Origin of the sequence: Streptomyces sp. NPDC101227 (assembly GCF_044767545.1) — a bacterium.
In the GTDB taxonomy this organism is placed as follows: domain Bacteria; phylum Actinomycetota; class Actinomycetes; order Streptomycetales; family Streptomycetaceae; genus Streptomyces.
In genome coordinates this window covers 114,129-169,330 of the sequence record NZ_JBIWOD010000016.1, presented here as the reverse complement: position 1 = coordinate 169,330, position 55,202 = coordinate 114,129, and the positions used below count along the sequence as shown (strand labels likewise).

Sequence of the window (55,202 nt, the reverse complement as noted above, 5' to 3'; positions counted from 1 at the left end):
GCACCCCGCGGTAGCCCTGTGCGGTGAGGGTGCGCTGGCCGCCGTCCGGGTCGCGGAGCCACCGGGCGAAGCTCTCGACGGCGGCCCGCCGGGCGGTGGCGTCGGCGTCGCCGCGCCAGTCCACCCGGATGAGGGGGTGGTCGAGGGCCGGGACGTTCTTGGGGTAGTAGGCGTCGTAGCGCTCGCGGAGCGGGGGCGGGGACGCCAGAGCCGGGCAACTCCCGGTGGCGCGGCCCAGGTTGAAGTCGGCGAGGGACTTCTCGGAGACCAGCGGCGCGGAGGTGGCGGCGGCGCCGGAGCCGGCCTTGGCGGCGCCGTCCGGGTCGTTGGCGTCGGGCCGCAGCGAGCACAGCAGCTCGGTGCTGCCCGCGTACTGGCTGCCCGGGGCGGAGAGCCGGCTCTCGGCCTTGTCGGCGAGCGTCGGGGCGGGGTCAGGTGTGTCCGAGGAGCCGATGGCGGAACCGTCGTTGGCGAGGTAGAGGCCGATGGTGTGCAGCAGGCCGGTACCGGACAGGACGGGGCTGGGCCGCAGGAGTCTGAGGTCGCGGTGCTTGCCGTCGGTGCCGGTGAGCAGGTCCCGCCAGGAGGCGCTGCCCGGTTCGACGTCGGCCAGCCGCTTGTTCGTCGGGATGCCGACGACCAGCGGGGTGTAGGCGACCGGGCCGGTGTTGTGCAGGGCCGCCGGGGAGCCGGTCGCGGGCATCCCGCGGCGGGCCTCGTCGTAGTCGGCGGTGGACTCGGGGATCCACAGGTCGGGCTGCGGGCCCGGCCGGTAGAGGGGGTCGGTGCCCTTGCCGTCCGGCCGTCCCTTGCCGGTGCCCTGCGCCTCGCCCTGCCAGCGGTCGGCGGCGGCGAAGCCCTGGTCGACCTGGTCCTTGGCGGCGGAGTAGACGGTGATCTGGGCGCGCCGGCAGCCGTCGGGGTAGTCGCCCTCGCCGTCCAGGGGGCGGGTGTTGGCGTCGGACGTCTCGTAGTCGAAGGCCGCCCGGCGCAGGGTGGATTCGGCTTCCGGGGCGGTGAGCAGCCGCAGTTCGAGGGCGGGCGGGCAGGCCGGGGGGTCGCCGGGGAGGTTCAGCAGGACGACGCCCGTGGTGGCCGGTACGAAGATGATCGCGAGGACGAGGAGGAGCCTGAGCCAGTGCCGGGTGTACGCATTGAGCCAGCGGCGTAAGCGGATGCGCAGCGGGGTCCGGGGCCGGGCCTCGGGGGTGGCGAAGGAGAGGATGACGTCGTCGGTGGTGTTCTGCTTGGCCGAGCGGGGCTGCCAGACGTCGTCCATCGGGGTCCGCTCGCCGGCGAGCTCGCCGCGCAGCTCCTGGACGAGATCGTCGAAGGCGACGAAGCGTTTGCCCGGTATGCCGCGTTCGAGGACGCGCACCACGGCGCGGGTGAAGACGCTGCCGCCGGCCGGTTCGTCGCCGCTGAAAATACGGCGGTTGGGCTGCGCGGCCATCAGCAGCGACATGGGCTTGCGGCACAGGTGGAAGGCCTCGCCGGCGTTTCCGGCGTAGCAGCACTCCAGGATGATCACGATCCGGTCGGCCCGCGCGTTGTCCAGGTAGCGCAGCACCACGTCTCTCCAGGAGACGGTCTTGTGGCGCCGTTGTGAGGTGCCGACCATCAGCTGGAGATCGCCGCCGTCCGGGCCGACCCGTCCGTGGCCGGAGAAATAGACCAGCAGCAGTCCGCGCGCCTCGCTCGTGACGGCGTCCAGCTCCTGCTGGACCTCCCATGGTTCCTGGGTCCGGCAGATGCGGACCTCGTCCTCGGTGAACAGGTCGGTGCCGGCATCGGTCAGGACGCCCTTGAGCTTCTCGGCGTTGTCCTTCACCGCGCGCAGCGGGCGCAGATGCTTGTAGTCGCTGACACAGATCAGCAGCGCCCGGTTGACCTTGCCCCGTGCGTCGTATTCGGGCATCCGCTCAGTCCCCGGCGGTGCTGCCGCCCTCGGGGCCGAGCTCGCGCAGTCCGCCGTCCCCCTCGCCGACCGTGACGGAGGGCTCCTCGCCGTCGGCGCGGTCCTCCCTGCGCCTGCGCAGCCACTCCTGCAGGGCGATGGTCAGGCTCTTGGTGATCTCCGCGGCGACCGCGCCGACGACGACCAGGATCAGGTCGTCCACGCCGACGGCCATATCGGCCGGGCCGGACTCGTCGCCGCCCCCGCTCTCGCCCGCCGGCCTGGGCCGCTGCGTCCAGTTGTGCCGCCGCTGGGTCAGCCACGGCTCCCGTTCCAGCCAGGCCCGCAGGTCCGCGGCGTCCCGCTCCGCATCGTTGGTGCCCGTGATCCTGATGCGGATCTCCTGGCCGCTCTCCCGGCCGTTCTCCTGACCGTTTTCCTGACCGCCCTCTCGACGGTCGGCACTGCCCGACATCCCCCGGCCCCCCTTCCGGCGGGCCCCATTGCCCACCGTGCACCAGATAGTGACGCGGGATCAGGCCCAGGGGCAACCGTCGGTGACGCACCGACCACCCTGTGGCCCGCGCCACAGCCCCTGCCACAGGGCTGCTTCGCAGGTCAAGGGTGAGTTGACGGGCATTCGCGGGGCGTGGTGGACTGCCCGGGCCATTCGGCGACAGATGAGGAAGTCCGGTGAGAATCCGGCGCGGTCCCGCCACTGTCACCGGGGAGCGCTCCTCCAGCGACGGCCACGGTCCGCGCGGATGCCCGCAGGGGCCGCCGCGTACGGGCTGGAAGGCCGGGGGAAGCGCCGATCCGGGAGCCAGGAGACTCTCGTCGCCGTCACGTCGAGCCAGGGCGCGGACCCTGAGTGAGGACATATCACCATGCCCGGCCGCCGTTCGAGATGCCCTCGCCCCGCCGTCGCCGTGTCCCTCCGAGGCCTGACGGCGGCCTGATCCGATGCGCGGCGAACACGCGGGATATGCGTGCGGCGCGGCCCTCGGCTTTCTCGGCGACCTGATCGCGGCCGATCCCCGGCGCGGCCATCCGGTGGCCGCGTTCGGCCGGGTCGCGGGAGCGCTCGAGCGCCGGCTGTGGCGCGACCATCGCGGATACGGGACGGCGCACGCGGTGTTGTGCGCGGGCGGCGCGGCGGCCGGTGCCGCACTCCTGCAGCGCGCCCTGGGAGGCAGGGCCCCGGCGCGGGCCGCCTTGACCGCGGCCACCGTCTGGGCGGTGCTCGGCGGCACCTCGCTCGGCCGGGAGGCGCGGGCCGTCGGCGGCGCGCTGGAGGCGGGCGATCTGGACGTGGCGCGCGAGCGGCTGCCGCATCTGTGCGGCCGCGATCCCCAGGCGCTGGACGGGCCGGGGATGGCCCGCGCGGTGGTGGAGTCGGTCGCGGAGAACACCTCGGACGCGGTGGTGGGCGCCCTGGTGTGGGGTGCGCTGGGCGGAGTGCCCGGTCTGGTGGCGTTCCGCGCGGTGAACACCCTGGATGCGATGGTGGGCCACAAATCGCCCCGCTACCGGCGGTTCGGCTGGGCGTCGGCCCGGCTCGACGATGTGGCCGGCTGGCCCGGATCGCGGCTTACCGCCGCGCTGACCGTCCTCGCGGGCCCCGACCGGCGCGGCGCGCTGCGGGCGTGGCGGGCCGACGGCGGCGCGCATCCCAGCCCCAACGCGGGCCCGGTGGAGGCCTCGTTCGCGGGCGCGCTCGGGGTGCGGCTGGGCGGCACCCTGGCGTACGGCGGACGGGTCGAGCACCGCCCGGTGCTCAACGGCCAGGCGCCGCCGCCCGGTACGGACGACATCGAGCGGGCGGTGCGGCTCTCGCGCCGGGTGAGCGTGCTGGCGCTGGCGGCGACGGTCGCGGGACGGCTGGCGGTCGGCGCGGCACGGCACAGGAGCGAGAGCGGGAGGAAGCGCCGGTGAACGGGCGAGGAAACGGGCGGGGCGACGGGCGGGGAAGCGCATCCGGCGCGGCGGTCGGCGGTGGCCGGCCGGGCGGTGGCCTGCTGGTGGCCGGTACGACGTCCGACGCGGGCAAGAGCGTGGTGACGGCGGGCATCTGCCGCTGGCTGGCCCGGCAGGGCGTCAAGGTGGCGCCCTTCAAGGCACAGAACATGTCCCTGAACTCCTTCGTCACGCGCGAGGGGGCGGAGATCGGGCGGGCGCAGGCGATGCAGGCGGCCGCGGCGCGGGTGGAGCCGACCGCGCTGATGAATCCCGTATTGCTCAAGCCGGGCAGCGACCGCAGCAGCCAGGTGGTGCTGATGGGCAAGCCGGTGGGCGAGCTGAGCGCCCGGGGCTACCACGCGGGCAGGCAGGAGCAGTTGCTGGGCACGGTGACCGACTGCCTCGCCGAGCTGCGCCGTACGCATGACGCGGTGATCTGCGAGGGCGCCGGCAGCCCCGCGGAGATCAATCTGCGGCGCAGCGACATCGTGAACATGGGCATCGCGCGGGCGGCCCGGATCCCGGTGGTGATCGTCGGCGACATCGACCGCGGCGGCGTCTTCGCCTCCTTCTTCGGGACCACGGCGCTGCTGTCCAAGGAGGATCAGGAGCTGGTGGCGGGGTATCTCGTCAATAAGTTCCGGGGCGATGTGACGCTGCTGGAGCCCGGGTTGGAGATGATGGAGCGGCTGAGCGGGCGGCCGACGCTGGGCGTGCTGCCGTACGCGCACGGGCTCGGCATCGACGAGGAGGACGGGCTGCGGGTGTCCCTGCGCGGGGCGGTCCGCGAGTCGGTGGTCGCGCCGCCGGTCGGCGCGGACGTGCTGCGGGTCGCGGTGTGTGCCGTGCCCCTGATGTCCAACTTCACGGACGTGGACGCGCTGGCCGCCGAACCTGGCGTGGTGGTGCGCTTCGTGGACCGCGCCGAGGAGCTGGCGGACGCGGACCTGGTGGTGCTCCCCGGGACGCGCGGCACCGTCCGGGCGCTCGCGTGGCTGCGTGAGCGCGGGCTGGCCGCGGCGATCGCCCGGCGGGCCGCCGAGGGGCGCCCGGTGCTGGGCATCTGCGGCGGTTTCCAGATGCTGGGTGAGCGCATCGAGGACGACGTCGAGTCGAAGGCGGGCACGGTCGAGGGGCTGGGACTGCTGCCGGTGCGGGTGCGCTTCGCCACCGGCAAGACCCTCGCGCGGCCGGTCGGCGAGGCGCTGGGCGAGCCGGTGGAGGGGTACGAGATCCACCACGGCGTGGCCGAGGTGGCCGGCGGCGAGGAGGCGTTCCTGGACGGCTGCCGGGTCGGCTCCGTGTGGGGCACCCACTGGCACGGCTCGCTGGAGAGCGACGGCTTCCGGCGGGCGTTTCTGCGCCGGGTGGCGGCCGATGCGGGCCGGGCGTTCGTACCGGCCCCGGACACCAGCTTCGGCGCGCTGCGCGAGGAGCAGCTGGACCGGCTCGGCGATCTGATCGAGGAGCATGCGGACACGGACGCGCTGCTGCGGCTGATCGAGGACGGGGTGCCGGCGGGGCTGCCGTTCGTGCCTCCGGGGGCGCCGTGAACGCCTGCGGCCGCGCCGTCCCCGCGGGTGCGGGGAGCGGAGAAGGAGCTCCACCAGGTGCTCGTGAAGCGGCGGGCCATCCCTGGATACGCGGAGCCATGGGCACAAGCATGCCGCACCAAGCCATCAGTTCGACCGGCAACGAACGAAAGCCACTCGAAGGAGTGATCGCCACATGAGCACCCGGTACCCGTTCACCGCCGTCGTCGGCATGGCCGACCTGCGGCTGGCGCTGCTGCTGAACGCCGTCAGCCCCGCCGTGGGCGGCGTTCTCGTCCGCGGCGAGAAGGGCACCGCGAAGAGCACCGCCGTGCGGGCGCTCGCGGATCTGCTGCCCGGGGTGCCGGTGGTGGCGGGCTGCCGCTTCAGCTGCGACCCCGCAGCGCCCGACGAGCGGTGCCCGGACGGGCCGCACGAGAGCGGCCCGGGCGCCTCCCGCCCGGCCCGTATGGTCGAGCTCCCGGTGGGCGCCTCCGAGGACCGGCTCGTCGGTGCGCTCGACATCGAGCGGGCGCTCGCCGAGGGCGTGAAGGCCTTCGAGCCGGGCCTGCTCGCGGACGCGCACCGCGGAATCCTGTACGTGGACGAAGTCAACCTCCTGCACGATCACTTGATCGACCTGCTCCTGGACGCCGCCGCCATGGGCGCCTCCTACGTGGAGCGCGAGGGCGTCTCCGTGCGCCACGCCGCCCGTTTCCTCCTCGTCGGCACCATGAACCCCGAAGAGGGCGAACTGCGCCCGCAGTTGCTGGACCGCTTCGGGCTGACCGTCGAGGTCGCGGCCTCCCGGGAGCCGGCGCAGCGGGTGGAGGTCGTGCGGCGCAGGCTGGCGTACGACGACGATCCGGCGGCCTTCGCGGCGCGCTGGGCGGACGAGGAGCGGGCGCTGCGGGAGCGGATCGTCGCGGCGCGGGCGCTGCTGCCGTCCGTGCGGCTCGGGGACACGGCGCTGCGCCAGATCGCCGCGACCTGTGCCGCGTTCGAGGTGGACGGGATGCGCGCGGACATCGTGATGGCCCGGACGGCGACGGCGCTGGCCGCGTGGGCGGGGCGGACCGAGGTCCACGAGGAGGATGTGCGGCAGGCGGCGCTGCTGGCGCTGCCGCACCGCAGGCGCCGCAACCCGTTCGACGCGCCGGGGCTGGACGAGGACAAGCTGGACGAGACGCTGGAGGAGTTCGGCGGGGCGGACGGCGACGACGAGCCCGACCCCGAGCCGGAGGGGCCGGACGGCGGGCCCGACGGCCCCGAGGGTCCCGGCGGCGGACCGGACGGGCCCGGTCCCGGCGGGGTGCCGCCTCAGGACGGCGGCCGGCAGGAGACGGCCCCGCCCGCCGCTCCCGAGGCGGACGGCGGCGACGACCCGGCGCCCGTCCCCGAGCAGCCGCCGGCCGAGACCGAACGGCCCGCCGCCGTACCCGCCGCGCAGCAGGCCGCCGTCGGCGCCGCCGAGCCGTTCCGCACCCGCCGGCTGGACGTGCCGGGCCTTGGCGAGGGCGCCGACGGGCGGCGCTCCCGGGCCCGTACCGCCCATGGCCGTACCACCGGGTCGCGGCGCCCCCGAGGCACCCTCGGCAAGCTGCACCTGGCGGCGACCGTGCAGGCCGCCGCGCCGCATCAGCGGGCGCGCGGGCGGAGCGGGCCGGGTCTGGTGGTGCGCCGGGACGATCTGCGCGAGGCGATGCGCGAGGGGCGGGAGGGCAATCTGGTCCTGTTCGTCGTGGACGCGTCCGGTTCGATGGCGGCGCGCAAGCGGATGAGCGCGGTCAAGGGCGCGGTGCTGTCGCTGCTGCTGGACGCGTATCAGCGGCGCGACAAGATCGGCATGATCACCTTCCGGGGTACGGGCGCGGAACTGGCGCTGCCCCCGACGTCCTCGGTGGAAGCGGGCGCGGCGCGGCTGGAGATGCTGCCGACGGGGGGCCGTACGCCGCTGGCGGAGGGGCTGCTGCGGGCCCATGAGGTGCTCCGGGTGGAGCGGATGCGCGATCCCTCCCGGCGTCCGCTGCTGGTGGTCGTGACGGACGGACGGGCGACCGGTGCATCGGCAGGGGCGGCGCAGAGCGCCTCGGGAAGCGGTGGTGGACGGGCGACGGGCGGGCCGCTGGTGCGGGCCCGCCGTGCGGCCGGGCTGCTGGCCGCCGAGGGCACCGCGTCGGTGGTCGTGGACTGCGAGGCGGGCCCGGTCCGGCTGGGGCTGGCCGGCGAGCTGGCCCGGTCGTTGCAGGGCACCGTCGTCACCCTCGATGAACTGCGCGCGGACAACGTCTCCGCGCTCGTACGGACCGCGCAGGGCAAGCCCGCTCGGCCCCGTAAGGCCGTTGAACCCAACAGGAAGGCCGCGTAATGCCGCAGGGACAGCCGTCCGTCGTACCGAACGACGGGCTCACCACCCGCCAGCGCCGCAACCGCCCGCTGGTCTTCGTCCACACCGGTCAGGGCAAGGGCAAGTCCACCGCCGCCTTCGGGCTGGCGCTGCGGGCATGGAACCAGGGCTGGCCGGTCGGTGTTTTCCAGTTCGTGAAGTCGGCGAAGTGGAAGGTCGGGGAGGAGCGGGCGCTGAAGGTGCTCGGCGAATCCGGCGAGGGCGGCAGCGTCGCCTGGCACAAGATGGGCGAGGGCTGGTCCTGGGTGCAGCGCGACATCGCCTCCAGTGAGGACGCGGCGCGCGAGGGCTGGGAGCAGGTCAAGCGGGATCTGGCGGCCGAGACGTACAAGCTGCTGGTGCTGGACGAGTTCGCCTACCCGCTGAAGTGGGGGTGGATCGACACCGAGGAGGTGGTGTCGGCGCTGCGCGACCGCCCGGGCACTCAGCATGTGGTCATCACGGGGCGCAACGCCCCGCAGCCGCTGCTGGACTTCGCGGATCTGGTGACGGACATGACGAAGGTCAAGCACCCGATGGACGCGGGCCAAAAGGGCCAGCGGGGCATCGAGTGGTGACAAAGGTGAGTGTGTGATGAATGCGGGTGCCGTCCCCAGGCTGGTGATCGCCGCGCCGTCCTCGGGCGCGGGGAAGACGACGGTGGCCACGGGCCTGATGGCGGCGTTCGCCGAGGCGGGCCTTGTGGTCTCGCCGCACAAGGTGGGCCCCGACTACATCGACCCGGGCTATCACTCCCTGGCCACCGGCCGTCCCGGCCGCAATCTGGACGCCTATCTGTGCGGCGTGGACCGGTTGGCGCCGCTGTTCCTGCACGGCGCGGCGGGCGCGGACCTGGCCGTCGTCGAGGGCGTGATGGGGCTGTTCGACGGTGCGTCGGGGATGGGCGAGCTGTCCTCGACGGCGCAGGTGTCGAAGGTGCTGCGGGCGCCGGTGGTGCTGGTGGTGGACGCCTCGTCGCAGTCGAGGTCGGTGGCCGCTCTGGTGCACGGCTTCGCGTCGTGGGATCCGGAGGTACGGCTCGCCGGGGTGATCCTCAACAAGGTCGGCTCGGACCGCCATGAGGAGCTGCTGCGCGAGGCGATGGACTCCTCCGGGGTGCCGGTGCTGGGCGCGCTGCGGCGTACGCCCACGGCCCGTACGCCCTCGCGGCATCTGGGCCTGGTGCCGGTCGCCGAACGCCGGGCCGAGGCGGTGGAGTCGGTGGGCGAGCTGGCCGCGCGGGTGCGCGAGGGCTGCGATCTGGAGGCGCTGCTGGCGCTGGCGCGCGAGGTGCCGCGGCTGCCGGACACCCCCTGGGATCCGGCCGTGGAGGTGTCGCGGGCCGGGGCACGCACGGCGGGTGGCGGGCGGCCGCTGATCGCCGTCGCGGGCGGCGCCGCCTTCACCTTCTCGTACGCCGAGCATGCCGAGCTGCTGACCGCCGCGGGCGCCGACGTGATCCCCTTCGATCCGCTGCGGGACGAGCAACTTCCGCCCGGTACGCAGGGTTTGGTGATCGGCGGCGGATTTCCCGAGATGTACGCACCGGATCTGTCGGCGAACGCCCCGCTGCGGGCGGCGGTGGCCGCGCTGGCCGCCTCCGGGGCGCCGGTGTCCGCCGAGTGCGCCGGGCTGCTGTATCTGTCCCGGTCCATAGACGGGAAGCCGATGTGCGGGGTGCTGCCCGCCGACGCCCGGATGACGGAACGGCTCACGCTCGGATACCGGGAGGCCGTGGCGCTGGAGGACAACGCCCTGGCCGTGGCCGGGACGCGGGTGCGCGGCCATGAGTTCCACCGCACGGTCCTGGAGCCGGGTGCGGGCGCCCGTCCGGCGTGGGGTCTGACGCATCCCGAGCGGCGGGTGGAGGGCTTTGTGAGCGGCGGGGTGCATGCCTCGTATCTGCATGTCCACTGGGCGGCGGAGCCGTCGCTGGCCGGCCGGCTGGCCGGGAGCGCGGCGCGGCGGACGACGGCCCCGGGCGCCGGGCGATGACGGGCGGCGGCGCGGTGGCCGGCTCCGGAGCGGCGCTCGGCCCTCTCGTTCACGCGGCCCCCGATCCGGCGGGCACGGTCGCCGAGGCCGCCGCGCTGACGGGCGTCCGGTGGGTGCCGGGCGTTCGGTGGCCGGGGGAGCCGGTCACGGCCGGGCCCGCCGTGAGGCGCGCGGCCGTCCTGGAGGGGCGGCACGGCCGGGTGGCCTTCGGGCGGGGAGCCGTCGCGCCATGAGCGGCCGGGCGGCCGACGACGCCGGCGAACTCGTTGCGCCGCTGGTCGCCGGCGTGGGGGCGAGCCGCGGCGTGGCGGTGTCCGAGGTCGTCGACCTGCTCGCGGCCACGCTCGCGGCGGCGGGCTGTACGGGCCGGCCGGTCGCCGCGCTGGCGACGGTGTCGGCCAGGGCGGCGGAGCCGGGGCTGATCGGGGCGGCGCGGCGGCTCGGGGTGCCGCTGCGGTCGTTCCCGGCGGACGCGCTGGCCACCGTACGGGTGCCGGATCCGTCCCCTTTCGCGGCGGCCGCCGTCGGGACGCCGAGCGTCGCCGAGGCCGCCGCGCTGCTGGCCGCCGGGCCGGGCGCCGAACTGATCGCCGGCAAGCGGAAGTCGGCGCCGCAGGGGCGGCCCGCCCGGGCGACGTGCGCGCTCGCTGCGGCGGCAGCAGTAACACAGTGCGGTGCAGTTACCGCTGGTAGGGAGGGAGCGCCCGCCGCCCCCTCGCCCGGTGCCGATATCGTCATGACCTCCCCCAACCCGCCCCGCGGCGGCCCGGATCGGCGGACGACGGGCATCGGCGACAAGGCACCCCACAGCGATACCACCGGTACCAAGGAGACCTAGTGACCACCCCTCCCGCACTGCTCATCGCCGGTCACGGCAACCGTGACGAAGGCGGGGCCGAGGCCCTGCGCGCGCTGGTGCGTGTGCTCGCCGCCCGGCATCCGGAAGTGCCCGTCGCCGGCGGGTTCTTCGGCACGCCGCACTCGCCGCTGCCGCTGGGCGACGCCGTCGACGAGCTCGCCGAGCGGGGCGCGACCCGCATCGCCGCCATACCGCTGCTGCCGGCCCCGACCGGGCCGGTGGCGCAGACGCTGCCCGCCGCGCTGGAAGAGGCGGCCGGGCGCCACCCCGGGCTCAGCTACACCTGCGGCGCCGAGCTGGGTGCCCATCCCAAGCTGCTCGATGTGCTGGAGCGGCGGCTGGACGAGGCCCTGGGCGGCGGCGCCCGCCGGCCCGAGGACCGGGCCCGTACGACGGTGCTGCTGGTGGGGCGCGGGTCGGCCGACCCGTACGCCAACGCCGAGGCGGTACGGGCCGCGCGGCTGCTGTGGGAGGGGCGCGGCTTCGCAGGGGTGGAGACGGCGTTCGTGACGCAGGCGGCACCCGACGTCCCGGCAGGCCTCGACCGGTGCACGGCGCTGGCCTCGTTGGCCCCGGGGACCGGCGGCAGGGGCCGGATCGTGGTCCTGCCGTACTTCTTCTTCCCCGGCGGCCTGCTGGAGCGGCTGCGGATGCAGACGGAGGGCTGGGCGGCGGTGCACCCGGACACGGAGGTGCTGGGTGCCGGGGTGATCGGCACGCCCGCCGAGGTGGCCGAGGTGGTCATGGAGCGTTACCGCGAGACGGTGGCGGGCGAGGCGCTGCCGAGCGGGCGCCGGGCGGTGGCGGAGGACGCCCGGAGCGCGGACGGCGGGGAGCGGGACGAGCGGGGCGGGAACGACCGGAGCCTGGACGATCAGGGCGGGGACGAGCCGAGCCGGGACGAGCATGCGGGCGCTCGCTGACACCGGGGCCGCGGCGCCCCATGAGCCCGATCTGCGGCATCACGGCGATGCCGAGGTACGGAGCGCGGACGGCGGCCCGGCGGACCTGACGGACCTCACGGATCTGGCGGTCAATGTCCGGGCGGGCACTCCCCCGGCCTGGCTGAAGGCCGAGATCGCCGCGTCGCTGGACGGCCTCGCCGCGTATCCGGACGGCCGGGCGGCGCGCCGGGCGGTCGCCGAGCGGCACGGCCTGCCGGCGGAGGAGGTGCTGCTGACGTCGGGCGCCGCGGAGGCGTTCGTCCTGCTCGCGCGCGCCGTGGGGGCCGTACGGCCGGTCGTGGTGCACCCGCAGTTCACCGAGCCCGAGGCGGCGCTGCGGGACGCCGGGCACGACGTGGAGCGGGTGCTGCTGAGCGAGCGGGACGGCTTCCGGCTGGATCCGGACGCGGTCCCCGAGGACGCCGACCTCGTCATCGTCGGCAACCCCACCAATCCCACCTCCGTCCTGCATCCCGCCGAGGTCCTGGCAAAGCTGGCGCGGCCCGGCCGGACGCTGGTCGTCGACGAGGCGTTCATGGACGCGGTGCCCGGGGAGCGGGCGTCGCTGGCCGGGCGCCGGGATCTGCCGGGCCTGGTGGTGCTGCGCAGCCTCACCAAGACCTGGGGGCTGGCGGGGCTGCGGATCGGCTATGTGCTGGCCGCGCCCGGCATCATCGCGGCGCTGGAGCGGGCGCAGCCGCTGTGGCCGGTCTCCAGCCCGGCGCTGGCCGCGGCGGAGGCCTGCTGTACGCCGCGGGCGCTGGCGGAGGCGGCCGCGGCGGCCGAGGATATCGCCCGGGACCGGGCCCATCTGCTGGCCCGGCTGGGCGAGTTCGCCGCGGTGCGGGCCGTCGGGCCGGCCGAGGGGTCGTTCGTACTGATCCGCCTGGCGCAGGCGGCGGCGGTACGGGCCGGACTGCGGGCGCGTGGCTTCGCGGTGCGCAGGGGGGACACCTTCCCGGGGCTGGGTCAGGAGTGGCTGCGGCTCGCGGTCCGGGACCGGGCCACCACGGACCGGTTCGTGGCGGCGCTGGCCGAGGTCCTGACCGAGGTGCCGGGCGCGGCCGTTCGGCCGGACCCCGCCGGGAGCCCGGCCGAAGGACGCTTCGGCGAGGCCCCCGGCGAGGGGTGAGGCGCGCCGTGCGGAGCGCACCCCGGCCCTGCCCGCACGCGGCGCCCCCACGGCACCGGCGCGGGTGGGCACGTCCTCTGCCTCAGCCGCGGCCGCCCTGCGCGGTGCGGCGCCGGCGCGCGTAGCCGAGCGTTCCGGCGCCCGCGGCGACCAGCAGGGCGGCGCCGCCGGCGACATACGGGGTGGCCGAACTGCCGCCGGTCTCGGCGAGGTTCTGGGTGTCGGCGCCGGAGCCGGGGTGGGCGTTGGCCTGGGTGCCGCCGCTGCCGCCGGTGGTCCGACCGCCGGTCTGGCCGCCCGACTGCCCGCCGCCGCTCTGACCGCCCGACTGGCCACCGCTCTGGCCACCGCTCTGGCCGCCCGACTGCCCGCCGTCGCTCTGGCCGCCGGTCGTGCCTCCGGAGCCGCCCGGGTGGGGCGGCTTGCCGTGCGGCGTCGTACAGGTCGCCTCGGCGAGCGTGACCCGCCCCCGGACGTCGGCGACGTTCAGCTTCAACGGGTTGACCGCGACCTTCAGTTCCAGCGCGGTCGCCGCCGCGCCGCCGCCCGTCACATGCCGCTGCGACAGGTCGAGCCGTACGTCGCCCACCCCCGGCACCTTGACGTCCGTCGTCCCGCCGGCGCGCAGCGTGACCTTCTTGCCGAGGACCAGGACGCTGCCCAGCACGTTCGACTCGGCCCGCGGCCGCTTCCCCACCGCGCAGGTCGCCCGCGCGGTGACCTGCTGGACCTCTACCAGGGACAGCGCTCCCAGCCCGGGGACATGCACCTTGGCGTGCACGAGGTTGGCGTACCCCTCGGCCTTGTGCCGGTCGGCAGTGGCCCGCGCGGTGGCGACATCCGCGCGCAGCACGCTGAACGGCCGGCCCTGGTTGATGCCGTCCAGATCGACGGTGAGCGCCGTCTTGTCGGCGGATGCCGGTGCGTGCACTTCATTGAGGACGGCGTGCAGCGGGACATCGAGCGCCTTGCCGAGCAGCCCGACGTCCAGGCCGGTACGGAGCACGACCGCGCCGGACGTGCCGTGCCCGCCGGTCGCGTACGCGGGCGCGGCGCCCGTCAGGACGGCGGGACCGGCCGTGAGGGCGGCGGCGACGAAGGTCGCGGCGAGCCGTCGGGGCATGCCGAAGGAGCTGGTGGAACTGGTGGACACGTGAGTGGAACCCCCACAAGAGAAATGGAGCCGCCGGCCGCGCCAATGGGGGACATCACGCGGGCCGACGACCTCGACCCGCACATCGTGTACGCACCAAGGGTGAACGGGCAGCCACGCGAAGTGAGTTCACCTGAAGGGGTGGTTTCCGCGTTTTCATTCGATTCCCGTGACTCGTCGGGCCACCCACGCCCCAGCCGCCTCACCGCACGGGTGACCCGAGCCGTTGATACGTTCGGCAACGGCTGGTACGAACGTGGCGGTCGGGGAACTCCCCTGCGCCTTCGGCGAGTTCGTACGCAAGAGCCGGTAACGCGACGGCGGGACCGGCGCGTCGGGCGACCGCGGCCGAGGCCCGGGAAGACGACGGCCGACGTCCGGCATCCGGAATTCGTTGTCCCGTACATGAAGAAGCCCGCTAGGGTTTCGCCGTGTCGACCGATCAGACGAACCAGGCGCCCCCGCATCCCGGCCCGCCGTCCGGCGATCTCCCCGCCTCCGACCGGGCGGCCCGCAGGGCGGTCACCCTCTTCCCGCTTCTGGTGATCGCCGCCGGGGCGGTGGGACTGCTGTGGCCCGCGCACTTCACGGGGTGGGCGCCCGGTGTGCCGTGGCTGCTCGGGGTGGTGATGTTCTCGATGGGCCTGACGCTGACCCCGCCGGACTTCACTGCGGTGGCCAAGCGGCCGTGGGCGGTGGGCCTGGGACTGGTCGCGCATTACGTGATCATGCCGGGGCTGGGGTGGCTGATCGCCACCGCGCTGCATCTGCCGCCGCAGCTGGCGGCCGGGGTGATCCTGGTCGGCTGCGCGCCCAGCGGGACCGCGTCCAACGTGGTGACGTTCCTGGCCCGCGGCGATGTGGCCCTCTCGGTGTCGGTGGCGACGGTGTCCACGGTGCTCGCGCCGCTCATCACGCCTCCGCTGACGCTGCTGCTCGCCGGGCAGTTCCTGGACGTGGACGCCGGGGTGATGGTGACGGACATCCTCAAGACGGTGCTGCTGCCGGTGATCGCCGGGCTGGTCGTACGGATCGTCGCGGGGCGGTTCGTCGACAAGGTGCTGCGGGCGTTGCCGTGGGTCTCGGCGCTGACCATCGCGGTGATCGTGCTGGTGGTGGTCTCCGGCAGCGCGGCGGCGATCAAGGACGCGGCGGCGCTGGTGCTGCTCGCGGTGGTGCTGCACAACGGGCTCGGGCTGGCGCTCGGCTACGCCTCCGGAAAGCTGGCGCGGCTGGGCACGCCGGCCAGCCGGTCGATGGCCTTCGAGGTCGGCATGCAGAACTCCGGCCTCGCGGCGTCGCTGGCCACCGCCCACTTCAGCCCGGCGGCGGCACTGCCCGCGGCGGTGTTCTCGGTGTGGCACAACGTGTCGGGGGCGGCGGTGGCCGCCTTCATGGCCCGCTCCGCACGCCGGGTGCGGTAGCGGGCTGACCCCGTAGGTCCCCTAGGGGCCGGGCGAACGCATCCCGTAGGGGATCCGCCCCGCCGCCCCTACCCGACCACCCGCCCGCGCAGCACCACCAGCCGCGGGGCCGCCAGTACGCGGACGTCCGCGCGGGGGTCCGTCTCGTAGACGACGAGGTCGGCCGGGGCGCCCTCGGTGAGGCCGGGGCGGCCGAGCCAGTCACGGGCGCCCCAGGTGGTGGCGGAGAGGGCGGCTTCGGCGGGCAGGCCCGCCTTCATCAGCTCGGCGACCTCGTCGGCGACCAGGCCGTGCGGGAGCGAGCCGCCGGCGTCGGTGCCGGCGTAGATCGGGACGCCGGCGTCGTAGGCGGCCCGCACGGTGTCGTAGCGGCGGGCGTGGAGGCGGCGCATATGGCCGGCCCACCGGGGGAATTTCTTCTCACCGCCGTCCGCGAGGTGCGGGAAGGTGGCGATGTTGACGAGGGTGGGGACGATGGCGACGCCGCGCTCGGCGAAGAGCGGGATGGTCTCCTCGGTGAGCCCGGTGGCGTGCTCGATGCAGTCGATACCGGCCTCGACCAGCGGGGCGAGGGTCTCCTCGGCGAAGCAGTGCGCGGTGACGCGGGCGCCCAGGCGGTGCGCCTCGGCGATGGCCGCCGCGACGGCTCCGGGGGGCCAGCAGGCGCCCAGATCGCCGGTGGAGCGGTCGAGCCAGTCCCCGACGAGCTTGACCCAGCCGTCGCCGCGCCGGGCCTCCTCCGCGACGTAGGCGACGAGGTCCTCGGGCTCGATCTCGTGCGCGTAGTTACGGATGTAGCGCTTGGTGCGGGCGATGTGCCGGCCGGCACGGATGATCCGCGGCAGGTCCGCGCGGTCGTCGATCCAGCGGGTGTCGGAGGGTGACCCTGCGTCGCGGATCAGCAGCGTTCCGGCGTCACGGTCGGTGAGCGCCTGCTTCTCGCTGGTTTCGGCGTCGACCGGGCCGTGCGCGTCGAGACCGACGTGGCAGTGGGCGTCGACCAGACCCGGCAGCACCCAGCCGCCGACGGTGGTGACCTCGCGCACCCCACTGGGCCGTTCGAACGTCACCCGGCCGCCGAGAACCCACAGCTCATCGCGCACGTCGTCCGGCCCGACCAGGACCCTCCCCGTGAGGTGCAGCGCCGCACCTTCGCTCATGGACGTCATACCGGCACTTTAGGCCGCCGGGACCCGCGCCCGGGGTCCGGCCGTGCAGCGCCCGGCCAGGGCCCGCCGCGGCGGGCTGCGGGTGCGTATTCCGCCGGTGGATTCCCGGAAACCCGGGCGACTACCCGCATTTCCTTCCCGCACGCCTTGGCGCAGGCCTTCCGGTTGCGAATTCCCAATTCTTCAGGAGCATAGCTTCCCGTATTCTTCTGCCCGCTTTTCCACACCTCAAACGCCAAGATTTTGCTAGCGCCAAGTATCAGAATTCGGACGCATCTCAAGGGCGTTACGGAGCTGTGACCGACTACACAGGGTGCCCGTTTCACCCCAAACTTCCGGGGCAAATCGCCACATTCTGCGACCGGATCGCGCGCTCGTGCGCACCCGCGCGATAACACAACCACATCTCGTGCGTAACCCCTGCCCGCGATGCAATTTCCTTTTTCCCTCGGTAAATTTAATTCCCATGACCGCCGCACAAGCAGACCATGCAGGTGCCCGAAGCGATATCAGAGAATTGCCGGAGGGCTTCAAGCTCGACTCCCCACGCGTGGAGGACGGAGCCGCGATCTGGCGTATCGCCCGCGACTCCAGGACTCTGGACCTCAACTCCTCCTACAGCTACCTGCTGTGGTGTCGGGACTTCGCCGCCACCTCCGTCGTCGCCCGCGACGCGGAGGGCGAGCCGGCGGCCTTCGTCACCGGCTACATCCGCCCCGAGCGCCCGGAGACCCTCGTCGTCTGGCAGGTCGCCGTCGACGACGCGCACCGTGGCCAGGGGCTGGCGGCGGCCCTCCTGGACGGGCTCACCACCCGCGCCGTACGTGAACTGGGCATTCGTCACGTCGAGACCACCATCACGCCGGACAACGCCGCCTCCATGCGGCTGTTCGCGTCCTTCGCCGAGCGCCACAGAACCGGCCTCGAGCGCGAGGTGCTCTTCGACGCCGGGGTCTTCCCCGAGCAGGGCCACGAGCCGGAGGTGCTGCACCTCATCGGTCCGTTCGGCCCGCCACCTGGCCCCCGCCGCTGACGACCCCGCAGGCGCGGCCCCGTGCGCCGCGCCGTCCGTACCCCGTACGGCACGCGGGACCGGCACCCACCCGGTGACACCCCCGTGACATCGCGTAACGCCGCCGGTCCGCCCGCCCCCACAGACTTCGATCTTCTTTCGCCACTCATCTCCCTGGAGCATGCTGTGACCATCACCCAGCCCGACCTGAGCGTCTTCGAAACCGTGGAGTCGGAGGTCCGTAGCTACTGCCGCGGCTGGCCGACCGTGTTCGACCGTGCGCAGGGCAGCCGGATGACCGACGAGGACGGCCACACCTACCTCGACTTCTTCGCCGGTGCCGGATCGCTCAACTACGGCCACAACAACCCGGTCCTCAAACGCGCCCTGATCGACTACATCGAGCGGGACGGCGTCACCCACGGCCTGGACATGTCGACCACGGCCAAGCGGGCGTTCCTGGAGTCGTTCCAGAACATCATCCTGCGGCCGCGTGACCTGCCCTACAAGGTCATGTTCCCGGGCCCGACGGGCACCAACGCGGTCGAGGCCGCGCTGAAGCTGGCCCGTAAGGTCAAGGGCCGCGAGTCGATCGTGTCCTTCACCAACGCCTTCCACGGCATGTCGCTGGGCTCCCTCGCCGTCACCGGCAACGCGTTCAAGCGGGCCGGCGCCGGTATCCCGCTGGTGCACGGCACTCCGATGCCGTTCGACAACTACCTCGACGGCCAGACGCCCGACTTCATCTGGTTCGAGCGCCTCCTCGAGGACTCCGGCTCGGGTCTGAACCAGCCCGCCGCCGTCATCGTCGAGACCGTGCAGGGCGAGGGCGGCATCAACGTCGCGCGCGCCGAGTGGCTGCGTCAGCTCGCCGAGGTGTGCAAGCGCTGGGACATGCTGCTCATCGTCGACGACATCCAGATGGGCTGCGGCCGTACCGGTGCCTTCTTCTCCTTCGAGGAGGCGGGCATCGTGCCGGACATCGTCACCGTCTCGAAGTCGATCAGCGGTTACGGCCTGCCGCTCGCGCTCACCCTGTTCAAGCCGGAGCTGGACGTGTGGGAGCCGGGCGAGCACAACGGCACCTTCCGCGGCAACAACCCGGCCTTCGTCACCGCCGCCGCCGCGCTCGACACGTACTGGGCCGACGGGCAGATGGAGAAGCAGACGCTGGCCCGCGGTGAGATCGTCGAGGAGCACCTGAAGGCCATCGTCGAGGAGCACCCGGACACCTTCGCCGAGTACCGCGGCCGCGGTCTGGTGTGGGGCCTGGAGTGCCTCGACAAGGACCTCGCCAACAAGATCGCCGCACGCTGCTTCGAGCTGGGTCTGCTGATCGAGACCTCCGGCCCGGAGAGCGAGGTCGTCAAGCTCCTCCCGGCGCTGACGACCACCCCCGAGGAGCTGGACGAGGGGCTTCGCATCCTCGCCCGCGCGGTCCGCGACCGCGTCTGACCGTCTGGGCCGGACACCCGACCGGCCCAGCGCTCCTTAACGTTTCACAGAAAGGCACCGAGCACCGTGATCGTCCGATCCTTCAAGGACATCGAAGGCACCGACCGCCACGTCAAGGCCAAGTCCGGCACGTGGGAGAGCAAGCGCATCATCCTGGCCAAGGAGCGCGTCGGCTTCTCGCTGCACGAGACCACCCTGTACGCGGGAACCGAGACGTCGATGTGGTACGCGAACCACATCGAGGCCGTACTGTGCGTAGAGGGTGAGGCCGAACTCACCAACGACGAGACCGGCGAGAAGCACCTGATCACGCCGGGCACGATGTACCTGCTCGACGGCCACGAGAAGCACACCATGCGGATCAAGAAGGACTTCCGCTGCGTCTGTGTCTTCAACCCCCCGGTCACCGGCCGGGAGGACCACGACGAGAACGGCGTCTACCCGCTGCTCACCGAGCCCGAGGCCGAGCCCGAGACGGTCTGAGACCGTCCGGGACGGCGTCGCCCGCCTGCCCCGTCCGGCAGCCGAGGAGGCATGCAACACCAGCACGAACCCGAAAGCACGTACGAGAGGAGAGGAAGGCAACACCATGACCACCGCACCCGAGCGCATCGCCGACCTGTACCCGACCCGTGGGGCCGCCGAGGTCATCACTCCGCGGAAGGATCCGGTGGTGTGGTCGCAGCCCGGAGCGGCCGGCCCGTTCGCGCCGTCCGAGCTGAGCGACTTCGAACGCGACGGCTTTTTCGCCATCGGGGAGCTGCTCTCCGCGGAGGAAGTCGCGGTGTACCGCGCCGAACTGGACCGGCTCGTTCACGACCCGGCGATGCGCGCGGACCCGCGCTCCATCGTCGAGCCGAAAGCGGGGACCGTCCGGTCCGTCTTCGAGGTGCACAAGATCAGCGAGGTGTTCGCCAAGCTGGTCTCCGATCCGCGCGTGGTGGGCCGCGCGCGGCAGATCCTCGGCTCGGACGTCTATGTCCACCAGTCGCGGATCAATGTGAAGCCCGGCTTCGGTGCGTCAGGCTTCTACTGGCACTCGGACTTCGAGACATGGCACGCCGAGGACGGTCTGGCGAACATGCGCACGGTGTCGGTCTCCATCGCGCTGACGGAGAACTACGACACCAACGGCGGCCTGATGATCATGCCGGGCTCGCACCGGCACTTCGTCGGCTGTGAGGGTGCGACACCGAAGGACAACTACAAGCGGTCGCTGCAGATGCAGGACGCGGGCATCCCGTCGGACGAGGTGCTGACGAAGATGGCGGACAAGCACGGCATCCGCCTCTTCACCGGCCAGGCCGGCTCGGCGACGTGGTTCGACTGCAACGCCATGCACGGCTCGGGTGACAACATCACGCCGTACCCGCGCAGCAATGTCTTCATCGTGTTCAACAGCGTGGACAACGCCGCGGTGGAGCCCTTCGAGGCGCCGGTCCGGCGTCCCGAGTACATCGGGGCGCGGGACTTCACGCCGGTGAAGTAGCCGGCGGGCCGGCACGCCGGCAGATGTACGGAACGGGTGGCGCGGCCGCCGCACAGCGAGGTCTGTGCGGCGGCCGCGCCGTTGCGGGGCAGGTCAGTCGCGGCCCAGTGCCGGGTAGTCGAGGTAGCCGGTGTCGTCGCCGCCGTAGAAGCTCTCCCGGTCGGGGGTGTTGAAGGGGCCTCCGAGCGCGAGCCGCCGGGGCAGGTCGGGGTTGGCCAGGAACTGCCGTCCGAAGGCCAGCAGGTCGGCGCTGCCGTCCTCGATCAGGCCGAGGTCCTCGGTGCCGGTGGGGCGGCCGCCGTTGGCGGGGTTGAGGACGAAGGTGCCGGTGAAGTGCTTGCGCAGCCGGGTCAGCAGATCGCGGTCCGGGACGTCGCAGACGTGCAGATAGGCCAGGCCGAGGGGTTCGACGGCCTGGAGCAGGGCGGTGTAGAGGGGCTCGGGGGCGGGCTCGTCGATGCCGTTGAAGGGGTTGCCGGGCGAGAGCCGCAGGCCCGTGCGGTGCGCGCCGACGGCCCCGGCCACGGCCCGGGTCACCTCCACCGCGAAGCGGATCCGGCCTTCGGTGCCGCCGCCCCAGGCGTCGGTGCGGCGGTTGCTGTTGGGGGCCAGGAACTGGTGCACCAGATAGCCGTTGGCGCCGTGGATCTCCACGCCGTCGAAGCCGGCCTCGATGGCGTTGCGGGCGGCGGCCGCGAACTCGTCGATGGTGGTGCGGATCTCGGCGTCGGTCAGTTCGTACGGCGTGACGCAGTCCTTCATCCCGTCCTCGGTGAAGACCTGGCAGTCGGCGGCCACCGGGGAGGGCCCCACGGGTATCAGGCCGTCCGGCAGGAGCACCGGGTGGCCGATCCGGCCGCCGTGCCACAGCTGCGCGAAGATCCGGCCGCCCGCCTCGTGCACGGCGTCGGTCACCCGGCGCCAGCCGTCGACCTGCCCGGCGGTGTGCAGCCCCGGGGTGAAGGGGTAGCCCTGGCCGACGACTGTGGTCTGGGCGGCTTCGGTGACGATCAGGCCGGCGGTGGCGCGCTGGGCGTAGTAGGCGACCATCGAGTCGGTCGGCACCCCGCCGCCCTCGGTGGCGCGGTTGCGGGTCATCGGCGCCATGACGATGCGGTTGGCGAGCGGGATACCGGCGAGGTCTACGGGATCGAACGCGGTGGTCACTGATGGCCTCTCAACTGCTGTGCGGAACATGGGGCATGATCACGAGCGGATCACTCACCATGATCGTTGCCACTTGTCCCAGCGGCCGAGCCGGGCCCCGCATTCCCGCCCGGCGCCCCCGATTCACCCGGAGGTGCCGCCGCCGGGGCCGATCAGATCCAGCAGCCGGTCGACGTCATCGGTGGAGTTGTAGAGGTGGAAGGCCGCGCGCAGCAGGCCCCCGCGCACCGAGACCCGTACGCCCGCCTCGGCCAGCCGGCCCTCCGCATCCGCCAGGCCCGGGGCGGAGACGATCGCGGAGCCGGGTGCCGGGCGGGGCGCCAGGCCGCGCGCGGCCAGTCCCGCGCGGTAGTGCTCGGCGAGCGCGGTGTTGTGGGCGTGGACGGCGGCCACGCCCAGCTCTTCCAGCAGGGCGAGCGACCGCTCGGCTCCGACGTACGAGAAGTGGGCGTGCGGTTCGTCGAACCGGCGGGCGGTGCCGGCCGGCCGCCGTACCGGGCCGAAGTTGGCGTCGTTGAGGTCCTCGGCGGCCACCCAGCCCGCGTGCAGCGGCCGTGGCCAGGACTCGACGTCCGGCGCGCCGTCGCCGCCGAACGTCATGAACGTCGTACCGCGCGGGCACAGCAGCCACTTGAAGGCGCCGCAGACCAGGAAGTCGTAGTCGGCGGCGCGCAGCGGCAGCCAGCCGGCGGCCTGGGTGGCATCGAGGTAGGTGCGCGCGCCGTGGGCCCGCGCGGCCTCCCGTACGGCGGCCAGGTCGGCGATCTTGCCGTCCAGCGACTGCACCGCGCTGAACGCGACCAGCGCGGTCCCCGGCCGCACCTCCTCGGCCAGCGCCTCCAGCGGTACGGTGCGCAGCGTGATCCCCGGGCGCACGGCGAGCGGATTGACCAGGGAGCTGAAGTCGCCCTCGGGGGCCAGCACTTCGGAGCCCGGCGGCAGCGAGGCAGCGACGAACGCGGACTGCACCGCCACCGAACTGCCGAGGGCGACCCGCTCCTCGGGGATGTCCAGCAGCCGGGCGAAGGCGGCCCGGGAGGCAGCGGACGGCCCGAAGTAGTCGCGGCCCATGGTGCCGTAGGACGCCGACTCCTCCAGAGCGGCGCGCATCGCGTCGGCGCTGCGCCGCGGGAGCAGCCCGCTCGCGGCGGTGTTCAGGTAGGTCGTCTCGGGCGTGAAGTCCGCCCCGCCCAGGGGCGCATGTCGCTGCATGCCTCCACTGTGCGGGACGGTCCGCGCCCCGTCCACGGCACCTCGCCGTGTCGCTCAGCTGCCGGGCAGGGCACACCCGTCGTCCCCGCAGACCTCCGCGTCACCGGACGGCAGGATCTGGACGGCGCTGTCACCGTGGGCCCGCTCCAGCGCCTGCCGGAAGACCTCGGCGGGCTGGCCGCCGGAGATCCCGTAGCGCCGGTCGATGACGAAGAACGGCACACCGGTGGCGCCCAGCTCCGCCGCCTCCCGCTCGTCGGCGCGTACCTCCTGGGCGTATGCGCCGGGGTCGGCCAGCACCCGGGCGACCTCGTCGGCGGGCACCCCCGCCGCGACGGCCGTTTCGGTGAGCACGGCGGGGTCGGCGAGCGTGCGGGCCTCGGCGAAATTGGCGTGGTAGAAGGCGCCGAGCAGGGCGTCCTGGACGCCGTGGGCCTTCGCGAGGTGCAGCAGCCGGTGCAGGTCGAAGGTGTTGCCGTGGATCCGGTCGGAGCGGTAGGCGAGGCCCTCCCCCGCCGCCGCGTCCGCCACCCGGGCCTCCATGGCCTCGGCCTGTTCCCGGCTGACGCCGTACTTCGCGGCCAGCATGTCGAGCACGGGGACGTCCGTGGCCGCCGGCGCGCCGGGGTCCAGCTCGAAGGAGCGGTGCACCACTTCGACGTCGTGGGCGTCGTGCCGCTGCGCGAACGCGGCGAGCCCGGCCTCGAAGCGGGCCTTGCCGATGTAGCACCAGGGGCAGGCGATGTCGGACCAGATCTCGACGCGCATGGGGTTCGTGCTTTCCTCGTTGTCGTGGGCACTGTGCACTGTGCTTTGGGGCACTGTGCTTCGGGCCGTGAGCCCGGTGCCCGGTGTCTTGCTGACGTGTGGGTGGACGCAGCTACAACCTGCGCGGGCGCCGGGCTATTCCCTGGGTACGGTCCGGGCATGACCACCCCACAGAATGCGGCCGGGTTCTGGGAGACCACCGGAGCGGCCAAGACGTTCACCCATCCGCTCGATACGGCGCTGCTGGAGGAGTTCGTGCCGGTCACGGCGCGGGTGCTGGACTACGGCTGCGGCTATGGGCGGCTGACCGCCGAGCTGGCCGGGCTCGGGTACCGCTCGGTGCGCGGGGTGGACTTCTCGGCGGCGCTGGTCGAGCGGGGGCGGCGGGAGCATCCGGGGGCGGATCTGATGCGGTGGTCGGGGTTTCCGCTGCCGTTCGCGGACGGGGAGTTCGATGCGGCGCTGCTGTTCGCGGTGCTGACGTGTGTGCCGCAGGACGCGGACCAGAGGGAGATCGTGGGGGAGCTGGGGCGGCTGGTGCGGCCCGGCGGGGTGCTGTATCTGAGCGATGTGCCGTTGCAGAGCGATCCGCTCAACCGGGAGCGGTACGAGTATTTCGCCGGGCGGTTCGGCACCTACGGGGTCTTCGGGACGCCCGATGGCGGGGTGTTCCGGCACCATCCGCCGGAGTGGCTGCGGGGGCTGGTGCGGGCGGCGGGGTTCTCGGTGGTGCGGGAGCGGGAGGACACGGTGGGCACCCTGGACGGCCGCAGCGTGGGGCGGCTCCAGCTCATCGCGCGGCGGGAGCGGCCAGCGGGAGCGTCAGGCTGAGGTGGGTGGCGTCGGGGGCGGGGCGGCGCTCGGGATCGGGCCGCCAGCCCAGGCCCGTGTAGAAGGCGCGGGCGCGGCGGTTGTGCCAGAGCACCTCGAGGAAGGCCCGTGAGCAGCCCGCCGCGTGCCAGGCGTGCAGGCAGGCGGCGTGCAGGGCGCGGCCGACGCCGGTGCCCCAGTGGCCGGGGTCGACGTGCAGCTGGTGGAGCGTGACGGTGGCGGGCGCGCGGGGCGGTGCGGCCGGGGTGCGGTGGCGGTAGGCGGCGGCGCCGACGACGGTGTCCTGCCGTACGGCGCACAGTGCGGGCGTGTCGTCCTGGTCCAGGACGCGGACCCAGGCGGCGAGCCGCCGGGCGTGTTCGGCCGGAGTGTCGAAGGGTGCGTCGGGGAAGCGGCTGCGGTGGTACGCGGCGCGGGCGGCGGCGTGCAGGCGGGCGATCGCGTCCAGGTCCGCGGCGGTGGCGGGGCGGACCTGGAGGGATGCGGCGTCGCCGGCTCGGCGCACGGTCGCTACCCGCCCTCGGGGCGGCCGTCGACGCGGCGCGGCAGGCCGAGCGGGTTGTCGTCGTGCAGTTCGGGCGGGAGCAGGGCGGGCGGGGTGTCCTGGTAGGCGACCGGGCGCAGCCAGCGTTCGACGGCGGTGCCGCCCACCGAGGTGGAGGTGGACGTGGTCGCCGGGTAGGGGCCGCCGTGGTGCTGGGCGGGGGCGACCGCGACGCCGGTCGGCCAGCCGTTGACGACGACCCGGCCGGCGAGCGGGGTGACCTCGGCGAGCAGCCGCGCGCCCCGTGCGCCGCGCCCGGTGTCGTCCGTTCCGGCGCTCTCCGCTTCGCCGAGCTGGAGGGTGGCGGAGAGGTTGCCGGGAAGCCGGGCGAGGACGGCGCCGACCTCGGCGTCGTCGGCGTAGCGGGCGACGACGGTGACCGGGCCGAAGCACTCCTCCAGGAGCACGTCGTGCGGCCCTTCCTCGGTGAGGTGGGCCGCGGGGACGGTGAGGAAGCCCGCGCTGACGGTGTGCGTACCGCCCGGCCCCGGGGTCACGGGTGCCTGGACGCCGGGGAGTTCGGCGCGGCTGCGGACGCCGTCGAGGAAGGCCTCGCGCATCCGCCGGTCGAGCAGCACTCCCGCCTCGGTGTCGCTGACGGCGGCGGTCAGCGACGTCAGCAGCCGGTCCCCGGCCGCGCCCTCGGGCGCCAGGACCAGGCCGGGCTTGACGCAGAACTGGCCGACGCCGAGCGTCATCGATCCGGCGAGCCCGGCGCCGATCGCCTCGGCGCGTTCCTCGGCCGCGGCCTCGGTGATGACCACGGGGTTGAGGCTGCCCAGCTCACCGTGGAAGGGGATGGGCTGCGGGCGGGCCGCGGCCGCGTCGTACAGGGCGCGCCCGCCGCGTACCGAGCCGGTGAAGCCCGCGGCGCGGATCAGCGGATGGCGCACCAGGTCGAGGCCGGCCTGGAAGCCGTGCACCAGGCCCACCACGCTCTCGGGCAGGCCGACGTCGGCGGCGGCGCGGCGCAGCAGCGCGGCGCACAGCTCGGAGGTGGCGGGGTGGTCGGGGTGCGCCTTGACGACGGCGGGGCAGCCGGCCGCGAGGGCGCTGGCGGTGTCGCCGCCGGGGACGGAGAAGGCGAGCGGGAAGTTGGAGGCGGAGTAGACGGCGACCGCGCCCAGCGGGATCTTGTAGCGGCGCAGGTCGGGGCGCGGCGGGGCCAGGGCGGGGTCGGCGTGGTCGATCAGTACGTCGAGGAAGGCGCCCTCGGCCACGGTGTCCGCGAACGCCCGCAACTGGTAGGTGGTGCGGCTCAGTTCGCCGGTGAGCCGGCCGGGGCCCAGCGCGGTCTCCGCGTCGGCGGCCTCGATGACCGCCTCGCCCGCCTCGTCGAGCAGCTCGGCGGCGCGGCGCAGCAGGGCGGCGCGGACCGGGCGGTCGGCGAGGGCGGCGCGGGCTTCGTGCGCGGCCCGTACGGTCTGGTCCACTTCGGTCTCTGTGGCTTCCACCGCAACCTGTTCGCGGCGCTTCCCGGTTCGGGGGTCGACGCTCCAGACTGGTGCTGCTGCCGCTGTTGCCACCGTGCATTCCTCCTGCGCGAAGACCGGCCGAAGACCGGCCGAGGACTTGCCGCACCCTGGACGGCGTTCGATATGCTGAACATCGTCCCAGATGGTGAATAACCGGGACTCTATGGCGGTCCGAACAGAGGGGTCAAGGGCGATGTCAGCTGCCGATACCGGGGGATCTCAGGTCAAGTCGGCGGTGCGGACGGTGGAGCTGCTGGAGTACTTCGCGGGCCTCCCCGGTATGCACAGCCTGGCCGCCGTCCAGGAGGCCGTCGGCTACCCCAAGTCCAGCCTCTACATGCTGCTGCGCACCCTCGTCGAGCTGGGCTGGGTCGAGACCGATGCGACGGGCACGCGGTACGGCATCGGCGTGCGTGCGCTGCTGGTCGGTACGTCGTACATCGACGGCGACGAGGTGGTGGCCGCCGCCCGCCCCACGCTGGACCGGCTCTCGGACGACACCACGGAGACCATCCACCTCGCCCGGCTGGACGGCACCAACGTCGTCTACCTCGCCACCCGCCAGTCGCAGCACTATCTGCGCCCCTTCACCCGGGTCGGCCGCCGGCTGCCCGCGCACTCCACCTCGCTGGGCAAGGCGCTGCTCGCCACGTACACCGACGACCAGGTACGGGCGCTGCTGCCGCCCACCCTCGCGGCGCTGACCGAACACACCATCACCGACCGCGAGGCGCTCATCGAGGAGCTGCACGCGGTCCGCGAACAGGGCTATGCGGTGGACCGCGAGGAGAACACCCTCGGGCTGCGCTGCTTCGGCCTCGCGATCCCTTACCGCACCCCGGCCCGGGACGCCGTCAGCTGCTCGGTGCCGGTGGCCCGGCTGACGCCCGACCACGAGCAGATGATCAAGGACATGCTGTTCGACGCCCGCGACCGGCTGACGCTGGCGACCCGCCGCCTCTGAGGTACCGGGCCTCTGAGGTACCGGTTCCTCCTCCCCCGTACGGCGGAGGAGGATCGCCGGCGGGGGCGAGGCGGCGGGGCCGTGGCGCCGCAACGCTGGTCACCATGACCACAGAGACCGGCCACCGCGCCCCGGCCGCCTTGCCTCCCGCCCCCCGAAGGGCCGTTCGCGCCGCGCTGCGGGCCGTCACCCTCGCCGCCTGCGTCCCCTACCTCGCCCTCAAGGTCGGCTGGATCGCGGGCAGCCGCATCGGCATCCCCGAGGGCAGCGCGCTGCGCCGGGACGGCAACTCCCTGATGGCGCTGAACGCGCTCACCGTGCTGATGGACGCCGCGGTGATCGCGCTGGCGTTCCTGCTGACCCGGCCCTGGGGGCGGAGGGTGCCGTCCTGGCTCCTGGCGCTGCCGATGTGGTGCGCGAGCGGGCTGCTGGCCCCGATCGTCGCGGCGTTCCCGGTCCAGGCGCCGGCCGCCGCGCTGCGCGGCTCGAAGGTCGCCGACGACGGCGCCGCCGCACTGCTCGATCCCTGGGTGTGGAGCGTCGTCTACTCGGGCTTCATCGTCCAGGCCCTGGCCCTGGGCACCCTCTTCGTCCTGTATGCCCGGGAACGCTGGGGCCATCTGTGGCGCGGCCGGATCGGGGACCTGCCCGCCGGCCCCACTCGCCCCGCGCGCCGGCTGGCCGGGGGCGTGGCGATCGCCCTGGCCCTGATCCCGGCCGCGATGCATCTGGTGTGGGCCGCCGGCGGCACGGCCGGTCTCGGACCCGAACGGGCCGCGGTGCAGGACTTCGACGCCCGGGTGAACGACGCCTCCTACGTCCTGTTCGCCGTGCTCACGGTGGCGGGCGTGCTGATGCTGGGATACGGGCGCGGGCGCCGGGTCCCCGTCCTGGTGCCGCTGGTTGCCGCCTGGACCGGCTCGGGCGCGCTGGCCTGCTGGGGTGGCTGGCTGCTGCTGACGACGCTGAACTGCGCGGCGGGTGACCCGAAGCTGCCCACTCCGCCGATGAACCTGACCTACTGTGTGCAGATGATCACCGGGATACTGGTGGCCGCGGCCGGGGCCCACTTCTTCGCGGAGCGCCAGGCGGGGCGCGAGGCCGAGGCCGCGCGGTGCGACTGAACCGGCCGCGGCTGAACCGGCTGCGACGGCAGGGACTGCGCTGGGTCCATCTGGTGATCGGCGGCGCGATCCTGATGCCGTACTTCCTGCTGACGTCGGTGATCGTGTCGGTGGCCATGGGCGGCGCCGACCCCTACCGCGACGTCACGGTCCAGTTCCTGGCGTTCGGCGCCGCCCTGCCCCTGGTCTGGCTGACCACGCTGCTCTTCGCGCCGGCGCGGCCGATCGCGGCGAGCGCGGTGCGGACGTTCTGCGGGGTGCCGGGGGAGCTGCTGGCCGAGGGGCCGGGGTACTCCTGGGCCGCGCGGCGGCGTACCGCGCTGTGGTTCGTGGTGCACCAGACGGCGGGCGGCATCGTGAGCGGGATGTCGCTGGCCGCGCCGCCGGCCGCGTTGGCGCTGATGGCGCTTCCGTTCTGGGCGTCGCTGCGGCGCGTCTGGCCGCCGTGGCGGTCGGCCGTCCCCGGCGCGCTCGGCCCGCTCGCCGGGGTGGCGCTCCTGGCGCTGGTGGCCGGCACGGCCTGGGGGGCCGGGAAGCTGCTGGCCCGTCTGGCGCCGGTGCTGCTGGGGCCGACGCCCGCCGACCGGCTCGCCGCCGCCGAGCGCCGGGCCGCCGACCTGGCCTCCCGCAACCGGCTGGCCCGCGAGCTGCACGACTCGGTGGGGCATGCGCTCAGCGCCGTCACCCTCCAGGCGAGCGCGGCGGGCCGGGTGCTGGACGCGGACCCGGAGTTCGCCCGTCAGGCGCTGGCCGCCATCGAGGAGACCACCCGCGAGGCGGTCGCCGAACTGGACGCCGTACTGGGGCTGCTGCGCGAGGAGGACGGCGCCCGGCCGACCTCCCCGGCGCCCGCCCTGGACGGCCTGGACGCCCTTCTGGACCGCACCCGCGCGGCGGGCCTGGGCATCGCGGCGACGGTCGAGGGAAACGTCGCGGGGCTGCCGCCGATGGTCTCGCGGGAGGCGTACCGGATCGTGCAGGAGGGGCTGAGCAATGCGCTGCGGCACGCCGGACCGGTGTCCGTGACGATTCAACTGCGCGTATACGAGGGGGAGTTGAGGCTGACGATGGAGAATCCGGTGGATACGGCCAGGGCGGCGGACCGCACGGGTGGCGGTCGCGGGCTGCGCGGGATCGGCGAGCGGGCCCGGCTGCTGGGCGGCGAGGCGACGGGCGCCGCGCACGAGGGCGTATGGCGGCTGACGGCCACCCTGCCGATCGCGGGGACGGCACGGTGAGCGGGGACGGCACGGTGAGCGGGCGCGAGGGCGCCGCGGCGCTCCGCGTTTTCCTCGCCGACGACGAGCGGATGGTGCGTACCGCGCTGCGCGCGATCCTCGGCGCCGAGGCCGATATGGAGGTGGTCGGGGAGGCCGCGACCGGCGCCCGGGCGGTGCCGCTGATCCGGGAACTGCGGCCGGACATCGTCCTGATGGACGTACGGATGCCGGAGATCGACGGGATCCGGGCGACCGAGCAGGTGCTGGCGGGGATGCCGGAGCCGCCGCGCATCATCGTCGTGACGACCTTCGAGAACGATGCGTATGTGTATGACGCGCTGCGGGCCGGTGCCAGCGGGTTTCTGCTCAAGCGGTGCGGGGCGGAGGAGCTGGTGCAGGCCGTGCGGATGGTGGCGCGCAGCGATTCGCTGCTGTTCCCGGCCGCGGTCCGTGCGCTGGCCGCCCGGCACGCCGGGGAGCGGGCGGCCGGCGAAGCGGCGCGGGCGCTGGGGGCCCGGCTCTCGGAGCGGGAGCGGGCGGTGCTGCGGCAGATGACGGCGGGCCTGACGAACGCCGAGATAGCGGACCGGCTGGGCGTCGGCCCGGCCACCGTGAAGACGCATGTGGCGGGGGTGCTGGCCAAGCTCGGCGTACGGGACCGGACCCAGGCGGTGATCGCGGCGTACGAGTGCGGTTTCGTGCGGCCGGGGTGAGCACGCACGCCGCCGCCGTTGCTCCTGGGGTGCGGCCGTTCACCCATTCGTCCCGGCCGGGCGGGCCCGGCCGCCGCGGTACCGATTAGCTCGGGGATCAAGAGGCGCGGACCTCCCCCGGTGGCACAACGGCGTGCCGCAGGCCGCGCTTCGCGGAGGTCCCGCCATGCGATGCCTGCCACCCCTGCGACCGGCCCGGCCGCGCACCGCCGCGGCGCTCGGCGCCGCCGCGTTCGTCCTCGCCGCGCCCGCGGCGTTCGCCGGCGACTTCGGAGAGGTCCAGGCCTCCCCGCAACCGGCCAGGGCGGGCTCCAGCGTGTCGCTGACCACCAGGGACTGCGGGCACAGCCGGTCCGCAACCGTCGACGCCGGCACGCTGGGCGGCGGCATCGTCACGCTGCGGCCCGGCGGCGACGGGGGCGCGCTGGTCGGCTCGCTCAAGGTCCGGCCGGACACCCGGCCGGGCAACTACGCCCTCGGCGGCAGCTGCGCCGACGGCAGGGACCTCACCGGCGTGGTCAGCGCCGGCACGGCGCCCGCCGACCGGGGCGGCGCGCGGGGCCCGATGCCCAGGGGCGGGGTGCAGACCGGTGCCGGTGCGGACGCCGGCGCCGCGGGCGAGGCGGCCGGCACCACGGAGGTTCTCGCGGGTACGGGCCTGATGCTGGCCATTGCCGCCGGGGGCAGCTGGGTCCTGCGGCGCCGGCACGCGGGCCGCCGGGACTGACCGGGCCCGCGGCGGCGCCCCGCGCGGCCGCGGCCGGGCACGGCACTCAGGCGACCGTTTCGCCCGTTTCACCCGGTTCGCCCGCGAGGAAGCGCAGCGCCTCCCGTACGTCCGTCAGATCGCCGCCGCTCGCCAGCCCCGCGTGGTAGAGCCGCAGTTCGGTGGCGCCGAGCGAGGCGGCGTGGGCGGCGTCGGCGGCGAGGGTGCCCGGCCGGCCGCCCAGGCCGGAGACGACGGTGAGGTTGGCGGCGACGGTGGCCCCCGCCGGGCGGTCGCCGAAGGGGGCGAGCGCATCGGTGCGGGCCCGCTCGTCGCCGGTGCACGGCACGACCACACCGTCCGCATGCGCGAGCACCTCCGCCGGGTCCACCCCGGCGTTGGCGCCGCAGCGGTGCGCTGCGGGGTCGGCGTGCAGCAGCACCCGGAACGGGCCCGCCGCCGCCTCCCGTACGGCCCGCACCGCGGCCCGCTGCAACGACCGCGCCACCCGGTCGCGCCAGGTGCGCAGCACCCCCGAGCACTCCGCGCCCACCAGCGCCTCGACCGCCGCCCACTCCTCCGCGCGCCCCGCCGCCCGTTCGTCCGGCCCGCCGTCCGCACCGGCCCACACCGGCTCCAGGGCACGGACCACGGACCCCCTCAACTCCCCTGCGGACAGCCCGAGTTCGCCGTACCCCTGGGCGCAGACCGCACAGAAGCACACCGACATCAGATACTGCGCCGCGCCGGAGAGCGGCACGCCGCCGGTCTTGTCGTGGGCGTGCAGATGCGCCAGTCCGTACCAGCCGCAGGACTCCAGCTCGCTGCCGCGGGCGCCGGGCCGTACGGCCGCCTCGGCGGCGAGGTCGACGAGGTAGCCGCGGACCTCGGGGCGGGCGATGCAGGGCGCCCAGGGGTACGGGTCGCCGTAGGCGTTGCGTACGACGGAGTCCGGATGCTCGGCGCCCAGCCGGGAGTTGTGCGCCAGGACGACCCAGGTGTGGACCTCGAGACCCGCGGCGGTCAGCGCCCGCGCGGCCTCGTCGAAGGGGTCCGCGCCGGGCACCCAGTCCTGCGCGTACGGGCGCAGCGCCCGGCCCGCCCAGCGCGCCGGGTCCGGCGGGTAGAGGACGGCGGCGTGCCGGGCGGTGACGATGCGGTGGCGGGGGTGGCGCGGGGTGAGGGCGCGGGTGGAGTGGTAGGCGGCGGCCAGGGTGACCTGCTGGACGCCGAGGCCGGCGAGGCGCTCGGCGGCCCCGGGGTCGCCGACCACGTCCCAGGGGTAGAGGAAGGCGGCGCTGCGCATCATGCGTCCGGCGCGGCCGACGCCAGGCGCAGCCCGTGGTCGATGAGCGCGGCGAGCCGCTCGACATGCGCGGGGGCCGGTTCGCTCAGCGGCGGCCGGACCTCGCCGACGTCCAGGCCGCGCAGCCGTACGCCGGCTTTGACCAGCGAAACGGCATAGCCGCGGCCCTGGTTGCGCAGTTCGACCAGTGGCCGGTAGAAGCCGTCCAGCAGCCGGGCGACGGTGTCCTGGTCGCCGCCGGTCAGCGCCCGGTGGAAGGCGAGGGCGATCTCGGGGGCGAAGGCGAAGACGGCGGAGGAGTAGCGGCGCACGCCCAGGCCCAGGTAGGCGGGGGCGGTGAGTTCGGCGGTGGGCAGGCCGTTGAAGTGGAGGAAGTCCTCGTCGGGGGCCTCGGTGCGGACCGCGCTGATGATGCGCTGGAGGAGGTCGAGGTCGCCCAGGCCGTCCTTGAGGCCGACGATGCCCGGCGTAGTGGCCAGCGCGACGACGGTGGATGGCTCGAAGACGACGTTGTCGCGCTGGTAGACGATGACGGGCAGGGGCGTGGCGGCGGCGAGTTCGGTGTAGTGCCGCAGCAGGCCTTCCTGCCCGGCGACGACGAGGTACGGCGGCATGGCGAGCAGCCCGTCGGCGCCCGCGTCCCGGGCGAGGCGGGCGAAGTGGCCGGCGAGCGCGGTGCCGTAGCCCGTTCCCGCGATCACCGGGACGCGGCCGCCGGCCTCCTCCACCGCGGCGGCGACGCACTCGGCGAACTCCGCCGGGGTCAGCGCATGGAATTCGCCGGTGCCGCAGCAGGCGAAGACGGCGGGCGCGCCCGCCTCGATCCCGCCCCGCACATGGGCGCGGAACGCCTCCGGATCCAGGGTGCCGTCGCTCGCGTAGGCGGTCACGGGGAAGAACAGCGGCCCGTCGAGACGGTCGGCGAGCCGGGGGGACCTCGCGGCGGTGGCGGGGGGAGGATGTGCGGTCACGGGCTCTCCCTGGCGAGTTGAGGCATCTGCGCATCTGCCGTGCACGTTCATGACCAGCATCCACACTCATGAACGCTCGTTACGCTAGAGCAGCCCCTCACACCGGTCAAGACCCCACAACTCCCGCCCGGCAAGCGGATTCACCAGGTCGGTCAAGCGTCTTGACCGGCCGGCGAGCGCCTTCCTAGCGTTCCACGCATATGAATACCGTCCGCCCCCAAAACCCTTCAGCTCAGCGGAGGAGTTCCCGCCCATGACCGCACCCCGCACCGTTCTGCTCACCGGCGCCGCCGGCGGCCTCGGCACCCTGATGCGCGAGCTGCTGCCGCCCTACGGCTATGCGCTCCGGCTCTTCGACCGGCGATCCATCGAGAACACAGCCGGCGAACCGGACGCCATCACCGCCGAACTGGCCGACAAGGAGGCGCTGCGCAAGGCCGTGGAGGGCGTCGACGCGATCGTCCACCTCGCGGGCATCTCCCTGGAGGCCCCGTTCGAGCAGATCCTGCGGGCCAACATCGAAGGCACCTACCAGCTCTACGAGGCGGCGCGCGAGGCCGGCGTGAACCGCATCGTCTTCGCCTCCTCCAACCACGCCGTCGGCTTCACCCCGCGCCCCGCGGACGGCTCGGGTGCGATCCCGGTCAACACCCCCCGCCGGCCCGACACCTACTACGGCCTGTCCAAGGGCTTCGGCGAGGACCTCGCCTCCCTCTACTGGGACCTGCACGGCATCGAGACCGTCTCGATCCGCATCGGATCCTGCTACCCCGAACCCACCACGGTGCGGATGCTGTCGCTCTGGCTGAGCCCGGCCGACGCCGCGCGCCTGCTGCACGCCGCCCTCACCGCCCCGGACGTGGGGCACACCGTCGTCTACGGTTCCTCCGCCAACACCCGTCTGTGGTGGGACCTGTCCGCCGCCCGCGCGCTCGGCTACGACCCGCAGGACGACTCCGAGCCCTACGCCGCCGCCCTGATCGCCGCACAGGGCGCGCTCGACCCCGGCGGCCCGGAACACGCGCACCTCGGCGGCGCCTTCTGCACCGACCCGCCACGGTGGCCGCACTGAACGTGGCCCGCGCCACGCCATGGAACCCGCGCCGTCCGCGCCGCGTCCTCGTGGGTGTACCAACCCTCCCGGCAGGAACGAGGAACACCTCATGGGCATCGTCACCTGGCTCGTACTGGGCCTGATCGCGGGCGTCATCGCCAAGGTCCTGCTGCCGGGACGGGACCCGGGCGGCCTGGTCGGCACGACCCTGATCGGCATCGCCGGCTCCTTCATCGGCGGCTGGCTGTCCACGAAGATCCTGCACCGCCCGATACCGAAGGACATCGGCGAACCCTCCATGTGGATCGCCTCGATCGCCGGAGCCCTGGTCCTGCTGATCGCCTACCGGCTGCTCTTCGGCAACTCCCGCGAACGGCACTGACGATGCGCACGGCGGCGGGCCCGGCGGGATGCCCCGTCGGCGGGTCGAGGGCCGGCGCCGGGTAATGGAACCGCAAAAGCCGACCGATCGTTACCTCTGACATGACCGCTATGACTCCTGGCTCGAATCTCCCCCTCACCGCCACGCGGGTGGCGGTGGATGTCACCGCCCCCGCACAGCTGGATGTGTCGGGCCTGCTCCTCACCGCCAACGGCAAGGTGCGTTCCGACGACGACTTCGTCTTCTACAACCAGCCCAACGGCCCCGGCGTGACACACACCACGGGAGCCGGCGGCAGCGGCGACACCATCACGGTGGACACCTCCGCGGTGCCCGAGGACATCGAGAAGATCGTGGTCACCGCGAGCCTGGACGCGCCCGGTGCGACGTTCTCCGGCACCGAACCGACCGGCACGGTCCGCAGCGCCGACGACGGCAGCGTGATCGCCTCCTTCACCCCGCCGCAGCTGGGCACCGAGACCGCGCTGGTGGTCGTCGAGATCTACCGCCGCAACGGCGTCTGGAAGGTGCGCGCGGTCGGCCAGGGCTACGCCAACGGGCTGGCCGGGATCGCCACCGACTTCGGCGTCAGCGTGGAGGAGCCGGCCGCGCCGGCCGCCGCCCCGCAGACGCCGCCCGCGCCCCCGGCCGCGCCCGCCCCGGCACAGGCCGCCGCTCCCCCGGCCCCGTCCGCTCCCCCGGCGCAGGCCCCGGCGGCCCCGGGCACCGGCAAGATCAACCTCGACAAGGGCCGGGTCAGCCTCCAGAAGAACCAGACCGTCTCCCTCGTCAAGGGCGGGCAGCCGCTCCTCAGCTCCGTCACGATGGGCCTGGGCTGGGAGCCCGCCTTCCGCGGCAAGAGCGTCGACCTGGACGCCTCCGTCATCGCCTACGGCCCCGACCGCAAGAAGATCGACAACTGCTTCTTCGGCAAGCTGATGATCCTCAACGGCGCGGTCCAGCACTCCGGCGACAACCTCACCGGCGACGGCTCCGGCGACGACGAGGTCATCACCGTCCACCTGGGCGGCCTCCCCCCGCAGGTCACCGGCCTGGTCTTCACGGTGAACTCCTTCTCCGGCCAGAAGTTCTCGGACGTCGCCAAGGCCTACTGCCGGCTGAGCGACGCGGGCACGGGCGAGGAGCTGGTCCGCTTCGACCTCACGAACGCCGAACCCCGTACCGGCGTGATGATGGCCAAGCTGATCCGCCAGTTCTCCGGCGAGTGGGAGATGACGGCGATGGGCGAGTTCGTCGACGCCCGCACGGTACGCGGCATGGTCAAGCCGGCGGCCGCGGCGCTGTAACGCCTCACCGGCCCGGCCGGACGCGGCCGGGCCGGCGCGGGGGACGCCGGGTGTGTGGTTACGCCCCTCTCCCGTCCTCAGGATTCACAATCGTGTCATCCGCACACGCGCTGGATCCCGCCCCTGAGGAGCCCTCGACCATGCCACACCAGCCGGACGGCGACGGCCCGGACCTTCCCGAACGGGTCGCCGCCCTCTACGGGGAGCACGACCTCGCCACCGTGCCCGCCTTCGCCGGCGGCTTCATCAACTTCGGCTACTGGGCATGGCTGCCGGACCACGCGAACGGGCCGCTGAGCGAGGCCGACCGGGTCCGCAGCGAGCAGGAGCTCTACCGCCTGGTACTGGGCACCTTCGAGCGGACGCGGGGCCGCAGCGCCCTGGAGGTCGGCTGCGGCCGCGGCCTGGGCTGCGCACTGGCGCTGCGGGAGTTCGGCCTGGGACCGGTGACCGGCCTGGACGTGCACCCGGACCAGATCGCCCGCGCCCGCGAGGCGAACGCGGAGCTGCTGGCCGGGCCGCCGGACGCCGCCGCCCGTCTGGACTTCGTCGAGGGCGCCGCCCAGCGCCTCCCGCTGCCCGCCGCGAGCGTCGACTGTCTCTACTCCGTCGAGGCCGCCCAGCACTTCCGCGACCTGCCCGGCTTCGCACGGGAGAGCGCACGGGTGCTGCGCCCGGACGGCCGGCTGGCGCTGACGACGTTCTTCGCCCGCATCCCCGAGGCCGCCCGCGCGCTGCCCGAGCTGCTGCCCCCGTACGCCGACGGCCTGGACGTCCCGTACGTGATCGACGACGTGGTCGACACGCTGGCCGCGGCCGGGCTGCGGGACGTCCGGGTACGGGCGATCGGCGAGGCGGTCTGGGAACCGTACGACCGCTATATGGCCCAGCGGCCGGAACTGCGCGACGAATGGCCGCGGCACTATCTGACGGCGTACCGGACCGGCCTGCTGGACTACTACGTCATCACGGCCGCGGCGACCGACTCCCTCAGCGCTGCCGCCTGATGCGCTTCCACGGCCCCGTGATCGCCAGCATGATCCCCGGCTCCTGGATGTTGGCGAACAGCGTCCGCCCGTCGGGCGAGAAGACCGGCCCGGTGAACTCGCTGAACTCGGGCTCGTCGGCCGTGCCGATGTTGAGGTCGTTGCGGGCCACGGGGTACGTACGGCCGTCCTCGGTCGCCCCGAACAGATGCTGGACGCCCTCGCCGTCCTCGGCGATGATCAGCCCGCCGTAGGGCGAGACGCTGATGTTGTCGGGGCCGTCGTAGGCGCCGTCCTTGCCCGGCTCCGGGTTGACGCCGAACCGCACCTTCAGGGTCAGCGTCCGGCGCCGGGGGTCGTAGAACCACACCTGCCCATCGTGCTGGACGGGGCTCTCCTCACGGGCGAAGGAGGAGACGATGTACGCGCCGCCGTCCGCCCACCACATCCCCTCCAGCTTGCGGGCGCGGGTGATCTCCCCCTCGGCGAACTGCTTGCGGACCGAGACGGTGCGGGCGTCGCGGTCGGGGACCTCGATCCAGTCGACGCCGTAGACCGTGCCGACCTTGGTGGCGCGCGAGAGGTCGTCGACGTAACGGCCGCCGGAGTCGAAGCACTTGGGGGCCGCCAGCACACCGGCGTCATCGGCCAGCGTCCGCAGCTTGCCGTGGCCGTGCTCGAAGCCCTTGGGCGGGGTCCAGCGGTAGAGCAGGCCGTTGGGGCCGGCCGCGTCCTCGGTCAGGTAGAGGTGGCCGCGCCGGGGGTCGACGACCACGGCCTCGTGGGCGTAGCGGCCCAGCGCCTTGATCGGCCGGGGGTCGCGGCAGGCCTTCCTGTCGTGGGGGTCGACCTCGAAGACATAGCCGTGGTCCTTGGTCATGCCGTGCTGGCCGGCCTTGTCCTCGTTCTCCTCGCAGGTCAGCCAGGTGCCCCAAGGGGTGGTGCCGCCCGCGCAGTTGGTGGACGTACCGGCGATGCCGACCCACTCGCCGACCGGGGTGCCGTCCTTGGCGACCTCGACGACGGTGCAGCCGCCGGCCGCCGCCGGGTCGTAGACCAGGCCGTCGGCGAGCGGCACCGGGTGCGGCCAGTCGGCGCGCGGGCCCTTGAGCTCGTGGTTGTTGACGAGCAGCGTGGTGCCGCGGTGGCCCGCGAAGGTGCCGGTGCCGTCGTGGTTGGAGGGGGTGGACTCCCCGCTCTCCAGCTTGGTCACACCGGTCCGGGTGATGATCCGGTACGAGAATCCGGCGGGCAGCGCGAGGATGCCGTCCGGGTCGGGGAGCAGCGGGCCGTAGCCGAAGGCCCTGCCGTCCACGGTGCCGTCGGGCCCGGGGTCCGGGGCCTCCTCGGCGATGGCGCCGGGCGCGGTGGCCAGCACGCCGACGCTGCCGGCCAGCGCCACCGAGGCGCCGCTGAGGGCGGAACGCTTGGCGAAGTCTCTCCGGGTGAGCGGCATAGTCATCTCCTGGACGGCCGGTTTCTTCCCCTGTGTCTGCGCCGCACACGCTCTCGTGCGCCGTCGAACTCCAGTTGAACGCGGCCCGAAGCCCAGGAAGCGTTTGCCCCTCACACACGCGCGGCGGGTGACCGCTCAGGTCACCCGCCGCGCGTACCGAGGAGTCCGCCGGCTCAGCCGGTCCGCCGCGACCGCGCCTTGAAGGCGGCCTTGCGGGCCTCCTTGGCGGCCTTCTTGTCCGGGTGCAGCCGGCCCATGGCCTCCAGGACATCGGCGGTGGCCGGGTGTTCAACCCGCCAGACGGTGTCGAAGAACCCGCTGTGCTGCTCGGTCAGGCTCTGGACGAGGTCCCGCAGCTCGGCCGCCGTCTCATCGTCCGCGCCCTCCAGCTGCGCCGCGATGGTGTCCACCGTCAGCCAGAAGATCATGTCCTGGGACGGCTCGGGGATGCCGGGCAGCGCACGCTCGGCGAGCCAGACCCGGGCCAGACCGCCCAGCTGCCGGTCGTCGAGGACCTCGCGCAGCGCGGCCTCGGCGTCCGGGGAGACCAGCGAGAGGGTCTGCTGGGCGGCGAGCCGGCGCAGCGGGGCGCGGTCGTCGTCGCCGCGGGCGGCCCCCAGCAGATCGCGGGAGGCGTCGAGGGGGGTGCGGGCGGCGAGCCACAGCTCGGACTCGGCCTGGGCGAGCGGCTCGGGGTAGTCGGGCAGCGCTTCCAGGAGGACGTCGGCGCCCTTGTCGGTGAGGTCGCCGACGGCCGGGGCGTGGACACCGGCGTCCAGCATCCGGGCGCGGACGGCGTAGACGCCGAGCGGGGTGAGGCGGACCATGCCGTAGCGCGAGACGTCCTCGTCGGTGAGCGGCTCGGCCGACCGGACCGTCTCGCCCTGCTCGTCGAGCTCCTCGATCAGCGCCTCGTCGACCGGCTGGTAGGCGACCAGCCCGATCGGCTCCAGCATCCGGAACTGGTCGTCCAGGCGCATCATCGCCTCGGAGACCTCTTCGAGGATGTCGTCGGTGGGCTCGTCCATATCGTCCGGGACGATCATGGAGGCGGCCAGCGCGGGCAGCGGGACGTCCTGGTCGGGGCGTTCGCTCACGGCGGTGAGCAGATAGAGGTTGCCGAGGATGCCGTCCAGCAGCTCGGCCTCCTCCTCCGGGTTCCAGTCGATGGCGTCCAGGTCCAGTTCGCCGCCCTCGGCGATCTGGTCGGCGATGTCGGAGAAGTCGGGGGCGGCCGCGTCGGCGAGCACCGTCTCCATGCCCTGGAGCCAGATGTCGAGGATGTCGTGCGGGCTGCCGGAGGTCAGCAGGCCCAGCTCCTCGCCCGGGGTGGCGGTGCCGACCGCGGCGAGTTCGTCACCGCCCTGGCCGTCCTCGACGTCCTCGCCTTCGGGGCTCTCCTCGATCTCCACCAGTCCGGTGTCCACCGCCAGCTGCCAGGCCTCTGCGGTGTACGCGGGCCCGTCCTCGTCGCCCGCCAGGCCCAGGTGCTCGGTGGCGGCGCCCAGTGCCTCCTCGAGGATCTCGCCGCCGGCTCCGACGGGCACGCCCCGCTCGGCCCAGCGGGCGAGCTTGGCGGCGCGGGCCATCAGCGGGGCGCCGAGCGCCTCCCGGGCCAGCTCCGCTTCGGAGTGCAGCCGCACCGGCGGCAGAGTGGGGCGGTCTGCGGACATCTGGGGCTCAGCTCCTCGAAGGGGACTACGGGCTCGTGCGACGCCCAAGCGTAGACGGAATTTGCCGTATCTCGGACGGTTCACCCCCGCGTACGCTCCCGGTCACCGGGAGAACCTTGACAACTTCCTTACCCAGAACGGAGATTGACGCGCGTAGCGTACGAGCGCCGGTCCCGCTCCGCACGCTCCGTTGTCTTCACCCCCCTACCCCCCATTTTCTTCCGGAGGCACAGCATGCCGTCCCCTCGTTCGCTCCGCAGGCCGGCCGTCGTCGGCGTGGTGGCCGTGGCCGCCCTGACCGGTGGACTGATCACCGCCACCGAGTCCGCCCACGCGGCCGGCACCCGGATCCACGACATCCAGGGCAGCACCCGAATATCCCCGCTCGCCGGGAAACAGGTCAGCGACGTCCCCGGCACGGTCACCGCGGTCCGCTCCTTCGGCTCCGCGCGGGGCTTCTGGGTGCAGGACCCGCACCCGGACAAGAACGACGCGACCAGCGAGGCCGTCTTCGTCTTCACCGGCAAGGAGACCCCGAAGGTCTCCGTGGGCGATGCGATCACCTTCGCCGGTACGGTCAGCGAGTACTACCCCGGCGGCAAGGACGCCGGCCTCCAGTCCGTCACCGAGATCACCGGCGCCACCTGGAAGGTCACCGCCGCCAACACCCCACTGCCGGCCGCGTTCAAGCTCAACCCGGCGTCGGTGCCGGGCCGTTACGCCCCCGACGCGGGCGGCAAGAGCATCGAGTCGCTCAAGCTGAAGCCCGCCTCGTACGCGCTGGACCGCTATGAGTCCCTGGAGGGCATGCGGGTCTCGGTCGGCGGCTCCCCGGTCGTCGGCGCGACCAACACCCACAACGAGCTGTGGGTGACCGCGGAGCCGCGCCACAACCGCACGGCCCGCGGCGGCACGCTCTACGGCTCGTACGCGGACCCCAACGGCGGCCGGATCAAGGTGCAGTCGCTCATTCCCTTCTCCCAGCGGCCGTTCCCGGTGGCCGATGTCGGCGACGAGCTGACCGGCACCACCGCCGGGCCGCTGGACTACGACAACTTCGGCGGCTACACCCTCCAGGCCACCGAGCTGGGCAAGGTCACCGACCACGGCCCGGCCCCGGAGACCACCCGCAAGCAGAAGTCCGGCGAGCTGGCCGTGGCCACGTACAACGTCGAGAACCTCTCCCCCACCACCCCGCAGGCGAAGTTCGACCGGCTGGCGAAGGCACTGGTGACCAATCTTTCGGCGCCCGATGTGGTCGCGCTGGAAGAGGTCCAGGACGACAACGGCGCCACCGACGACGGCACGGTCACCGCCGGGGCGACCCTGAAGAAGCTCACCGACGCGATCAAGGCGGCGGGCGGCCCCGCGTACGAGTGGCGCCAGATCGACCCGCAGAACGACCAGGACGGCGGCCAGCCCGGCGGCAACATCCGCAATGTGTTCCTGTTCAACCCCGCGCGGGTGGCGTTCACGGACGTCAAGGGCGGCGACGCCACCACGCCGGTGAAGGTCGTCGACGACCACGGCAAGGCCGGGCTGTCGGCCTCGCCGGGCCGGATCGCGCCGGCCGACCAGGCGTGGAAGACCAGCCGCAAGCCCCTCGTCGGGCAGTTCGCGCTCAAGAGCCGCCCGGGCAGCCGGGTGTTCGTGATCGCCAACCACTTCAACTCCAAGGGCGGCGACCAGGGCCTGGACAGCCGCTTCCAGCCGCCGGCCCGCAGCTCGGAGACCCAGCGCACCGCACAGGCCAAGCTGGTCAACGGCTTCGTCAAGGACCTGCTGGCCAAGGACCCCAAGGCCAAGGTGGTCGTCGCCGGAGACCTCAACGACTACCAGTTCTCGGCCGCGCTGAAGAACCTGACGAACGGCGGGGTCCTCACCGACCTCGTGGGCGGGCTGCCGAAGGCCGAGCGCTACGGCTACGTCTACCAGGGCAACTCCCAGGTCCTGGACCACATGCTCACCACCAAGGCGCTGGCCGGGGCCGACTACGACATCGTCCACATCAACGCCGAGTACGCCGACCAGGCCAGCGACCACGATCCCCAGGTGCTGCGCGTCAAGCCGTAGGTCACCGGCTGTCACCTCCCCTCACTCCATCGGCCCCGGTCCGGGCGCCGCTCGTCACCCGGGGTGCGCTACTGGGCTGGTAAGCACCGCTTCGGCTCGAGGAGCCCGGCGGGCCCTGCGGGGTCCGTGAGCCCCCGAGTCCAGCGGGCCCAGCGGGCCGACGAGCCCCGACGAGGGAGTCAGCATGACGAAGGCGCAGGACCGTAAGCCGGGCAAGGAGCGTGCCGCGGAGCGGCGCAGCGGCCGCGAGCGGGAGCAGAGGATGCCGGAGGAGTCCGCCGCCGAGCGGACCCAGGACCTCAAGGCCCCCTCGCGGGAGACCTGACGGACGGGTGAGGGCCCCTGACGGCCGAACGGCCGCCGCACCTTCGGGTGCGGCGGCCGTTCATCGTTGCGTGCGGTGGTCAGTGGCCCTGGTGCGGCGGGTAGGGGGCGGGGGCCGGTCCGAATCCGCCGGGGGCGGGCTGTCCGTAGGGCCCGGGCTGCCCCGGGGCGGCCTGGCCGTAGGGCGCGGGCTGTCCGTACGGCGCCGCCTGCCCGTACGGTGCGGCCTGCCCGGGCGTGGGCCCGTACGGCGCGGCCTGCCCGTACGGGGCTCCCTCCGGCTCCCGCCGGCCCTCGTCCCCGTCCCCGTCCCCGTCGCCGTCGCCATCGCCGTCTGCCACGAGGTCCCGCACCAGCAGCGTCGCGCCCGCCACCGCACCCGGCATCAGCAGCACGGCGATGAACGGGATCAGGAACAGCAGCACGATCGGGGTGCCGAAGCCGACGGCGAGCGCCTTGCGGCCGCGCAGCAGCCGCAGCCGCTCGGTGACCGGAATGTCCCGGCGCTGCATCGCCACCGAGGTCAGCTCGACGGCGAGGAAGAAGCCGTTGACGCAGAAGGCGATGACCGGGATCACGGTCTGCCCGATGAACGGCAGGAACCCGAGGGCGAACAGCAGGACCCCGAACCCGGCGGCCCGCAGCAGCACATGGACGCTGTCGCGCAGCGCGATCCAGATCTCCTGCCACAGCGGCCGGTCCGGTCCCGGCGGGCAGTGCCCCTCGCTCTTTTCGACCTGCTCCGACAGCGACTCGTAGAAGGGGTCGCCGATGACCAGCGTGACGGCGGTGAAGGTCAGTACGGACAGCATCAGCGCGCCCGCGAACAGCAGCGCGACGAACACCCCGCGCAGCAGGCCCTGCCAGGGCGAGCCCCAGTCGTCGGCGAACGGCGTCGCCCAGGCGGCGATATCGCCGGACCAGATGGCGAGCACGGTGAGCACCGCGCCGTACAGCACCAAGGTAATCAGCGCGGGGATCAGTCCGAATCCCCACCACCGGCCGTGGCCGGCGACCCAGCGCTGCCCCTTGCCCAGATACCGCATCCCCGCTACAAGATCACGCATATGGCACAGCCTAACGGCGCGGTGCGGGGCGGTCGCACACCCGTGTCGGATGGTTACGCACGCGTGCCCGGCCCTTCACACCGCGCCGCCCCGGCCCTTCACACCTCGCCGGCCAGCCGCCCCAACTGCCCGTGGAGCCGGTCGAGTCGGGCCTGCATCGCGCTCGCCTCGGCGGCGGGCTCCGGGGCGCGGCGGGCGGGGCCCCTGTCCGCCGCGGCGTCGGCCCGTGCCTCCCGGTGGCCGGGCACCACCCGCAGCCGGCCGCCGCCGATCCGCACGAAGTCCTCGAAGCTCACCTCGTCGCGCCCGGCCGCACAGCCCTTGCAGACCCCGGCCAGCGCCCGCCAGCCGGTCCGTCCCCAGCCCGCGTCCACGAAGACCTCCGGCAGCAGCCCGCAGCCGCACGGCCCGATGCGTGCGACCCGTACCCGCTGGCGGGCATAGCGCATCCCGCGCTCGAAGCGGATGTACGCGCCGAGCACCGTGACCTCCAGGATCGCCGCCCGGCGGTGCGCGCCCACCCGGGCCAGGCCCTGTGCCGCGGCGAGGGTGTGCAGACAGTAGAAGCCGCAGTCGCAGCGCAGGGCGGGACAGCGGTGCCGCCGGCCGTACATGCACCGCGCCTCGTCCACCACGCCGTACGGCTGTGCCCCGCCGATCGCGACGCCCGCGAACCCGATCCGGCCGCAGTCCTCGGACAGCACGGGGTTGGCGAGCTTGTATCCCCGGGGCGGCTCGGCGGGACGCTCCCTCGGCAGCCGCAGCCTCATCGTGCGACCAGAGCCCCGGCGAAGTGCGCGCCCGGGTCCCCGGTCCCGCCCACCGTCACCTCGTCCAGCGGCTCGACGGCCGCCCAAGCCCCGGCCCCCCATTCCTCGGCCAGCACCTCCCCGGCCTGTGGTTTTTCTTCCTCCGCGATGCCGACAGCGAGCGGTTTGCCCAGCCTCATGCCGCCTCCCGGCGCGGTTGGTGGAACACCGTCCCCGACATGGTGACCCACCCCCGCCCCCCTTGGCACCAGCGCAAAGCGGCCCCCGTCCCCGCGCCGGGAGCAGGCGCCGTTCCGCGCCCGCGCAGGCACCGGGCACCCCCTCGAACACGCCGACGGCCCGGCGGGGCTTCCCACCGGGCCGTCGGGCGATGCGGCGTCAGTTGTGGCTGTGCAGGATCTCGTTGAGACCGCCCCAGACCGCCTTGTTCGGACGGGCCTCGACGGTGCCGGTGGTGGAGTTGCGACGGAAGAGGATGTTGTCGGCGCCGGAGAGCTCCAGGGCCTTGACGATCTGGCCGTCGGGCAGCGTGACGCGGGTGCCCGCGGTCACGTACAGACCGGCCTCGACCACACACTCGTCGCCCAGCGCGATACCGATACCGGACTCCGCGCCCAGCAGGCAGCGCTCGCCGATCGCGATGATCTGCTTGCCGCCGCCGGAGAGGGTGCCCATGGTGGAGGCGCCGCCGCCGATGTCGGTGCCGTCGCCGATCACGACGCCCGCGCTGATCCGGCCCTCGACCATGGAGGTGCCCAGCGTCCCGGCGTTGAAGTTGACGAATCCCTCGTGCATGACGGTGGTGCCGGACGCGAGGTGGGCGCCCAGCCGCACCCGGTCGGCGTCGCCGATGCGCACGCCGGTGGGCGCGACGTAGTCGGTCATCCGCGGGAACTTGTCGATGCTGGTGACCATCAGGTGCAGCCCCTCGGCGCGGGCGTTCAGCCGCACCGACTCCACCTGGTCGACGGCCACCGGGCCGAGCGAGGTCCAGGCGACGTTCGCCAGCAGGCCGAACATGCCGTCGAGGCTCTGGCCGTGCGGCTTGACCAGCCGGTGGCTGAGGAGGTGCAGGCGCAGGTAGACGTCGTGCGCGTCCAGCGGCTTGTCGTCCAGCGAGGTGATGACCGTACGGACGGCCACGACCTCCACGTCACGGACCGGGTCGGGACCGATCGCCTTGAGAACGGCGGGGCCCAGCAGATCCGTGGCGCGCTCGTCCTCCAGCCGCTCGGTGCCGGCCGGGCCGAGGTCCTCGGCGGGCGAGGCGACCAGCGCGGGCGCCGGGTACCAGGTGTCGAGAATGGTGCCGTCGGAGGCGACGGTGGCGAGCCCGGCGGCGACGGCGCCGGTCGTACGGGAAGCGGAAGTAGCAGCATCGGTCATGCTCGAAACCTAACCGGAGCGCGCCCGCTCAGGCGAACCGGTCTCAGCGATCGGGCCCGGCCGTAGGGTCGCACCAACCGCTTCGTAGGGCCGTACGAGCCGCGCGGACCCCGGCGCCGGTCCGCGCGGGCCCGGCCCTCAGTCCAGCACCCCGGCCAGCCCGGCGCGCAGCGCGGCCGGTTCGAAGGGCGTGCCGGTGAGCAGATGCTGGAGGACCAGCCCGTCGGCGAAGGCCACCACGGCCCGCGCCGTCGCGAGATCGCCGATCCGCTGACCGAGCAGCCGCGCCATCTCGTCGAGGCAGGCGGCCGCGATCGGCCGCACCGCCGGACGCCGCAGCGCCGCCAGATACAGCTCGTACTCCAGCTCCACCCGCGCCCGGTCCCCGCCCAGGACGTCCCCCACATAGCGCGTGACCTCCTCGGCGAGCGGCACCGCCGGGTCGATGCTCGCCACCCATTGCGCGAAGCCGGCCATCCATTCCCGGTCGACCTGCTCCAGCGCCGCGACCAGCAGATCGTCCAGGGTCCGGAAGTGGTACGTCGTCGATCCCAGTGGCACATCGGCGGCGGCCGCCACCGCCCGGTGGCTGAGCCCGGCGATCCCGCGCTCGCCGACCACGCTGATCGCGGCGTCGATGATCCGCTGCCGCCGGCCGGGGTCGTACCGCCGCGCCATCAGTGCGCACCGTCCAGGTTCAGCGCCACGACCCCCGCGATGACCAGCAGCACCCCGAGGATCCTCAGCGCGCTGGTGCTCTCCCCGAGGAAGACCATCCCGATCGCCGCGATCACGGCCGTTCCGGCCCCGGACCAGATCGCATACGCGGTCCCGACGCTCATCGTCTTCAGCGTCTGCGCCAGCAGCGCGAAGGCGATGAGGTAGCCCGCCACGGTGCCCACCGAGGGCCAGAGCCTGCTGAACCCGTCGCTGTACTTCATCGCGGTGGTCGCGAGTATCTCGGACAGGATCGCGGCACCGAGCGTCACATAGACCATGCGTACGAGCGTACACAACGAAGTGTACGGACGTACACAACGGCGCCGGGAGAACGCGACAGAAACGGCCGTGCCCGCCAGGACTTCCTGGCGGGCACGGCCGTATCGCGCCGTTCGCTTCGGGGAACCACCGCGGGATGTCGCGGGGAATCACCGGAAGGGGGATCTCGTCAGACGTTGAAGCCGAGCGCGCGCAGCTGCTCGCGGCCGTCGTCGGTGATCTTGTCGGGGCCCCACGGGGGCATCCAGACCCAGTTGATCTTCAGCTCGTTGACGATGCCCTCGGTGGCCGACTTCGCCTGGTCCTCGATGACGTCGGTCAGCGGACAGGCCGCGGAGGTCAGCGTCATGTCGATGGTGGCGATGTTGGCGTCGTCGATGTGGATGCCGTAGATCAGGCCGAGATTGACGACGTCGATGCCCAGCTCGGGGTCGACGACGTCGTACAGCGCCTCGCGGACCTCTTCCTCCGAGGCCGGCTTGGTGGTCGTTTCCGTCATGCGGTCTTCGCCTCCTCGGAGAGGGCCTTGGCCGTGGCGTCCTTCCAGGCCATCCAGCTGAGCAGGGCGCACTTCACGCGCGCCGGGTACTTGGAGACACCGGCGAACGCGACCGCGTCCTCCAGCACCTCCTCCATGGCGTCATCCGGCTCCACCTGGCCCTTGGACTGCATCAGCTCCAGGAACGTCTCCTGGATCTTCTGCGCCTCCCCCAGCTGCTTGCCGACCAGAAGGTCGTTGAGGACGGACGCCGAGGCCTGGCTGATGGAGCAGCCCTGGCCCTCGTACGACACATCTTCAATCTTCGCGCCGTCCAGCCGCACGCGCAGGGTGATCTCGTCGCCACACGTGGGGTTGACGTGGTGCACCTCGGCGTCGCCGTCCCGAAGACCGCGCCCATGGGGGTGTTTGTAGTGGTCCAGGATGACGTCCTGGTACATGGAATCCAGCTTCACGACTCAGTCAGTCCTCGTCCTCATCCGCTGTGCCTGATTAACCGGCTGTGTTGTCTAACCGAAGAAGTTGCGGACGTGCTCCAGCCCTTCGACCAAGGCGTCTACGTCGGCCGGGGTGGAGTACAGATAGAACGACGCTCGCGTGGTCGCAGGAATTCCGTAGCGCAGGCAGACGGGACGGGCGCAGTGGTGACCCACCCGGACCGCGATGCCCTGCTCGTCGAGCACCTGGCCCACGTCGTGCGGGTGGATGTCGCCGAGCGTGAAGGAGATCGTCGCGCCGCGCTCCTCGGCCGTGCTGGGGCCGATGATGCGCAGGTCGGGGACCTCCAGCAGCCGCTTGACGGCATACTCGGTGATCGCGTGCTCATGCTCGGCGATCTTGTCCATGCCGATCGCGGTGAGGTAGTCCACGGCCGCGCCGAGGCCGACGGCCTGGGCGATCGGGGGCGTACCGGCCTCGAACTTGTGCGGCGCGGGCGCGTACGTCGAGGAGTGCATCGAGACGGTCTCGATCATCTCGCCGCCGCCCAGGAACGGCGGGAGGTCCTCCAGCAGCTCCTGGCGGCCCCACAGCACGCCGATGCCGGTCGGGCCGCACATCTTGTGGCCGGTGAAGGCGACGAAGTCGGCCTGCAGCGCCTGGACGTCCAGCACCATGTGCGGGGCGGCCTGCGAGGCGTCGATGCAGACCAGCGCGCCGACCTCCTGGGCACGCCGGACGATCGTCTCGACCGGGTTGATGGTGCCCATGATGTTGGAGACCAGCGTGAAGGAGACGATCTTCGTCTGCTCGGTGATGATCTCGTCGATGTTGGACAGGTCGAGGCGGCCGTCCTCGGTGATGCCGAACCACTTCAGCTTCGCGCCGGTGCGCTGCGAGAGCAGCTGCCACGGGACGATGTTGGAGTGGTGCTCCATCTCCGTGATGACGATCTCGGTCTCGCGGTCCACGCGGTAGGGCTCATCGGCCCAGCCGAGCATGTTGGCCACGAGGTTGAGCGACTCCGAGGCGTTCTTGGTGAAGATCACCTCGTCGCGGCTCGGTGCGTTGATGAAGGCGGCGACCTTGTCGCGCGCGCCTTCGTACAGCGCCGTGGCCTCCTCGGCGAGCACATGCACGCCGCGGTGGACGTTGGCGTTATGGCGTTCGTAGTAGGCGTTCAGGGCGTCGAGGACCTGGCGCGGCTTCTGGGACGTCGCCGCGTTGTCCAGGTACACGATCTTCTTCCCGTCGTGGACCTGGCGGTCCAGAAGGGGGAAGTCCTTACGGATCGCCTCTGTGTCGAGGAGGCCCGGCAGCTGTGTCACGCGGTTGCGCCACCCTTCGTGTAAGCCTCGTAGCCCTCGGCCTCCAGCTTGTCGGCGAGCTCGGCGCCACCGGACTCGGCGATGCGGCCGTTCGCGAACACGTGGACGTGGTCGGGCTTGATGTAGCGCAGGATGCGCGTGTAGTGGGTGATCAGCAGCGTGCCGACCTGGCCGGTCTCGCGGACGCGGTTGACGCCCTCGGAGACGGTGCGCAGCGCGTCGACGTCCAGGCCGGAGTCGGTCTCGTCGAGGATCGCGATGGCCGGCTTGAGCAGCTCCAGCTGGAGGATCTCGTGGCGCTTCTTCTCACCGCCGGAGAAGCCCTCGTTGACGTTGCGCTCGGCGAACGCGGGGTCCATCTGGAGACGCTCCATGGCCTCCTTGACCTCCTTGACCCACAGCCGCAGCTTGGGGGCCTCGCCGCGGATCGCGGTCGCGGAGGTGCGCAGGAAGTTGGAGACGGAGACACCGGGGACCTCGACCGGGTACTGCATGGCGAGGAAGACGCCGGCCCGGGCGCGCTCGTCGACGGACATCTCCAGGACGTCCTCGCCGTCGAGGGTGACGGTGCCGCCGGTGATCGTGTACTTGGGGTGACCCGCCAGCGAGTAGGCGAGAGTCGACTTGCCGGAGCCGTTGGGGCCCATGATGGCGTGCGTCTCGCCCTGCTTCACGGTCAGGTCGACGCCCTTCAGGATCTCGCGCGGGCCGTTCTCGGCCTCGACGGAGACGTGCAGGTCGTGGATCTCAAGCGTTGCCATGGGGAACTCAGGACTCCTGGGTGACGGAGACGAGCACGTCGTCCCCTTCGATCTTTACGGGGTATACGGGGACGGGGCGCGTCGCGGGAAGGCCGCTCGGCTTGCCGGTGCGCAGGTCGAAGCTCGAACCGTGCAGCCAGCACTCGATGGAGCAGTCCTCGACCTCGCCCTCCGAGAGGGAGACGTTCGCATGCGAGCAGATGTCGTTGATCGCGAACACCTCGCCCTCGGTGCGGACCAGAGAGACCGGCGTGCCGTCGATCTCCACCCTCTTGGGGGTGTCCTCCGCCAGCTCGCTGAGCGCCGCTGCGCGTACGTAGCTCATACCGCGGACGCTTCCAGCTCGGCCTCGATCTTGCTCATCAGACGCTCTTCGACGTCCGGGAGACCGATCTGCTGGACCAGCTCGGCGAAGAAGCCGCGCACGACCAAGCGGCGGGCCTCGTCGGCCGGGATGCCGCGGGCCATCAGGTAGAACAGCTGCTCGTCGTCGAACCGGCCGGTCGCCGAGGCGTGGCCGGCGCCGACGATCTCGCCGGTCTCGATCTCGAGGTTGGGCACCGAGTCGACCCGCGCGCCGTCGGTGAGGACGAGGTTGCGGTTGAGCTCGTAGGTGTCCGTGCCGGTGGCGGACGCCTGGATGAGGACGTCGCCGATCCAGACGGCGTGGGCGTCCTGGCCCTGGAGCGCGCCCTTGTACGTCACGTTGGAGCGGCAGTTGGTCGCCTCGTGGTCGACGAAGAGGCGGTGCTCGTGGTGCTGGCCCTGCTCGGTGAAGTAGAGGCCGTAGAGCTCGGCCTCGCCGCCGGGGCCCGCGTAGGTGATGCGCGGGTGCAGCCGGACGAGGTCGCCGCCGAAGGTGACGATCACGGACTTGAAGCTGGCGTCCCGGCCGACCAGGGCGTTGTGCTGCCCGGTGTGGACAGCGGTCTCCGCCCAGTCCTGGACCGAGACGACGGTCAGCTTGGCGCCGTCGCCGAGGAGGAAGTCGACGTTGGCGGCGAGCACCGCGTCACCGGTGTGGTCGATGACGACGACCGCCTCGGCGAACGCGCCGAGCTCGATGACCTGGTGGCCGAAGGCGGTGCCGCCCTCGCCGTGCACGGTGATCCGGATCGGCTCGGGCAGCACGGTGTCCTTGGGGACCGTGACGACCGAGGCCTTCTCGAAGGAGCTGTACGCCTGCGCCGCGACCCGGTCGACGGGCGTGCCGGCCTTGCCGACCCGCGGGTCGGCGCGGTCGACCAGCTCGTGGGTGACGCCCTCAGGAGCGGTGATGTCGATCTTCAGGTCGGGACCGCCGGCCGCGGCGGAGCCGTCGTGCAGGCCCTTGAGCCGCGCGAGGGGCGTGAAGCGCCACTCCTCCTCGCGGCCGTGCGGCACCGGGAAGTCCGCCACGTCGTAGGACGGCGGGGCGCTCATCCGGGTGGCGACGGTGGACTCCGCGGCCACCGCGATGGAGCCGGTGGTCGTGGAACCCGAGGGGATGTTCTGAGCCTCAGCCATGGCTGTCGTGATGCTCGCTTTCTGCTATCAGTGAGTCAGTCGCTGCATGGGACGGGCGGGTCAGCCGACCGCGCCCTCCATCTGCAGCTCGATCAGCCGGTTGAGCTCCAGGGCGTACTCCATCGGCAGCTCACGGGCGATCGGCTCGACGAAGCCGCGCACGATCATCGCCATCGCCTCGAACTCCGTCAGGCCACGGGCCATCAGGTAGAAGAGCTGGTCCTCGCTGACCTTGGAGACGGTCGCCTCGTGGCCCATCGACACGTCGTCCTCGCGGACGTCGACGTAGGGGTAGGTGTCCGAGCGGGAGATGGTGTCCACCAGCAGGGCGTCACACAGCACGTTGGACTTGGAGCCCGCCGCGCCCTCACCGATCTCGACCAGACCGCGGTAGGAGGTGCGGCCGCCGCCGCGCGCCACCGACTTCGAGACGATGTTGGAGGAGGTGTTCGGCGCCATGTGGACCATCTTGGAGCCGGCGTCCTGGTGCTGGCCCTCGCCGGCGAAGGCGATGGACAGGGTCTCGCCCTTGGCGTGCTCGCCCATCAGGTAGACCGCCGGGTACTTCATGGTCACCTTGGAGCCGAGGTTGCCGTCGACCCACTCCATGGTCGCGCCCTCGTAGGCGACGGCGCGCTTGGTGACCAGGTTGTAGACGTTGTTCGACCAGTTCTGGATGGTCGTGTAGCGGCAGCGGCCGCCCTTCTTGACGATGATCTCCACGACCGCGGAGTGCAGCGAGTCCGACTTGTAGATCGGCGCCGTGCAGCCCTCGACGTAGTGGACGTAGGCGTCCTCGTCGACGATGATCAGCGTCCGCTCGAACTGGCCCATGTTCTCGGTGTTGATCCGGAAGTAGGCCTGGAGCGGGATGTCGACGTGGACACCCTTGGGGACGTAGATGAACGAGCCGCCGGACCACACCGCGGTGTTCAGCGACGCGAACTTGTTGTCGCCGACCGGGATGACCGTGCCGAAGTACTCCTGGAAGAGCTCCGGGTGCTCCTTGAGCGCGGTGTCGGTGTCCAGGAAGATGACGCCCTGCTCCTCCAGGTCCTCGCGGATCTGGTGGTAGACGACCTCGGACTCGTACTGCGCGGCGACACCGGCGACCAGGCGCTGCTTCTCCGCCTCGGGGATGCCGAGCTTGTCGTAGGTGTTCTTGATGTCCTCGGGCAGGTCCTCCCAGGAGGCGGCCTGCTGCTCGGTGGAGCGGACGAAGTACTTGATGTTGTCGAAGTCGATGCCCGACAGGTCCGAGCCCCAGTTCGGCATGGGCTTCTTGTCGAACAGCTTCAGGCCCTTGAGGCGGAGCTTGAGCATCCACTCCGGCTCGTTCTTCTTCGCCGAGATGTCGCGGACGACGGCCTCGGAGAGTCCGCGCTTCGCCGAGGCGCCGGCCACGTCGGAGTCGGCCCAGCCGTATTCGTACTTGCCCAGGCCCTCGAGCTCAGGGTGAGCAGTCTCCGTGGGGAGCGTCATGCGGGGTTCCTCCCGGCCGTGCTTGCAGATGCTGTGGTGGTCTTTGTGGTGCGCTCACCGCTGCGGTGAGCTGTCTTGCCGGCGCCGGCCTTCGGGATGAAGGTCGTGCACACTCCGTCACCATGGGCGATGGTGGCAAGACGCTGTACGTGGGTCCCGAGCAATCGGGAGAAGACCTCGGTCTCCGCCTCGCACAGCTGCGGGTACTGCTCGGCGACATGGGCGACCGGGCAGTGGTGCTGGCAGAGCTGTTCACCGAGCTGGGGGTTGGGCGCGCTGCGCGCCGTAGCAGCGTACCCGTCCGCGGTCAACGCCTCGGCAAGGGCCTGGGTACGGTCCTCCGGCTCGGCGGCCTCGACAGCCGCCTCATAGCCCTTGGCCTGGGCCGCAAGCCGCGCGCGGGCGAACGCCGCGACCGCCGCCTCGCCCAGCGCGCCGCCGCCCGCGGACTGCGCGATCCAGCGCAGCGCGTCGGAGGCCAGCTGGTCGTAGGCCTGGTCGAAGGCGTCCCGGCCGCAGTCGGTGAGGGCGAAGGCCTTGGCGGGGCGGCCGCGGCCGCGCGCGCCGTAGACCCGCTTCTCGCGGGGCTCGACGACGCCCTCGGCGGCCAGCGCATCCAGATGGCGGCGGACCGCCGCCTGGGTGAGCTCCAGGCGCAGCGCCAGCTCGGCCGCGGTGGACGGACCGTGGTCGAGAATGGAGCGGGCGACGCGGTTACGGGTGCCGTGCTGCTCGTCGTGCGCCGGCAGGACGGGGTGGGCGGCCCGGGACTGCGCGGACCGCTCGGGCCCGGCGGTCGGCTCGACCGCGGGTGCTCCCTGATCCTCGCTCGGGTTTTTCACAACGCCATTGTTGCGTAATTCGCGAGAGTGATTCAACCCATGTCCGGATGACGGACTGGTGGTCTCCATCACTTAGGGTCACCTTCCTTCCGGGCGGGGCCTGGCCGAACCCGAGCCCCCGCGCACCGCCGTCCGGCGTCCGCTCCGTAAACTGCCCGCCATGCGAACCGAGCCTGCCGTCGAGGTCGTCGGCCTGGTCAAGCGATACGGGACCAAGACCGCCGTGGACGGGCTCGACCTGACCGTCGCGCGCGACTCCGTGACCGCCGTCCTCGGCCCGAACGGCGCCGGCAAGACCACCACCGTGGAAACGTGCGAGGGCTACCGCCGCCCGGATGAGGGAACGGTCCGCGTCCTGGGCCTGGACCCGGTCGCCGAGGCCGCCGCGCTGCGCCCCCGGATCGGCGTGATGCTCCAGTCCGGCGGCGTCTACGCCGGCGCCCGCGCCGAGGAGATGCTGCGGCACACCGCCACCCTGCACGCCCACCCCCTCGACGTCGGCCCGCTCATGGACCGGCTCGGCCTGGGCAGCTGCGGCCGTACGCCCTACCGCCGGCTGTCCGGCGGCCAGCAGCAGCGGCTCGCGCTGGCGATGGCCGTCGTCGGCCGCCCCGAGCTGGTCTTCCTCGACGAGCCCACCGCCGGCCTGGACCCCCAGGCCCGGCACGCCACCTGGGACCTCGTACGGGAGCTGCGCGCCGACGGCGTGAGCGTCGTCCTCACCACCCACTTCATGGACGAGGCCGAGCAGCTCGCCGACGATGTGGCGATCATCGACGGCGGCCGGGTCATCGCCCAGGGCAGCCCCGAGGAGCTGTGCCGGGGCGGCGCGGAGAACAGCCTGCGTTTCTCCGGCCGGCCGGGGCTCGATGTCGCCTCCCTCCTCAAGGCGCTGCCCTCCGACAGCGCCGCCACCGAACTCACCCCGGGCACCTACCGCGTCAACGGCAAGGTCGACCCCCAGCTCCTGGCCACCGTCGCCTCCTGGTGCGCGCAGAACGGCGTCATGCCCGACGCGATAGCCGTCGAACGGCACACCCTGGAGGACGTTTTCCTGGAGCTCACCGGCAAGGAGCTGCGCGCATGAGTCTGAGTCACGCTTTCGGCCGGGGGTCCGGGGGCCGTCCCCCGGGAAGGCACAGCCTGGAGCTCACCGGCAAGGAGCTGCGCGCATGACCGCCACCGAGCCCGCCACCACCGGGGTCGCCGCTGCCACCGGTACGTTCACCCCGCGCCCCGGTGCCGCCCCGCTGCCCCGGATGATCCGCGCGCAGGCGGCCCTGGAGACCAGGATGCTGCTGCGCAACGGCGAACAGCTGCTGCTGACCGTCGTCATCCCGACGCTGCTGCTGGTGCTCTTCTCCGCCGTCGACATCGTCGCCGTGCCCACGGGCGGTTCAGGCAAGGCCGTCGACTTCCTGGCGCCCGGCATCCTCGCCCTCGCCGTGATGTCCACCGCCTT

Annotated in this window: 55 protein-coding genes and 1 riboswitch (2 of these 56 cut by a window edge); of the genes, 28 read left to right on the top strand and 27 right to left on the bottom strand. The window is 73.0% G+C overall.

Annotated features, from left to right (window positions below; translation table 11 throughout):
* On the bottom strand, positions 1–1,918 hold the 5' portion of the coding sequence (locus ACIRPT_RS31010; protein WP_403833061.1) for a caspase family protein. 746 nt of this gene lie to the left of the window's left edge; the window shows 1,918 of its 2,664 coding nt (coding positions 1–1,918); it begins with the start codon at positions 1,916–1,918; the stop codon falls past the left edge of the window.
* Positions 1,919–1,922: 4 nt separating this feature from the next.
* A complete protein-coding gene (locus tag ACIRPT_RS31005; RefSeq protein ID WP_403833058.1) occupies positions 1,923–2,372 on the bottom strand; it encodes a hypothetical protein in 450 nt (149 codons plus the stop codon).
* 205 nt (positions 2,373–2,577) lie between these two features.
* Positions 2,578–2,731, top strand: a riboswitch (cobalamin riboswitch).
* A gap of 129 nt (positions 2,732–2,860) precedes the next feature.
* Between ACIRPT_RS31005 and ACIRPT_RS31000 the strand changes: the two genes are divergently transcribed.
* The 9 genes from ACIRPT_RS31000 (at position 2,861) to cobC (ending at position 12,704) form a co-directional block, all read left to right on the top strand.
* Positions 2,861–3,832: a cobalamin biosynthesis protein gene (locus tag ACIRPT_RS31000; RefSeq protein ID WP_403833056.1), complete on the top strand. Its 972-nt coding sequence runs from the start codon at positions 2,861–2,863 to the stop codon at positions 3,830–3,832.
* Between the two features lie 86 nt (positions 3,833–3,918).
* Positions 3,919–5,409, top strand: coding sequence for a cobyric acid synthase (locus tag ACIRPT_RS30995; protein ID WP_403833177.1), 1,491 nt, complete (start codon positions 3,919–3,921; stop codon positions 5,407–5,409).
* A 175-nt stretch (positions 5,410–5,584) separates the two neighbouring features.
* On the top strand, positions 5,585–7,756 hold the full coding sequence (locus tag ACIRPT_RS30990; protein WP_403833054.1) for a putative cobaltochelatase: 2,172 nt from the start codon (positions 5,585–5,587) through the stop codon (positions 7,754–7,756).
* A complete protein-coding gene (gene cobO / locus ACIRPT_RS30985) occupies positions 7,756–8,352 on the top strand; it encodes a cob(I)yrinic acid a,c-diamide adenosyltransferase (RefSeq protein WP_403833052.1) in 597 nt (198 codons plus the stop codon). The genes ACIRPT_RS30990 and cobO overlap by 1 nt, the downstream gene beginning before the upstream one ends.
* A 16-nt stretch (positions 8,353–8,368) precedes the next feature.
* The gene (locus tag ACIRPT_RS30980) at positions 8,369–9,769 is read left to right on the top strand and encodes a cobyrinate a,c-diamide synthase (RefSeq protein WP_403833049.1); all 1,401 of its coding nucleotides are present in this window, start codon (positions 8,369–8,371) and stop codon (positions 9,767–9,769) included.
* Positions 9,766–10,002 (top strand): hypothetical protein, encoded by a 237-nt coding sequence (locus ACIRPT_RS30975; protein ID WP_403833047.1) that lies wholly within the window; start codon positions 9,766–9,768, stop codon positions 10,000–10,002. The genes ACIRPT_RS30980 and ACIRPT_RS30975 overlap by 4 nt, the downstream gene beginning before the upstream one ends.
* On the top strand, positions 9,999–10,607 hold the full coding sequence (locus tag ACIRPT_RS30970; protein ID WP_403833044.1) for a cobalamin biosynthesis protein: 609 nt from the start codon (positions 9,999–10,001) through the stop codon (positions 10,605–10,607). The genes ACIRPT_RS30975 and ACIRPT_RS30970 overlap by 4 nt, the downstream gene beginning before the upstream one ends.
* Positions 10,607–11,551, top strand: coding sequence for a sirohydrochlorin chelatase (locus ACIRPT_RS30965; RefSeq protein WP_403833042.1), 945 nt, complete (start codon positions 10,607–10,609; stop codon positions 11,549–11,551). The genes ACIRPT_RS30970 and ACIRPT_RS30965 overlap by 1 nt, the downstream gene beginning before the upstream one ends.
* The gene (gene cobC / locus ACIRPT_RS30960; RefSeq protein ID WP_403833039.1) at positions 11,535–12,704 is read left to right on the top strand and encodes an Rv2231c family pyridoxal phosphate-dependent protein CobC; all 1,170 of its coding nucleotides are present in this window, start codon (positions 11,535–11,537) and stop codon (positions 12,702–12,704) included. The genes ACIRPT_RS30965 and cobC overlap by 17 nt, the downstream gene beginning before the upstream one ends.
* Positions 12,705–12,786: 82 nt before the next feature.
* Here cobC and ACIRPT_RS30955 read toward each other — a convergent pair whose 3' ends face one another.
* Positions 12,787–13,827, bottom strand: coding sequence for an SCO1860 family LAETG-anchored protein (locus ACIRPT_RS30955; protein WP_403833174.1), 1,041 nt, complete (start codon positions 13,825–13,827; stop codon positions 12,787–12,789).
* 461 nt (positions 13,828–14,288) lie between these two features.
* Here ACIRPT_RS30955 and ACIRPT_RS30950 point away from each other — a divergent pair, with 461 nt between their 5' ends.
* A complete protein-coding gene (locus tag ACIRPT_RS30950) occupies positions 14,289–15,281 on the top strand; it encodes a bile acid:sodium symporter family protein (protein WP_403833037.1) in 993 nt (330 codons plus the stop codon).
* 68 nt (positions 15,282–15,349) lie between these two features.
* Here ACIRPT_RS30950 and ACIRPT_RS30945 read toward each other — a convergent pair whose 3' ends face one another.
* Positions 15,350–16,441 (bottom strand): amidohydrolase family protein, encoded by a 1,092-nt coding sequence (locus ACIRPT_RS30945; RefSeq protein ID WP_403833172.1) that lies wholly within the window; start codon positions 16,439–16,441, stop codon positions 15,350–15,352.
* A 475-nt stretch (positions 16,442–16,916) separates the two neighbouring features.
* Between ACIRPT_RS30945 and ectA the strand changes: the two genes are divergently transcribed.
* From ectA to thpD, 4 genes are all read left to right on the top strand, one after another.
* Positions 16,917–17,483 (top strand): diaminobutyrate acetyltransferase, encoded by a 567-nt coding sequence (ectA, locus tag ACIRPT_RS30940; protein WP_403507355.1) that lies wholly within the window; start codon positions 16,917–16,919, stop codon positions 17,481–17,483.
* Positions 17,484–17,648: 165 nt separating this feature from the next.
* A complete protein-coding gene (gene ectB / locus ACIRPT_RS30935; protein ID WP_403507353.1) occupies positions 17,649–18,917 on the top strand; it encodes a diaminobutyrate--2-oxoglutarate transaminase in 1,269 nt (422 codons plus the stop codon).
* 66 nt (positions 18,918–18,983) lie between these two features.
* The gene (locus ACIRPT_RS30930; protein WP_362712624.1) at positions 18,984–19,400 is read left to right on the top strand and encodes an ectoine synthase; all 417 of its coding nucleotides are present in this window, start codon (positions 18,984–18,986) and stop codon (positions 19,398–19,400) included.
* A 106-nt stretch (positions 19,401–19,506) separates the two neighbouring features.
* The gene (gene thpD / locus ACIRPT_RS30925; RefSeq protein WP_403833033.1) at positions 19,507–20,406 is read left to right on the top strand and encodes an ectoine hydroxylase; all 900 of its coding nucleotides are present in this window, start codon (positions 19,507–19,509) and stop codon (positions 20,404–20,406) included.
* A gap of 93 nt (positions 20,407–20,499) precedes the next feature.
* On the opposite strand, the gene ACIRPT_RS30920 is transcribed toward thpD, so the two are convergent.
* From ACIRPT_RS30920 to ACIRPT_RS30910, 3 genes are all read right to left on the bottom strand, one after another.
* A complete protein-coding gene (locus tag ACIRPT_RS30920) occupies positions 20,500–21,573 on the bottom strand; it encodes an alkene reductase (RefSeq protein ID WP_403833030.1) in 1,074 nt (357 codons plus the stop codon).
* Positions 21,574–21,696: 123 nt separating this feature from the next.
* Positions 21,697–22,785, bottom strand: a complete 1,089-nt coding sequence (locus ACIRPT_RS30915) for an aminotransferase class V-fold PLP-dependent enzyme (protein ID WP_403833028.1) — start codon at positions 22,783–22,785, stop codon at positions 21,697–21,699.
* Positions 22,786–22,839: 54 nt separating this feature from the next.
* Positions 22,840–23,553, bottom strand: coding sequence for a DsbA family oxidoreductase (locus ACIRPT_RS30910; protein ID WP_403833026.1), 714 nt, complete (start codon positions 23,551–23,553; stop codon positions 22,840–22,842).
* A gap of 159 nt (positions 23,554–23,712) precedes the next feature.
* On the opposite strand from ACIRPT_RS30910, the gene ACIRPT_RS30905 reads away from it, so the two are divergent.
* A complete protein-coding gene (locus ACIRPT_RS30905; protein WP_403833024.1) occupies positions 23,713–24,384 on the top strand; it encodes a class I SAM-dependent methyltransferase in 672 nt (223 codons plus the stop codon).
* Here the strand turns inward: ACIRPT_RS30905 and ACIRPT_RS30900 are convergent.
* The gene (locus ACIRPT_RS30900; RefSeq protein WP_403833021.1) at positions 24,344–24,889 is read right to left on the bottom strand and encodes a GNAT family N-acetyltransferase; all 546 of its coding nucleotides are present in this window, start codon (positions 24,887–24,889) and stop codon (positions 24,344–24,346) included. The genes ACIRPT_RS30905 and ACIRPT_RS30900 overlap by 41 nt on opposite strands.
* Positions 24,890–24,894: 5 nt before the next feature.
* Positions 24,895–26,454 (bottom strand): aldehyde dehydrogenase (NADP(+)), encoded by a 1,560-nt coding sequence (locus ACIRPT_RS30895; protein WP_403833019.1) that lies wholly within the window; start codon positions 26,452–26,454, stop codon positions 24,895–24,897.
* A 142-nt stretch (positions 26,455–26,596) separates the two neighbouring features.
* Here ACIRPT_RS30895 and ACIRPT_RS30890 point away from each other — a divergent pair, with 142 nt between their 5' ends.
* The 5 genes from ACIRPT_RS30890 to ACIRPT_RS30870 all read left to right on the top strand — a co-directional run bounded on the left by ACIRPT_RS30890 (position 26,597) and on the right by ACIRPT_RS30870 (position 31,151).
* Entirely contained in the window at positions 26,597–27,367 is a 771-nt protein-coding gene (locus tag ACIRPT_RS30890; protein ID WP_403833017.1) for an IclR family transcriptional regulator, read from the top strand.
* Positions 27,368–27,471: 104 nt separating this feature from the next.
* On the top strand, positions 27,472–28,491 hold the full coding sequence (locus ACIRPT_RS30885; protein WP_403833015.1) for a hypothetical protein: 1,020 nt from the start codon (positions 27,472–27,474) through the stop codon (positions 28,489–28,491).
* Positions 28,492–28,565: 74 nt separating this feature from the next.
* A complete protein-coding gene (locus ACIRPT_RS30880) occupies positions 28,566–29,729 on the top strand; it encodes a sensor histidine kinase (protein WP_403833169.1) in 1,164 nt (387 codons plus the stop codon).
* Entirely contained in the window at positions 29,684–30,424 is a 741-nt protein-coding gene (locus ACIRPT_RS30875) for a response regulator (protein WP_403833013.1), read from the top strand. The genes ACIRPT_RS30880 and ACIRPT_RS30875 overlap by 46 nt, the downstream gene beginning before the upstream one ends.
* A gap of 166 nt (positions 30,425–30,590) precedes the next feature.
* The gene (locus ACIRPT_RS30870; protein ID WP_403833010.1) at positions 30,591–31,151 is read left to right on the top strand and encodes a hypothetical protein; all 561 of its coding nucleotides are present in this window, start codon (positions 30,591–30,593) and stop codon (positions 31,149–31,151) included.
* A 46-nt stretch (positions 31,152–31,197) separates the two neighbouring features.
* Here the strand turns inward: ACIRPT_RS30870 and ACIRPT_RS30865 are convergent, their stop codons facing one another.
* Both ACIRPT_RS30865 and ACIRPT_RS30860 read right to left on the bottom strand, forming a co-directional pair.
* On the bottom strand, positions 31,198–32,436 hold the full coding sequence (locus tag ACIRPT_RS30865) for a hypothetical protein (protein ID WP_403833166.1): 1,239 nt from the start codon (positions 32,434–32,436) through the stop codon (positions 31,198–31,200).
* Positions 32,436–33,407: a 5-dehydro-4-deoxyglucarate dehydratase gene (locus tag ACIRPT_RS30860; RefSeq protein ID WP_403833007.1), complete on the bottom strand. Its 972-nt coding sequence runs from the start codon at positions 33,405–33,407 to the stop codon at positions 32,436–32,438. The genes ACIRPT_RS30865 and ACIRPT_RS30860 overlap by 1 nt, the downstream gene beginning before the upstream one ends.
* Before the next feature lie 253 nt (positions 33,408–33,660).
* Here ACIRPT_RS30860 and ACIRPT_RS30855 point away from each other — a divergent pair, with 253 nt between their 5' ends.
* The 4 genes from ACIRPT_RS30855 (at position 33,661) to ACIRPT_RS30840 (ending at position 37,157) form a co-directional block, all read left to right on the top strand.
* Positions 33,661–34,479: an NAD-dependent epimerase/dehydratase family protein gene (locus tag ACIRPT_RS30855; protein ID WP_403833005.1), complete on the top strand. Its 819-nt coding sequence runs from the start codon at positions 33,661–33,663 to the stop codon at positions 34,477–34,479.
* Between the two features lie 91 nt (positions 34,480–34,570).
* Complete coding sequence (locus tag ACIRPT_RS30850) at positions 34,571–34,843, top strand: GlsB/YeaQ/YmgE family stress response membrane protein (protein WP_400067852.1); 273 nt, start codon at positions 34,571–34,573, stop codon at positions 34,841–34,843.
* Between the two features lie 101 nt (positions 34,844–34,944).
* Positions 34,945–36,150, top strand: coding sequence for a TerD family protein (locus tag ACIRPT_RS30845; protein ID WP_403833003.1), 1,206 nt, complete (start codon positions 34,945–34,947; stop codon positions 36,148–36,150).
* Between the two features lie 92 nt (positions 36,151–36,242).
* On the top strand, positions 36,243–37,157 hold the full coding sequence (locus ACIRPT_RS30840; RefSeq protein WP_403833000.1) for a class I SAM-dependent methyltransferase: 915 nt from the start codon (positions 36,243–36,245) through the stop codon (positions 37,155–37,157).
* Here the strand turns inward: ACIRPT_RS30840 and ACIRPT_RS30835 are convergent.
* Both ACIRPT_RS30835 and ACIRPT_RS30830 read right to left on the bottom strand, forming a co-directional pair.
* On the bottom strand, positions 37,141–38,592 hold the full coding sequence (locus ACIRPT_RS30835; protein WP_403832998.1) for an alkaline phosphatase PhoX: 1,452 nt from the start codon (positions 38,590–38,592) through the stop codon (positions 37,141–37,143). The two genes, ACIRPT_RS30840 and ACIRPT_RS30835, sit on opposite strands and share 17 nt — an antisense overlap.
* A gap of 173 nt (positions 38,593–38,765) precedes the next feature.
* Positions 38,766–40,265, bottom strand: a complete 1,500-nt coding sequence (locus tag ACIRPT_RS30830) for a hypothetical protein (protein WP_403832995.1) — start codon at positions 40,263–40,265, stop codon at positions 38,766–38,768.
* Between the two features lie 234 nt (positions 40,266–40,499).
* Here ACIRPT_RS30830 and ACIRPT_RS30825 point away from each other — a divergent pair, with 234 nt between their 5' ends.
* Positions 40,500–42,338 (top strand): endonuclease/exonuclease/phosphatase family protein, encoded by a 1,839-nt coding sequence (locus ACIRPT_RS30825; protein WP_403832993.1) that lies wholly within the window; start codon positions 40,500–40,502, stop codon positions 42,336–42,338.
* A gap of 184 nt (positions 42,339–42,522) precedes the next feature.
* Positions 42,523–42,663 carry a hypothetical protein gene (locus ACIRPT_RS30820; protein ID WP_403507315.1) on the top strand — a complete coding sequence of 47 codons (141 nt, stop codon included), beginning with the start codon at positions 42,523–42,525 and terminating at the stop codon, positions 42,661–42,663.
* 79 nt (positions 42,664–42,742) lie between these two features.
* Here ACIRPT_RS30820 and ACIRPT_RS30815 read toward each other — a convergent pair whose 3' ends face one another.
* The 14 genes from ACIRPT_RS30815 to ACIRPT_RS30750 all read right to left on the bottom strand — a co-directional run bounded on the left by ACIRPT_RS30815 (position 42,743) and on the right by ACIRPT_RS30750 (position 53,740).
* On the bottom strand, positions 42,743–43,729 hold the full coding sequence (locus ACIRPT_RS30815) for an EI24 domain-containing protein (protein ID WP_403832989.1): 987 nt from the start codon (positions 43,727–43,729) through the stop codon (positions 42,743–42,745).
* Between the two features lie 98 nt (positions 43,730–43,827).
* Positions 43,828–44,499, bottom strand: coding sequence for a hypothetical protein (locus tag ACIRPT_RS30810; protein ID WP_403832986.1), 672 nt, complete (start codon positions 44,497–44,499; stop codon positions 43,828–43,830).
* Positions 44,496–44,678 (bottom strand): hypothetical protein, encoded by a 183-nt coding sequence (locus ACIRPT_RS30805; RefSeq protein WP_403507309.1) that lies wholly within the window; start codon positions 44,676–44,678, stop codon positions 44,496–44,498. Before ACIRPT_RS30805 ends, ACIRPT_RS30810 begins: the two co-directional genes overlap by 4 nt.
* A gap of 199 nt (positions 44,679–44,877) precedes the next feature.
* Positions 44,878–45,885, bottom strand: coding sequence for a 2,3,4,5-tetrahydropyridine-2,6-dicarboxylate N-succinyltransferase (dapD, locus tag ACIRPT_RS30800; protein ID WP_403507307.1), 1,008 nt, complete (start codon positions 45,883–45,885; stop codon positions 44,878–44,880).
* Positions 45,886–46,023: 138 nt separating this feature from the next.
* Positions 46,024–46,563, bottom strand: a complete 540-nt coding sequence (locus tag ACIRPT_RS30795; protein ID WP_403832983.1) for a TetR/AcrR family transcriptional regulator — start codon at positions 46,561–46,563, stop codon at positions 46,024–46,026.
* Positions 46,563–46,883 (bottom strand): DMT family transporter, encoded by a 321-nt coding sequence (locus ACIRPT_RS30790; RefSeq protein ID WP_403832981.1) that lies wholly within the window; start codon positions 46,881–46,883, stop codon positions 46,563–46,565. The genes ACIRPT_RS30795 and ACIRPT_RS30790 overlap by 1 nt, the downstream gene beginning before the upstream one ends.
* A 170-nt stretch (positions 46,884–47,053) precedes the next feature.
* Positions 47,054–47,383, bottom strand: coding sequence for a metal-sulfur cluster assembly factor (locus ACIRPT_RS30785; RefSeq protein WP_403507301.1), 330 nt, complete (start codon positions 47,381–47,383; stop codon positions 47,054–47,056).
* On the bottom strand, positions 47,380–47,838 hold the full coding sequence (gene sufU, locus ACIRPT_RS30780) for a Fe-S cluster assembly sulfur transfer protein SufU (protein ID WP_403507299.1): 459 nt from the start codon (positions 47,836–47,838) through the stop codon (positions 47,380–47,382). Before sufU ends, ACIRPT_RS30785 begins: the two co-directional genes overlap by 4 nt.
* 54 nt (positions 47,839–47,892) lie before the next feature.
* Positions 47,893–49,149: a cysteine desulfurase gene (locus ACIRPT_RS30775; RefSeq protein ID WP_403832979.1), complete on the bottom strand. Its 1,257-nt coding sequence runs from the start codon at positions 49,147–49,149 to the stop codon at positions 47,893–47,895.
* A complete protein-coding gene (gene sufC / locus ACIRPT_RS30770) occupies positions 49,146–49,910 on the bottom strand; it encodes a Fe-S cluster assembly ATPase SufC (protein WP_403507295.1) in 765 nt (254 codons plus the stop codon). The genes ACIRPT_RS30775 and sufC overlap by 4 nt, the downstream gene beginning before the upstream one ends.
* A gap of 7 nt (positions 49,911–49,917) precedes the next feature.
* Complete coding sequence (locus ACIRPT_RS30765; protein ID WP_393549672.1) at positions 49,918–50,235, bottom strand: non-heme iron oxygenase ferredoxin subunit; 318 nt, start codon at positions 50,233–50,235, stop codon at positions 49,918–49,920.
* Complete coding sequence (sufD, locus tag ACIRPT_RS30760) at positions 50,232–51,416, bottom strand: Fe-S cluster assembly protein SufD (protein WP_403832974.1); 1,185 nt, start codon at positions 51,414–51,416, stop codon at positions 50,232–50,234. The genes ACIRPT_RS30765 and sufD overlap by 4 nt, the downstream gene beginning before the upstream one ends.
* Before the next feature lie 60 nt (positions 51,417–51,476).
* A complete protein-coding gene (sufB, locus tag ACIRPT_RS30755) occupies positions 51,477–52,898 on the bottom strand; it encodes a Fe-S cluster assembly protein SufB (RefSeq protein WP_329394040.1) in 1,422 nt (473 codons plus the stop codon).
* Positions 52,895–53,740 carry a helix-turn-helix transcriptional regulator gene (locus ACIRPT_RS30750; protein WP_403832970.1) on the bottom strand — a complete coding sequence of 282 codons (846 nt, stop codon included), beginning with the start codon at positions 53,738–53,740 and terminating at the stop codon, positions 52,895–52,897. Before ACIRPT_RS30750 ends, sufB begins: the two co-directional genes overlap by 4 nt.
* A gap of 160 nt (positions 53,741–53,900) precedes the next feature.
* On the opposite strand from ACIRPT_RS30750, the gene ACIRPT_RS30745 reads away from it, so the two are divergent.
* Positions 53,901–54,827, top strand: coding sequence for an ABC transporter ATP-binding protein (locus ACIRPT_RS30745; protein ID WP_403832968.1), 927 nt, complete (start codon positions 53,901–53,903; stop codon positions 54,825–54,827).
* An 85-nt stretch (positions 54,828–54,912) separates the two neighbouring features.
* A protein-coding gene (locus ACIRPT_RS30740) for an ABC transporter permease (RefSeq protein WP_403832965.1) crosses the window boundary here: on the top strand, positions 54,913–55,202 show its 5' end (the start). It continues 523 nt past the right edge of the window; only the first 290 of its 813 coding nucleotides appear in the window; the start codon lies at positions 54,913–54,915; its stop codon lies beyond the right edge, outside the window.

Bases quoted from the DNA above. Each gene is read 5' to 3' on its own strand.
- ACIRPT_RS31000 (WP_403833056.1), top strand. From the start codon at position 2,861: ATGCGCGGCGAACACGCGGGATATGCGTGCGGCGCGGCCCTCGGCTTT.
- ACIRPT_RS30905 (WP_403833024.1), top strand. From the start codon at position 23,713: ATGACCACCCCACAGAATGCGGCCGGGTTCTGGGAGACCACCGGAGCG.
- thpD (WP_403833033.1), top strand. From the start codon at position 19,507: ATGACCACCGCACCCGAGCGCATCGCCGACCTGTACCCGACCCGTGGG.
- ACIRPT_RS30795 (WP_403832983.1), bottom strand. From the start codon at position 46,563: ATGGCGCGGCGGTACGACCCCGGCCGGCGGCAGCGGATCATCGACGCC.
- ACIRPT_RS30855 (WP_403833005.1), top strand. From the start codon at position 33,661: ATGACCGCACCCCGCACCGTTCTGCTCACCGGCGCCGCCGGCGGCCTC.
- ACIRPT_RS30980 (WP_403833049.1), top strand. From the start codon at position 8,369: ATGAATGCGGGTGCCGTCCCCAGGCTGGTGATCGCCGCGCCGTCCTCG.
- ACIRPT_RS30945 (WP_403833172.1), bottom strand. From the start codon at position 16,441: ATGAGCGAAGGTGCGGCGCTGCACCTCACGGGGAGGGTCCTGGTCGGG.
- ACIRPT_RS30815 (WP_403832989.1), bottom strand. From the start codon at position 43,729: ATGCGTGATCTTGTAGCGGGGATGCGGTATCTGGGCAAGGGGCAGCGC.
- ACIRPT_RS30870 (WP_403833010.1), top strand. From the start codon at position 30,591: ATGCGATGCCTGCCACCCCTGCGACCGGCCCGGCCGCGCACCGCCGCG.
- ACIRPT_RS30785 (WP_403507301.1), bottom strand. From the start codon at position 47,383: ATGACGGAAACGACCACCAAGCCGGCCTCGGAGGAAGAGGTCCGCGAG.
- cobO (WP_403833052.1), top strand. From the start codon at position 7,756: ATGCCGCAGGGACAGCCGTCCGTCGTACCGAACGACGGGCTCACCACC.
- ACIRPT_RS30955 (WP_403833174.1), bottom strand. From the start codon at position 13,827: ATGCCCCGACGGCTCGCCGCGACCTTCGTCGCCGCCGCCCTCACGGCC.
- sufC (WP_403507295.1), bottom strand. From the start codon at position 49,910: ATGGCAACGCTTGAGATCCACGACCTGCACGTCTCCGTCGAGGCCGAG.
- ACIRPT_RS30825 (WP_403832993.1), top strand. From the start codon at position 40,500: ATGCCGTCCCCTCGTTCGCTCCGCAGGCCGGCCGTCGTCGGCGTGGTG.
- ACIRPT_RS30970 (WP_403833044.1), top strand. From the start codon at position 9,999: ATGAGCGGCCGGGCGGCCGACGACGCCGGCGAACTCGTTGCGCCGCTG.
- ACIRPT_RS30975 (WP_403833047.1), top strand. From the start codon at position 9,766: ATGACGGGCGGCGGCGCGGTGGCCGGCTCCGGAGCGGCGCTCGGCCCT.
- ACIRPT_RS30885 (WP_403833015.1), top strand. From the start codon at position 27,472: ATGACCACAGAGACCGGCCACCGCGCCCCGGCCGCCTTGCCTCCCGCC.
- ACIRPT_RS30790 (WP_403832981.1), bottom strand. From the start codon at position 46,883: ATGGTCTATGTGACGCTCGGTGCCGCGATCCTGTCCGAGATACTCGCG.
- ACIRPT_RS30915 (WP_403833028.1), bottom strand. From the start codon at position 22,785: ATGCAGCGACATGCGCCCCTGGGCGGGGCGGACTTCACGCCCGAGACG.
- ACIRPT_RS30875 (WP_403833013.1), top strand. From the start codon at position 29,684: ATGGCGGCTGACGGCCACCCTGCCGATCGCGGGGACGGCACGGTGAGC.
- ACIRPT_RS30820 (WP_403507315.1), top strand. From the start codon at position 42,523: ATGACGAAGGCGCAGGACCGTAAGCCGGGCAAGGAGCGTGCCGCGGAG.
- ACIRPT_RS30850 (WP_400067852.1), top strand. From the start codon at position 34,571: ATGGGCATCGTCACCTGGCTCGTACTGGGCCTGATCGCGGGCGTCATC.
- ACIRPT_RS30810 (WP_403832986.1), bottom strand. From the start codon at position 44,499: ATGAGGCTGCGGCTGCCGAGGGAGCGTCCCGCCGAGCCGCCCCGGGGA.
- ACIRPT_RS30805 (WP_403507309.1), bottom strand. From the start codon at position 44,678: ATGAGGCTGGGCAAACCGCTCGCTGTCGGCATCGCGGAGGAAGAAAAA.
- ectA (WP_403507355.1), top strand. From the start codon at position 16,917: ATGACCGCCGCACAAGCAGACCATGCAGGTGCCCGAAGCGATATCAGA.
- sufD (WP_403832974.1), bottom strand. From the start codon at position 51,416: ATGGCTGAGGCTCAGAACATCCCCTCGGGTTCCACGACCACCGGCTCC.
- ACIRPT_RS30765 (WP_393549672.1), bottom strand. From the start codon at position 50,235: ATGAGCTACGTACGCGCAGCGGCGCTCAGCGAGCTGGCGGAGGACACC.
- ACIRPT_RS30830 (WP_403832995.1), bottom strand. From the start codon at position 40,265: ATGTCCGCAGACCGCCCCACTCTGCCGCCGGTGCGGCTGCACTCCGAA.
- ACIRPT_RS30890 (WP_403833017.1), top strand. From the start codon at position 26,597: ATGTCAGCTGCCGATACCGGGGGATCTCAGGTCAAGTCGGCGGTGCGG.
- ACIRPT_RS30845 (WP_403833003.1), top strand. From the start codon at position 34,945: ATGACCGCTATGACTCCTGGCTCGAATCTCCCCCTCACCGCCACGCGG.
- ACIRPT_RS30990 (WP_403833054.1), top strand. From the start codon at position 5,585: ATGAGCACCCGGTACCCGTTCACCGCCGTCGTCGGCATGGCCGACCTG.
- dapD (WP_403507307.1), bottom strand. From the start codon at position 45,885: ATGACCGATGCTGCTACTTCCGCTTCCCGTACGACCGGCGCCGTCGCC.
- ACIRPT_RS30745 (WP_403832968.1), top strand. From the start codon at position 53,901: ATGCGAACCGAGCCTGCCGTCGAGGTCGTCGGCCTGGTCAAGCGATAC.
- ACIRPT_RS30835 (WP_403832998.1), bottom strand. From the start codon at position 38,592: ATGCCGCTCACCCGGAGAGACTTCGCCAAGCGTTCCGCCCTCAGCGGC.
- ACIRPT_RS30910 (WP_403833026.1), bottom strand. From the start codon at position 23,553: ATGCGCGTCGAGATCTGGTCCGACATCGCCTGCCCCTGGTGCTACATC.
- ACIRPT_RS30865 (WP_403833166.1), bottom strand. From the start codon at position 32,436: ATGCGCAGCGCCGCCTTCCTCTACCCCTGGGACGTGGTCGGCGACCCC.
- ACIRPT_RS30880 (WP_403833169.1), top strand. From the start codon at position 28,566: ATGCCGTACTTCCTGCTGACGTCGGTGATCGTGTCGGTGGCCATGGGC.
- sufB (WP_329394040.1), bottom strand. From the start codon at position 52,898: ATGACGCTCCCCACGGAGACTGCTCACCCTGAGCTCGAGGGCCTGGGC.
- cobC (WP_403833039.1), top strand. From the start codon at position 11,535: ATGCGGGCGCTCGCTGACACCGGGGCCGCGGCGCCCCATGAGCCCGAT.
- ACIRPT_RS31005 (WP_403833058.1), bottom strand. From the start codon at position 2,372: ATGTCGGGCAGTGCCGACCGTCGAGAGGGCGGTCAGGAAAACGGTCAG.